Origin of the sequence: Streptomyces sp. NPDC047072, assembly GCF_040643855.1 — a bacterium.
Lineage (GTDB): Bacteria > Actinomycetota > Actinomycetes > Streptomycetales > Streptomycetaceae > Streptomyces.
Genome location: NZ_JBEYVC010000035.1, coordinates 1 through 57,671, shown reverse-complemented (window position 1 = coordinate 57,671; position 57,671 = coordinate 1). Strand labels below are relative to the sequence as shown.

The following is a 57,671-nucleotide window of genomic DNA, read 5'->3' as shown; positions in this document are numbered from 1 at the left end:
TGGTGGCCGAGGGCGCGCTGCGGGAGCTGCGGGCGGCCGAGCCGGGCGGCGAGCACCAGCTGGCGTGGGCCCGGTTCTTCGCCTCGGTGGCCTCCGGAGCGGACGAACTGGCGCTGCTGAAGGGCCTGTTGGAGGGCACCGAGAAGGTCGACGGGCTGGAGGTCGACCAGGAGCTGCGGTGGGCGTTCCTGGAGCCGCTCGCGGCGCACGGCGTCGCCGACGAGGCCGCGCTCGCGGCCGAACTCGCCCGGGACGACACCGCGTCCGGCAAGCGGCACCAGGTGCGCTGTCTGGCCGCGCGGCCGTCGGCGGCGGTCAAGGCGCAGGGCTGGGCGCAGGTCGTGGAGTCGGACGCGCTCTCCAACGCGCTGGCCGAGGCGACGATGGCGGGCTGGGGCCGGCCGTCCCAGCGGGAGCTGCTGGCGCCGTACACCGAGAAGTACTTCGCGGCGATCGAGCGGATCTGGCGGGAGCGGTCGATCCAGATCGCGATGAACGTCGTCTCGGGGCTGTTCCCCTCGCTCCAGGACTCGCCGGACACGCTCGACGCGGCCGACGCGTGGCTCGCGGCCCACACGGACGCGGCGCCGGCGCTGCGGCGGCTGGTGCTGGAGGGGCGCGACGATCTGGCGCGGGCGCTGCGGGCCCAGCAGGCCGAGGCACAGGGAGCTTTGGCCAACGGCTGATCCCACGGTGACCGTTACGGAATCCGGTCAATAACACCCGTAACCCCTGGTCCAACCCATTCGGACCAGGGGTTTTCGGTGCCCTATCGGCACCCGAACACCCGTCCTTTAGTGCCACCTTGTCCGCATTTGTCGACGGGCGTGTAACAGCGGTTAGAAGGCCGTCCGACCGCGGGAATCCCCGCTGCATGAACCACAACACCCCGCTCTCCCCCCGCCCGCTCCACCACCTCAGCGAGGTCCGCTCCCGCGTCCTGACGGCCGCGCAGCTCCGCGCCCGGAGCGTCTCGGCCGCCGACGCCAACGAGCAGTGCCGTCCCGGCGGTCCCTGGCAGCAGCTGCTGCCCGGGGTCTTCCTGCTCCACCCGGGTCCGCCGACCAGCCAGGAGCGGCTGCACGCGGTGCTGGTGTACGCGGCGCGGGAGCAGCGGTCCGGCGGGGTGCCGGCGCAGCCGGGGGCGGCGGACCCACACCGGCCGGTGTACGCGGAGGCGATGATCACGGGGCTGGCCGCGCTCACCCTGCACGGCTTCACCGCGACCCCGTCGCTGCTCGCCCTGGACCGGATCGACGTGCTGGTGCCCAGACTCCGGCGGCTGCGCTCCACGGGCTGTGCGCGGGTGGTCCGCACGGCCGCGCTGCCGCCCGCCGAGCAGGTCACCGGTCTCCCGGTCGCCCCGGTCCCGCGCGCCCTCGCCGACGCGGTCGCCGAGCTGACGGACGCGGGTGCCGTACGGCGGCTGCTGACCGAGGCGGTGCGCGGCGGGCACTGCGAACCGGCGGCGGTGGTGCGGGAGTTGAACAACGCGAAGCTGCTGAGCCGGCCGCACGTGGTGGACGCGGTGGACTCGCTGCTGGCGGAGGGCCGGGCGATCGCCGAGGACCGCCTGTACCGGATGGTCCAGGAGCACGGTCTGCCCGACCCGGTGTGGAACGTGGACCTGCGGCTGCCGGGCGGCCCGCACCTGGGCGGTCTCGACGCGTACTGGCCGGAGCAGGCGGTGGCGGTGGAGCTGGACACGCGGGCCCCACGTCAGGACGAGGACGCGCTGTGGTCCGAATACGCCCGCAAGCGCGAGCACTTGGAGCGGCTCGGCATCACGGTCGTCCACATCACCCCGAAGAAGCTGCGGGACGCGATGGAGCAGCAGGCGGCGGTCGTGCGGACGGCACTGATGGCGGCGGGCGACCGCGACCCGGCCGCGTATGTCGTGGTGCTTCCCCGGTAGGAGGGGGATCGGGGAGGCACCAGGAGGGGAGAGGAGGGGCCGCCGGGCCGGAGGGGGATCCGGCGGCCCCTCCTCGCATGCGCTAGACGTCGAACTCCGGGATCAGGTCGCCGACCAGCCGGATGCTGTTCATGACGCTCTCGTGCGGAAGCGCTCCCACCTGCTGGAAGCACATCAGGCGGTCGATGCCGAGGTCGGCGTAGGCGCGGAGCTTCTTGCGGCAGGTCTCGGGGCTGCCGACGATCAGGGAGTCCTGCTGGGAGAGGGCCTCGAAGACCTCGTCGTCGGGGACCTGCTCGCCCTGGAGGATGCGGCCGATGACCAGGTTGGCGGCGCTCGGCCCGGCGCCCGAGGAGGCCTCCGCGCGCAGGAACTCGCCCGCCAGGCCGCCGCCGGACGGGTCGGCCATCAGGGCCTGTTCCCGGGCCATCGTCTCCATGAAGGCGCCCGCCGCCTCGAAGAAGGTCAGCGCGGTGGCGGTGTACCAGGCGGCCGCGGCGGCCGCGCCGCCCCGCATGGCCTCCTCGTCGGTCTCCGCGCAGTGGACGAAGGTGAAGAAGGCGATCTGGTCGTTGACGGTCGCGCCGGCCGGCTCCCGGCACTCCGCGGCCGCCGCCCGGTACAGCGACACCAGCCGGGCCACCCGCTCCAGCGGCTCCCACAGGGTCGTGCCGAGGACGCCGACGCCCCGCTGGCCCGCCTCCTCGAAGGACGCCGGGCTGGAGGCCGCCTGCCACAGCGGGGGATGCGGGCTCTGGTACGGCGCCGGGACCACCCTCGCGCCGCCGCTCACCGAGGTGTCGCCCGCCCACATCCTCGGTACGGCCTCGAAGGCGTCCTGCGTCCGCTCGCGCACCGTCGCCGGGTCGGCGCCGAACAGCCGCCACTCGGGCGGGGTCGAGCGGGTCAGGCCCAACTCGGCCCGGCCGCCGCTGAGATGGTCCAGCATGGCGGCGCGCTCGGCGATCCGGATCGGGTGGTTGATCTCGCGGGGCGCGAGGACGGCCGCATGGCCGAGGCGGATCCGGGAGGTGCGCTGGGAGAGGGCCGCCAGGAACAGCTCCGGTGCCGAGGAGAGGCTGAACTCCTCCGCGCCGTGGTGCTCGACCTGCCACCAGCAGCCGTACCCCAGCTCGTCGGCGAGGACCGCCTGCTCCAGGGCCTGGGTGATGCGCCGGTGCTGGTGGTCGTCGGCGGTCCAGGGGCGGGGGTCCTGGATCTCGCTGAATATGTCGATCTTCATGGTGTCTTTTTACGCTTTTCCCGTCACAAAGGTTCCGGCAACGTGGGCCGGGTGACGGAGCCCACATGGATGCCGTCGAGCAGGGCCGCGTACGAGGCGATCATGCGCGTACGGCTGAAGCGCTCGCGGGCGGCGAGCAGGGCCGGGGCGAGCGCCTCGCGGCTCGCGACCGCCTCGGACCAGGCGAGGGCGATCGCCTGCGGGTCCGGCGGGGTGACGGTGCCGAGGCCCGCCACGATCGCCGCGCTGTCGCCGACGTCGGTGGTCACCGGGATCGCGCCGCACATCATGCCCTCGATCAGGCACAGCGGGGCCGCCTCACCCCAGGCGGAGGTCAGGGCGACCACGTCGGCCGCGGCGTACAGGTGCTCCATGTCGCGGCGCACGCCGAGCAGGCGCAGGCCGCGTTCGGCGAGGTCCCGGCGGGCCCCGAAGGCGGCGGTGACGTCGGCCGCCAGGCCGGGGTTGGCCGCGGTCATGCCCGCCCCGCACATCAGCACCCGGCCCTCGGGGACCCGCTCCAGCCAGGCGCGGGCGGCGGCGAGGAGCAGCGGGACGTTCTTCATGCCGTCGTAGCGGGCGGCGAAGACGACCACGGGGGCGTCGAGGTCGATGCCGAGTTCCGTGCGCAGGGCCACCCGGCGGGCCGCGTCGGGGCGGAAGCGGACCAGGTCGACGCCGTTGGGGATGACGTGCAGCAGCTCGGCCGGGACGCCGGCGGCCTCGTAGGCGGCGCGGGTGGACTCGGCGCAGCAGACGCAGGCGGCGACCGTGCCGTCGGCGATGGCGGCCTTCAGCTCGTCGAGGGCGGGGCCCTGGTTCTCCGGGTCCGAGCGGTGCAGGCACACCACGACCGGGCGGCGCGGCAGGCCCGCCTGGTTGAGGAGGGCGAGCGGCTGTTCCTTGAGGGAGAGCAGGACGTCGGCCTCGGCCATGGCCCGAGCGGTTTCGGCCAGCTCGGGCCCGGTGAAGTCGGCCGAAACGCCGGTGCCGGTAAAGGTGCGGCCAAGAGAGGTGACGCCCACGCCGGCGCCGGTCAGCGCCCGGTAGCAGGTGTCGTCCTCCATCCGCTGCCGGGTCGCCTCCCGGTGCACCTCGCCGTACAGACTCAGCACCCGCTGGTGCTGACCGCCCTCTCTCAGCCCCAGGACGATGTCGCTGTGCACGATCCGGGCTCCTCCGGAGAAGAAGCCCTCGTAGACCGACAACACCCGCAGTTCGTGCCTCGCACGCACACGACCACCCGCCTTGCCACCGATATCGAGCCATCCCCGTGAAGTGCGGGTTAGCCGATATGAGGCGGTACGGACGTTACATGCGAATGAACTGGGTGCTTCCGGTCCGAGTCGGCACGACTACCCGCCGCAGAACTCCGCCTCGACCACCGCGTCGGTGTCCCCCGACCAGTCGCCGTTGAAGTTGAGGGCGAGGGAATGGCGGCCGTCGGCGGTGGTCACGGCCACCGAGTTGGAGCCGTGGATGCCGCCGTCGTGGCCCCAGACATGGACCCCGCAACTGAGCTTGCGGTCGATCAGTCCGAGGCCGTACCCGGCGTTCGGGTGCCCCTCGGCGGTCACGGTGGTCTTCATCTCCTTCAGCTGCTCGGGCGGGAGCAGCCGGCCCCTGAGCAGGGCGGAGTAGAAGCGGTTCAGGTCGGGCGCGTCGGAGACCATCCCGCCCGCCGAGGAGGCCAGGGAGGGGTTGAGCTCGGTGACGTCGTACGTCGGTCCCGTGGCCGTCTCGGCGAGCTTGGAGTAGGCCCGGCTGCTGGGCCGCGGGAGGGTGGCCCGGTTGGCCGGGACCGAGGTGCCGCGCAGACCGAGGGGTTCAATGATCCGGTCGCGGATCTCGTCGCCGTACGGGTGCCCGGTGACCTTCTCGATCACCATGCCGGCCACGACGTAGTTGGTGTTGGAGTAGTTCCAGGAGGTGCCGGGCGCGAAGTCGGGCCGGTGCGCCATGGCGATGGCGACGAGGTCGGTGGCGGACTTCCGGTCGTAACGGTGTTGGAAGAAACCGTCCTTGAGGAAGTACGTCCGCCCGAAGGTCTCGTCGGCGGTGTAGTTGAAGATCCCGCTCGTGTGGTTGAGGAGCTGGCGGAGGGTGATCCGGCGGCCGTCGTGGCCGTGGCCGCGGACCACTCCGGGCAGCCACTTCTCCACCGAGTCGTCGAGCGACAGCCGTCCCTCCGCCTCCAGTTGGAGCAGCGCGGTGGAGACGAAGGTCTTGGTGATGCTGCCCGCGCGGAACCGGTCCTCGGCCGAACGCGGCGCGCCGGTACGGAGGTTGCCCACCCCCGCGGTGGTGGACCAGGTGCGGCCGCGGTCCTTCGCGGTGAGCGTCACGCCGGGCACGCCGTCCTCCACCGCGGCCTCCACGGCCCGTTGGGTGGCCGTGTGGTCGCCGCCCGCGGGTGCCGCGAACGCCGGGGCCGCGAGGGCGGCCGTCAGCGCCACGGCCGTCGCCGCCACCAGAGTCGTCCGTACGGTCATGTCTTCCCCCTGTTCGTCTGTGGTCGTGATCGGCGGGAGAGACCCGGGCCGCGAGGGGAAGGTTGAGACGGTTACACCGGGTTGAGCACTTTTCGGACCTTCTCCAGGATCCCGCGGGAGTCGTCCGGTACGACCGGTGCGTCGGGGGTGGCCGAGAGGACGCCGGCCCTCGTCCGCCAGTCCTCGAACAGTCCGCGGAACATCTGGTGGGTCTGGTCCTTGGCCGATGAGCGCCTCGGGTGGGCCATGACGTCCTCCTTCGTTTCGGGTTCGTTCCGAAGGTAGGAGTGATTGGCTCGCTGCTACCGTCCAATGGCATGCGGGAATCACGGACCAATCTGGTGGGCGACCTCCTGCTCCGGCTGGAGCGGACCGGGGAGGGGCTGCTGCACGAGCGGGTGAAGCGGGCGCTGCGCACGGCGATCCGGGAGGGCCGGATCGAGGTCGGCACCGCCCTGCCGCCGAGCCGGCAGCTCGCCGCCGACCTGGGCGTCTCGCGCTGGGCGGTGACCGAGGCGTACGGCCAGCTCGTCGCCGAGGGGTATCTGGAGGCGCGGACCGGCTCCGCCACCCGGGTGCGCTGGTCGGGGGGCGCCGGGGCCGACGCCGCCCGGCGCGCGCCGCACCGGGTTCCCGAGGTCCGTTTCGACCTGGCGCCGGGTCTGCCGGATCTACGGGCCTTTCCGCGCCGCCGGTGGGCCGAGGCCGTCCGCTCCCAGGTGACCACCGTGGCGTTCTCGGAGTTCGGCCACCCGCCGGCCGGCGGCCACCCTCGGCTGCGGCGGCTGCTCGCCGAGTACCTGGGCCGCTCCCGCGGGGTGTCCGCGACCGCCGAGGACGTGACGGTCTGCACGAGCGTGACCGACGGGGTGCGGCGGATGTGCCAGGTGCTGCGCGGGCAGGGCGTCACCGCGGTCGGCTGCGAGGAGCCGGGGTGGACCCGGCTGCGGGAGGTGATCCGTGCGGCGGGGCTGGAGACGGTGCCGGTGCGGGTGGACGGGGGTGGTCTGCGGACCGACGAACTCGCCGGGCGGCGCGGGCTGCGGGCCGTCCTGGTGTCACCGGCCCATCAGTTCCCGCTCGGTACGGTGCTGGCGCCCGAACGCCGGGCCGCGCTGCTGCGGTGGGCGCACGACGTCGACGGGGTCGTCCTGGAGGACGACTACGACGCGGAGTTCCGCTACGACCGCCGGCCGGTCGCCGCGCTCCAGGGCATGGACCCGTCCCGGGTCGTGCTCTTCAAGTCGCTCAGCAAGATGCTCTCCCCCGCGCTCGGGATCGGGTGGGTCGTGGGGGCGGCGCGGTGGACCCGGGAGCTGTCCGCCGCGCAGCCTTCGCCGCTCGACCAGTTGGCGTTCGCCGAGTTGCTGGAGTCCGGGGGGTACGACCGGCATCTGCGGGCCTGCCGGAAGCGGTACCGGGTTCGGCGGGACGCGTTGGTGCGGGCGTTGGGTGAGTCGTTGCCGTCTATGCCGGTGTCCGGGGCTGCGGCGGGGCTGCATCTTCTTTTGCGGGTGCCGACCGATGTGGATACCGGGCGGGTGGTTCGGGTGGCGGGTTCGCGAGGGTTGCTTGTTGCGGATCTCGCCGCGTATCACGACACCGAGGACCATGCCGATCACGGGCTGGTCCTCGGGTACGGGAATCTCGCGGATGGGGTGGTGGGTGAGGCTGTGCGGGTGCTTCGGGAGGCCGTAGAAAAAGGTCTCAGCCTTTCTTGAGGACCAGTTCCGTGTTGCGGTCGCCCGCCGCCCCGCCGAGCTGTGTGCTCGAACCCGGGGCGTTGTAGGCCAACTCTCGGTACAGGGCCGCCAAACCCGTCTGGCTGAGATCGGCGAAGTCCGTGCGGTGGGGGGCCGCCGATTCGATCAACGTCGTGAAGATCGAGAGCGTGCCGTCCTTGTTGTCCACCAGCTCGACGATCCGGGCCAGGTGGGGGAAGTCGATGTGGGAGGCGGTGGAGATCTCCCAGAAGGAGCGGCCGTCGGGGGCCGAGTGGGCCGTGATCACGTTGCGGTGGATGTGGCCGTTGATCCAGGCCAGGACGTTGCGGTGGCTGGCCAGCGTCGCGACGACGTCCGAGCCGCCGTACCGCCTCTCGTCCGGGCGGGCCGGGTCGCGGCGGGTGTTGTCCATGGAGTCGCTGGTGTGGTGGCTGAAGACGACGACCCAGTGGTCCTTGTTCTCCCTCAACGTCCGCTCCAGCCAGCGCAGTTGGGCCGCGCCGATGGATCCCTGGTAGTGGCCGCCGGGGTCGGTGGTGTCGAGGCTGATGCCGATGACGTCGTCGGCGATGCGGAAGCTGTAGTACTGGGTGCCCGCGTCGAGGTTGGCGGTGGAGTAGCCGTGGCCGACCGGGCCGACGCCCCGGTGCGCGGGGTCGAGGTGGGCCTTGAGGTAGTCGCGGGCGGTGTAGGGGGCGCGCCGCTCGTCGGGGGTGACCGAGCGCATGTCACGGGTGTGCGCCTTGAGCAGGTCGCGGAAGGCGTGGCCCTGCGGGTCGGAGGCCTTCTTGACCATGGTCTGGAGCTTCCTGGACTCCGACGCGGACAGCGTCATCAGCTTCTTGCCGCCGACGGCGTACTCGGCGAGCCAGGAGTCGCCGTGGCCGTAGCAGCCGAGGGGCAGGCTGTCGTGGTTGCCGACCGTGGAGTACCAGGGGATGTTGAGGCCGGGGCTGTTCAACTCCCGGATGGCGGCGGCGAGATAGCCCTTCAGGTGCGGGAAGCCGCGCCGCTTGTCGTCGTCGCGGGTGGCGGAGTCGGCCTGCCAGTACAGCCCCAGGCCGCTGTTCTGGACGCCCTCGTAGTGGCGCGGGTCCCCGGAGTTGGGGCTGATCCGGCCGCCGCTCATGACGGTGAGGAACCACTCCAGCTCGGTCCCCGCGTTGTTGTCGGTGTTGTCGCCGGTGGTCATGGCGAACTGCAGCGGGGCGCCGGTGACGGGGCCGCCGCGCAGCGCGTTGATCCGCTCGACGAGAGAGATCGCGCCGGGGACGGTCAGCGCCTCCTGCGGGCGCCAGGAGTGCGGGTCGATGGAGCGGACGTACTCCAGGCGCATCGGGTGCTGGACGTCGATCAGGTGCAGGTCGGTGAGCTGGACGAACGCGGCCAGCGAGGTGCGGCGGCCGGCCCGGCCGGTCTTCGGCGCGGCGAGCTCGGAGCGGACCTTGCGGGTCCAGCCGGGGCCGTCGCCGAGGCGGCGGTAGCCGGAGCCGGCGTGCGGGGCGGCGACGGAGGCGACGGTGGTGCCGCGGGTGTAGGGGACGAGGGGGACGGCGGCCGGGGCCTCGTGGACGGTCCGGGCGACGGGTGCCCCGGCGGCGGTGTCCGCGACGGCGGTCGCGGCCTCGCTGTCGGTGGGCCGCAGGGCGTAGCCGACGCCCGCGGAGACGGCTGCCGCACCGGTGGCGGCGAGGACGGTACGACGGTGGACCCCCAGCGCGGTGCTGGCGACAGAGCGTGTGCGCGACATGGCGCGTTCTCCCCGAGTGCGAACTGCGTCGGCGGTGGCGCGGACGTCACAGCCAGTCGCAGCCGCGAACAACCCGCTCGCTCTGGATGCTTGGCACCGGGAATGACCTGCGCGTGAACGAAGCGGCAACGCGCAACACCGATCACCGTACGTGGATCACCCCCCACCCTGTGCGCCCGCGAACGCTCGTCGACTGGCCGGGGGCCGGTTACTCCGCGTTCATCTGACGGGGTACGACAGCTAGTTCCCGGGCCGTCCGGTCACCGGGCGCTCGCGCCACAGCCGGAGGCCGTAGTCGATCAGCGACACCCGGTTCAGGTCGGGGACGGCGGTCAGGTCGTGCCACGCGGCCATGTCCGTGGTGCCGCCCACCTCGTGGCGGAGGTCGCCGCCGGTGACGCGGGCCTCGTAGATCACGCCGACGCCGTGGTGGTCGACGGTGCGGCCGAGGCCGCGGCGCTCGGTGACAGTGCGGGAGCGGACGCCGAGCAGGCCGGTGACCTCGACGTGGTAGCCGGTCTCCTCCTCGACCTCGCGCAGGACGGTGTCGTGGGGATCCTCGCCGTGTTCCATGCCACCGCCGGGCAGGGTCCACTCCGGGAGGCCGGCGCCGTCGACCCCACGGGCGAGCAGGATCCGTTCGTCACGTACACACACGGCATAAGCCGCCAACCTCAGCCTCTTTCGCACTGTTTATCCCTCATCTCCCCCATGGGCATCGCGGGTTTTCCCCATACGCCCATATCGATTCGGCCAACTCTCCCTAAATATCCTTCCCATGCGTAAAGCTGGGCGGCCATCCGGGATCACTTTCCGGATCACTGTGACCAGGTCCGATCGGACTCGGCCACACACCCGCTGGTTCCTTTACCAACAAGGGATGCCGATGACCCTCACCCCCCAGAGCGCCCCGATATCGGGCGCGAGACGTGTGGCGCGCATAGCCGTGGCCGCCGGACTGGTCGCCGCGCTCTCCGCGGCGGGACCGATACCGATGGCCTTCTCCGCCGACAGCACCCCTGTCACGGCCGACCCGGGCCTCAAGTCCGCCGACGACAAGCTCGGTTCGGACGACGCCGACGCGCTCGCCGAGGCCAAGGCCGCCGGCGACAAGAACATCACGCTGATGGTCGCGACCGCCCCCGGCCAGACCGAGCAGGTCGCCGAGGAGCTGGACGCGGTCAAGGGCGGCCTGGTCGGCAAGACCTACGACAAGCTCGGTTACGTCCGGGCCACCGTCCCCACCGCGAAGGCCGACTCGGCCATCGCCGCCGCCGCGAAGCTCTCCTCCGTGCACGGCATCGACGTCAAGCAGGACATCCCGCTGGACGACCCCACGCCGAGCGCGGACACCGCGAAGGGCGCCGCGAACAAGGCCACGACGACCTACCCGGCGCCGAACAGGAACACCCCCGCCGAGAACCCGTACAACCCGTCCTTCGAGACGGGCGCCGTCGACTTCGTGAAGGACCACCCGAAGGCGGACGGCCGCGGTGTCACCATCGGCATCCTCGACTCCGGCGTGGACCTCGGCCACCCGGCGCTGCAGAAGACCACCACCGGTGAGCGGAAGATCGTCGACTGGGTGACGGCGACCGACCCGGTGTCCGACGGCGACGCCACCTGGCGGCGGATGAACAACCCCGTCAGCGGCCCGACCTTCACCATCGCGGGCGCCACCTGGAAGGCCCCGGCGGGCTCCTACCAGTTCAACCTGTTCCGCGAGTCGGCCACCGCCGGCGGTGACGCCAAGGGCGACGCCAACCGCGACGGCGACACCACCGACGTCTGGGGCGTCCTCTACGACGCGGCCGCCGGAACCGTCCGGGTCGACCTGAACAACAACAACGACTTCTCCGACGACGCGGCGATGAAGCCGTACAAGGACGGCTACCAGGTCGGCTACTTCGGCACCGACAACCCGTCGACCGACGTCGTCGAGCGTCAGCCGTTCGTCGTCGAGATCCGCAAGGACGTCGTCTACGACGCCGCGGGCAGCAAGGCCGACTACGTCAACATCGGCGTCATCGAGTCCGAGCACGGCACCCACGTGGCCGGCATCACCGCCGCCAACGGCCTGTTCGGCGGCAAGATGAACGGCGCGGCCCCGGGCGCGAAGCTCGTCTCCTCGCGCGCCTGCACCTGGACCGGCGGCTGCACCAACGTGGCGCTGACCGAGGGCATGATCGACCTCGTCGTCAACCGCGGGGTCGACATCGTCAACATGTCGATCGGCGGCCTCCCGGCGCTGAACGACGGCAACAACGCGCGCTCCGAGCTCTACACGCGCCTCATCGACACCTACGGCGTCCAGCTGGTGATCTCCGCGGGCAACTCCGGCCCCGGTGTGAACACCATCGGCGACCCCGGTCTGGCCGACAAGGTCATCTCGGTCGGCGCGACCATCTCCAAGGCGACCTGGGCCGCCAACTACGGCTCCGCCGTGGAGAAGAAGTACGCGATGATGCCGTTCTCCTCGCGCGGTCCGCGTGAGGACGGCGGCTTCACGCCGACCCTGTCGGCCCCCGGTGCGGCGATCAACACCACGCAGACCTGGCTGCCGGGCGCCCCGGTCGCCGAGGCGGGCTACTCGCTGCCGGCCGGCTACTCGATGCTCCAGGGCACCTCGATGGCCTCCCCGCAGGCCACCGGCGCCACCGCGCTGCTGCTGAGCGCCGCCAAGCAGAAGGGCATCGCCCTGACGCCGGCCACCCTGCGCACCGCCCTGACCTCGACCGCCGACCACATCAAGGGTGTGCAGGCGTACGAGGAGGGCGCGGGCCTCATCGACATCGTGGACGCCTGGGACGCCATCAAGGACGGCGCGACGGCCCATGAGTACACCGTGAAGGCGCCGGTCGACACCGCGATCGACCAGTTCCTGAAGACGCCGGGCTTCGGCACCGGCATCTACGACCGCGAGGGCGGCCTGAAGGCCGGCGTGAAGAAGTCGTACGAGGTCACCATCACCCGTACGACCGGCGCCGACAAGGCGATCCGCCACGAACTGAACCTGGAGAACAACGCCTCCGGCACCTTCTCCATCGTCGGCCCCGACGAGATCAAGCTGGGCCTGAACAAGCCCGTCACGGTCAAGATCGCCGCGAAGTCGCCGTCGGCCGGCGTCAAGAGCGCGATCCTGGAGGTCGACGACCCGAAGACCGAGGGGATCGACAAGCAGATCCTCAACACGGTCGTGGTCTCGGCGCCGCTGAAGTACACCTACAGCGCGTCGAACACCGTGCAGCGCAACAGCACGCAGTCGTACTTCGTGACCGTCCCCGAGGGCGCCAAGTCCCTGGAGGTCGCGATCGGCGGGCTCAAGGACAAGAGCCAGACCCGGTTCATCGCGATCCACCCCTACGGCGTCCCGGTCGACAACACCAGCACCCCGAACTGCTACAACAACTACCTCGACGGCAACGGCTGCAAGCCGGACGTCCGCTCCTACGCCGACCCGCAGGCCGGTGTCTGGGAGATCGAGGTCGAGTCGCGCCGCACCTCGCCGCTGCTCGACAACCCGTACAAGCTGGACGTCGCCGTCTACGGCGCGGCCTTCGACCCGGAGACGGTGACCGTCCCCGAGGCCAAGGTCGGCACCCCGGTCACCGCCTCCTGGACCGTGACCAACAAGCTCGCCGCGATCGACGGCAAGCTGGCCGGCGGCCCGCTCGGCTCCTCCAAGACGGCCCGCCCGACGATCGCCGAAGGCGCCGTCCAGACCAGCACGGTCGACGTGCCCGCGGGCGCCAGCTCCCTCGACGTGGCCATCGGCAACACCGCCGACGCCTCCGCCGACCTCGACCTGACGGTCTACGACGCCTCGGGCGCCGTGGTCGGCCAGTCCGCGGACGGTGACTCGGAGGAGGCCGTCTCGGTGGCCAACCCGGCCGCCGGCACGTACACCGTCGAGGTCGTGGGCTACTCGGTCCCGGCCGGCTCGACGGCCTACGACTACCAGGACGTCTTCTTCTCCAGCGCCCTGGGCACGGTCTCCGTCGCGGACACCCCGGTCAAGCTCGGCACGGGCGCCTCGGCGACCGTCTCCGGCAGCGTCACCGCCCTGGCGGCCGCTCCGGAGGGCCGTGAGTTCTTCGGCCAGGTCAGTCTCGTCAACGCGCGCGGCACGGTCGCGGGCGTCGGCAGCGTGAAGATCGAGAAGGTCACGCCGTAACACTTCTCCGTACGGCGAACAGGGGCGGGCGTCCGTGAGGGCGCCCGCCCTTTACTCATGGCGTGCCGCCGCAGGCCAGTCCGCGTGCCTCGGGCAGCGAGGCGGTGATCCAGGCCCGCTCCGTGGCGACCTCCTGCCCGCCGACGGCCCAGTGGTCCGGCCGCGCCGAGCCCTCGGAGACGCCGAACAGCACGCGGCTGCCGACGGTCAGGGGTTCGGGCGGGTCGTACTCGCTGATCACGTAGGTGAGGCGGGCGGTGCCGCGATCCGGCTTGTAGTAGCGGCTCACGTCCACGGTGACCTGGAGTTCCCCGGTGGCGGGCAGCTCCTTGAGGACGGTCACCTCGCCCTCGGCGACCGTGGTGGCGCAGGCCAGATAGGCGGGGCTGCCGAAGCGGGCGGAGGCCTCCGCCTTGGAGGCGCCCGAGTCGTCGCTGGAGCCCGAGGTCAGGTTGCTCACGCCGGTGTGCCCGGACAGCCAGCCCAGTCCCGTGACCACACCGGCGACGGCGGCCGCGGCGAGGGTGCCGAAGGCGACGGCGCGGGCGCGCCGACGGGCCCGGGAGGGTCGTAGCGGAACGGGTTTCGCCGCCGGAGTCGCTTCGGCGAGCGTGTCGGCGATCAGCCCGAGCTGCTCCCTCAGCAGGACCAGGTCGGTCTCGGCCGACCGATACTCGGCCATGAAGGCGGCGTCGGCGCGGGCCGCGTCGGTCGGCTCCTCGCCGGTGATCGCGGCCATGAGCGCGTCACCGTCGTACGTCTCGTTCTCGGCGCTCATCTCACACCACCTCGTCCTCGTGCAGGCGGGTGCGCAGCGCCCGGACCGCCGTGTGCAGCCGGCTCTTGACCGTGCCCTCCGGGACGCCCAGCTCCTCGGCGATCGAGCGCACCGGCAGATCGGCGAAGAACCGGAGGATGACGACCTGGCGCTGCTGGTCGGGCAGCTCGTCCAGGCCCTGCGCGACGGCGAGGGAGAGCACGCTGGTGTCCTCGCCGGAGGGGAGTTCGTACTGGCGGAGGGAGGCCAGGCGCTCCCCCAGCCGCTCCTGGCGCTTCTTGGCCCGGTGCCAGTCCATGGCGAGGTTGGAGGCGACGACGGCGGCCCACGCGGAGACGTCCCGCGGGGCGTCGTACCCCTTCGCCGCCCGCTCCAGCAACCGCAGGCGGACCTGCTGCACCCCGTCCGGCAGGTCCGCCTGCGGCACCCCGCCCAGGGCGAGCACGGCCCGCACCCGGCGTTCCTGCGCCGTGTCCAGCGGGTCCCCTTGCTGTCCCCCCTGGCCACGGCGGGCGATTCCGCGCAGCACGCACACCCCTCCCCTCGCCGCGTTTCTCCTACGACGCCGGTGCGGGCCAAAACGTTCAGAGGCGTACGTCACACCGGTCGGCGTCCCATTCCTCGGGCATGCGACGCAAAGAATTGGACAGGTGGACCGGGGTCGGCCGCATGATGGAAAAGCTTGCGTCAAGTGTGAGAGACAGGGAGTCGCCGTGAGGGTCGGAATCGTCGGAGCCACCGGGCAGGTCGGCACGGTCATGCGCAGGATCCTCAAGGAGCGCGACTTCCCCGTGACGGAGCTGCGGCTGTTCGCCTCCGCGCGCTCGGCGGGCAGCGAGCTGGACGGCGTGACGGTGGAGGACGCGGCGACCGCCGACTACTCCGGCCTGGACATCGTGCTCTTCTCGGCGGGCGGCGCGACCTCGAAGGCGCTGGCCGAAAAGGTCGCCTCGCAGGGCGCGGTCGTGATCGACAACTCCTCCGCCTGGCGCAAGGACCCCGAGGTCCCGCTGGTCGTCTCCGAGGTGAACCCGCACGCGATCGCCGACCGCCCCAAGGGCATCATCGCCAACCCGAACTGCACGACCATGGCCGCGATGCCGGTCCTGAAGGTGCTGGACGCGGAGGCGGGTCTGGAGGCGCTGATCGCCACCACCTACCAGGCGGTGTCCGGTTCCGGCCTCGCGGGCGTGGCCGAGCTGCACGGCCAGGTGCAGAAGGTCGGCGCCGAGGCGGACAGGCTCACGCACGACGGCGGCGCGGTCGACTTCCCCGAGCCGGGCGTCTACAAGCGCCCCATCGCCTTCAACGTGCTCCCCTTCGCCGGGAACCTCGTCGAGGACGGTCTGAACGAGACCGACGAGGAGCAGAAGCTCCGCAACGAGTCCCGCAAGATCCTGGAGCTGCCCGACCTCAAGGTCTCCGGCACCTGTGTACGCGTCCCGGTCTTCTCCGGCCACTCGCTCCAGCTCAACGCCCGTTTCGCCCGCCCGATCTCCCCGGAGCGCGCCACGGAGCTGCTCGCGAAGGCGCCGGGTGTCGAGCTCTCCGACATCCCGACCCCGCTCCAGGCGGCCGGCCAGGACCCCTCGTACGTCGGCCGCATCCGCCGTGACGAGACCGTCGACAACGGCCTCGCCCTGTTCGTCTCGAACGACAACCTCCGCAAGGGTGCCGCCCTGAACGCGGTCCAGATCGCGGAGCTGGTGGCGGCGGAGCTCAAGGCCTCCTGACCTCGTAGTGGAAGCAGCCGTACTCGACGGCCCGGACGTGGACGAGCGCCACGGACGGGTCGTCGAAGGCGTTTCGGAGGGCCTCGTCGGTCACGGCGGGGACGAGGTCGCCGCCCAGGATGTGGCCGTCGGCGGAGTAGCGGCGGATCGTGCGGTGGGCTCCCGGGAAGGGGAAGGCGTCCGTCTCGGGCCCCGCGCACTCGTCGGCGTGGATGAAGACGGGGCCCTGCTCGTCGTACGCCCCGGGAGCGGCTCCCGTCTCCGCCGCCCAGCGGCGCAGGGGGGCGTACGAGACGAGGGCGATGCGCTCCCCGCGCTCGCTCCGGCGCAGACAGCAGCGCAGCGGCGCGCCGCCCTCCTCGGCGGTGAACGGGGACGGCGTGCGGCCCGCGTCGTCGGCGGTGCGCAGTTCCTTGAGGACGGACGGTTCGACGGGGCGTGCGGTGTGGGTGGTCATGCCGTCGAGCCTCCCGCGCGCACGCGTCGGGCACCGGCGGGATCCGGACATCGCGTTTCCCGGAGAACCCATGGAAGGATGGCCGAACCGCCGAACCTACGCATATCGAGGAGATGACCGCGTGCCTGGCACAAACCTGACTCGCGACGAGGCACAGCAGCGGGCGCAGCTGCTCACCGTGGACTCGTACGAGATCGATCTCGACCTCTCCGGCGCGCAGGAGGGCGGTACCTACCGGTCCGTGACGACGGTTCGCTTCGACGTCGCCGAGACCGGCACCGAGTCCTTCATCGACCTGGTCGCCCCCGCCGTCCACGAGGTGACGCTCAACGGCGACCCGCTCGACCCCGCCGAGGTCTTCAAGGACTCCCGGATCGCCCTGCCCGGCCTGCTGGCGGGCCGCAACATCCTGCGTGTCGTCGCGGACTGCGCCTACACCAACACCGGTGAGGGCCTGCACCGCTTCGTCGACCCGGTCGACCAACAGGCGTACCTGTACACCCAGTTCGAGGTGCCGGACGCGCGGCGGGTGTTCGCGTCCTTCGAGCAGCCGGACCTCAAGGCGACCTTCCAGTTCACCGTGAAGGCGCCGACCGGCTGGACCGTCATCTCCAACTCCCCGACGCCCGAGCCGCAGGACGACGTCTGGACCTTCGAGCCGACGCCCCGCATCTCGTCGTACATCACGGCCCTGATCGTCGGCCCGTACCACTCCGTGCACAGCGTGTACGAGAAGGACGGCCAGTCCGTGCCGCTCGGCATCTACTGCCGGCCCTCGCTCGCCGAACACCTCGACTCGGACGCCATCTTCGAGGTCACCCGGCAGGGCTTCGCCTGGTTCCAGGAGAAGTTCGACTACGCCTACCCGTTCAAGAAGTACGACCAGCTGTTCGTACCGGAGTTCAACGCGGGCGCGATGGAGAACGCGGGCGCGGTGACCATCCGCGACCAGTACGTCTTCCGCTCCAAGGTGACGGACGCCGCGTACGAGGTGCGGGCGGAGACGATCCTGCACGAGCTGGCCCACATGTGGTTCGGCGACCTGGTCACCATGGAGTGGTGGAACGACCTGTGGCTGAACGAGTCGTTCGCCACCTACACCTCGATCGCCTGCCAGGCGTACGCCCCCGAGTCGCGGTGGCCGCACTCCTGGACGACCTTCGCCAACTCCATGAAGACCTGGGCGTACCGGCAGGACCAACTGCCGTCCACGCACCCGATCATGGCGGAGATCAACGACCTCGACGACGTCCTCGTCAACTTCGACGGCATCACGTACGCCAAGGGCGCTTCGGTGTTGAAGCAGCTCGTCGCCTACGTCGGCATGGACGAGTTCTTCGCGGGCGTGCAGGCGTACTTCAAGCGGCACGCCTTCGGCAACACCCGCCTCTCCGACCTGCTGGGCGCGCTGGAGGAGACCTCCGGGCGTGACCTCGGGACCTGGTCGCAGAAGTGGCTCCAGACGGCCGGGATCAACATCCTGCGCCCGGAGATCGAGACGGACGAGCACGGGGTCATCACCTCCTTCGCGATCCGCCAGGAGGCCCCGGCGCTCCCCGCGGGCGCGAAGGGCGAGCCCACCCTGCGCCCGCACCGCATCGCCGTCGGCCTCTACGAACTCGACGAGAACAGCGGCAAGTTGGTGCGCGACGAGCGCGTCGAGCTGGACGTGGACGGCGAGCTGACGGCCGTACCGCAGCTGGCCGGCAAGCGCCGTCCGGCAGTTGTGCTGCTCAACGACGACGACCTCTCGTACGCCAAGGTCCGCCTGGACGAGGAGTCGCTGGCCTTCGTCACCGAGCACCTCGGCGACTTCGAGTCCTCGCTGCCGCGCGCGCTGTGCTGGGCGTCGGCCTGGGACATGACCCGGGACGCCGAACTGGCCACCCGTGACTACCTGTCGCTGGTGCTGTCCGGCATCGGCAAGGAGTCCGACATCGGTGTCGTGCAGTCGCTGCACCGGCAGGTGAAGCTGGCGATCGAGCTGTACGCCGACCCGGCGGGCCGCGACGCCCTGCTGGCCCGCTGGACCGACGCCACGCTGGCCCATCTGCGGGCGGCGCAGGCGGGCGGCGACCACCAGCTGGCGTGGGCGCGGGCGTTCGCGGCGGCGGCCCGGACGCCGGAACAACTCGACCTGCTGGAAGGGCTGCTGGACGGCTCGCAGGCGATCGAGGGGCTCGCGGTGGACACCGAGCTGCGCTGGGCGTTCGTGCAACGGCTCGCCGCCGTGGGCCGGTTCGACGAGGCGGAGATCGCCGGCGAGTACGAGCGGGACAAGACGGCGGCGGGCGAGCGGCACGCGGCCACCGCGCGGGCGTCCCGGCCGACCGAGGAGGCGAAGGCGGAGGCGTGGGCCTCGGTCGTCGAGTCCGACAAGCTGCCGAACGCCGTGCAGGAGGCGGTGATCGGCGGGTTCGTCCAGACCGACCAGCGCGAGCTGCTCGCGCCGTACACCGAGAAGTACTTCGCGGTCGTCAAGGACATCTGGGACGCGCGCTCGCACGAGATCGCCCAGCAGATCGCCATCGGCCTCTACCCGTCCCTCCAGATCTCCCAGGACACCCTGGACCGGACGGACGCGTGGCTGGCCGCCGCCGAGCCCAACGCGGCCCTGCGGCGCCTGGTCTCCGAGTCCCGCTCGGGCGTGGAGCGGGCGCTGAAGGCGCAGGCGGCGGACGCGCAGGCCGCGCAGTAAGTCCCTTAAGGGATGGGTGAGTTCACGAGGCTTCGGCTCCACGAGGCCGTGAGCTCACCCACCCCTCTCGCACACCAGGCGGGCAGTGCTCAGCATCGTCCGTACGTGCAGCCCCGTCTGGGCGGCCACCGGCACCCAGGCGAGGTCGTACGTCTTCGTCAACTCCCGGCCCCACTCCGCCATCAGCCCGTCGAGCGCCTCCGCGGCGCCGGGGTCGGTGCGGGCCAGCGCGCGCCCCGCCATCGCCGCCACCCGCAGCGGGATCCGCCGCACGGAGATCCCCCGGGACGCGAAGTACCCCCGGAACAGGCCGGGTTGCTCGGCCGCCCAGCTCTCCACGAGGGACGGCGCCACATCGAGCAGCTCCCGCGCCGCGTCCCCCAGCGGCGCCAGCTCTTCCGGTACGGCGGTGTCGAGCCGTCGTCCGAGGACGGCGGCCAGCTCAGCGCAGCGGCCCAGCAGCACCTCGCCGAGCCGTGCCGTCGCCCGGTCCGGGTCGGTCACGGGCGTGCGGTCGGCCACCGCGGGGACGGCCCAGGCGGGGGTCTCGATCAGCGTGGTCAGGGTGCCGTGGCGGCGCGGGTGGAGCCAGGTGCTCTCGGCGACATAGCCGCTCGGGTCGCGCTCGGCCCCGCCGTGGTCCGCGGGCAGCACCAGCACGCCGGGCGGGGCCAGGTGCCAGTCGGGGCCGTCGACGGGATGGTGGTCGACGGGGATCCGCAGCCGGGCGGCTGTGGCCCGGAACGCGTCGGCGGCACCGGGCACCTGATGGGTCATCATGGCGAAGGCGCCACCGAACTCGATGCCGTGCAGGGTGAACTGGGCGACCGGGCGCAGCTCGTCGAGGAGGCGGACTAGGGCGGCCGACTCGGGGAGCGGGTCCGTCGGGTTCAGGGACTCCGGCTGGTGGGCGAACGCGGGCCGGTAGAAGTGCCGGTGACACTCCGTCAGGGACGGTGTGGGTTCCTCCGGTTGCCAGCCGTGCGCGAGGGCGGCTCCGTCGGGGTCGAGGCAGAGCAGGAAGTGCCAGGTGCAGCCCAGGTCCTGGAGGATTCCGGGTCTGCGGGCGAGGAGGGCGGCGAGGCGCAGGGCGGAGGCGCCGCCGACCGGTTCGTTGGCGTGCGCGCCGGCGACGGTGAGGATCTGCCGGTCGCCGTGTCCCGCGGACAGCAGCCACAGTGGGCGTCCGGCCCGGCTCTCCCCGACCGCGCGCAGACTGAGCGTGCCGGGGGCGGTGTGGGCCAGCGCGCGGGCCCTCCGCTCCAGTTCGTGCACCGCCGGATAGAACGAAGTCCGCACGCGGTCTCTCAGCTGCCGCCGTTGCCGCCGCTGTCGCCCGTCGTCTCCTTCTTGTCCAGGGGACGGATCACGATCTTCGTAGGCATGTCAACTCCTCGCGTTCGTACGGGATTTGACCATCAGGAGCGGTCGGGAACCGCCCTTGTCAAGCCTCTGCCGACGGGGTCAGAGTGTCAAGGCTGTGTCGTCGTGACGGAAAGGGGGCCGTGATGACGGAGGCGGTACCCGGGGCTGCCGTCGAGATGTTCCGCCGGCCCCGGATCAAACCGGAGCACCGCGCCTACCGCACGGTCGACGGGAACGTCCGGATCGGCAGCGTCATCCACGGCATCGGGGCCGAGGTCGCGGACCCGCAGGGCTGGGTGTGGACGCTCGTCGAGGCGATGGACGGGTCGCGGGGGCCGGCGGAGGTGGTCGCGGAGGTCCTGCGGGCGCATCCGCGGCTGCCCGCGGAGGACGCGCGCCAGGCGATGGCCGACCTTCTCGCCGCCGGATTCGTGGACGACGCCGGGGCGGAGGTCCCGGTTCCGGCGCGGGAGGAGGACCGGTACAGCCGGAGCGTGCCCTTGCTCCGCTGGATGGACCGCGCGCCCCGGGCGAGCCCCTGGGACGCCCAGCTCCGCCTCCGCTCCTCCCGCGTCCTCCTGATCGGCGTCGGCGGCACGGGCGGCCACGCGGCCCAGTCCCTGGTCGCCTCGGGCGTCGGCCACGTGCACTGCGTGGACCCGGACGTGGTGGAACTCTCCAACCTCAACCGCCAGCCCCTGTACCGCGAACGGGACATCGGCCGCGCGAAGGTGGAGCCGGCGGTGGAGACGCTCCGGGCCCTGAACTCGGACGTCCGGGTGACCGGGGAGCGGAGGGAGGTACGGGGGCCGTGGGATCTGGCGGAGCTGGTGCGAGGGGGTCAGAGCGGCGTGGGGGGCGGTGGGCCGGCGGGTCCGCATGCACCGACCGATTCGGAGCGCGCGGCCGGCGGGCCCGGGGAAACGGCCGCCGGCAGGCCCGGGGGATCGGCCGCCAGCCTGTCCGCGAGATCGGCCGCCAGCAGGTCCGGGGAAACGGCCTCCCCAGCAGTTGCCTCCGGCGCCTCGGGCGCACCCGCCCCAACGCCTCCGCCCCCTCGCGGGCCTGCGCCTTCTCCCGCATCGGGTACGCCGCTTCGGCCCGTTTCTCCTGCCGCCCCGGGCCAGTCGTCCGTCTCCGGCCCCCTCCCCACGTCCGCCTACGACCTCCTCGTTCTCGCCGCCGATCGGCCCGATGACATCCGGCGGTGGGCGAATCGGGTGTGTCTGGACGTCGGGTTGCCGTGGGTGGACGCCGGTTATCGGGGGCCGCTCGTGACCGCCGGGGTGTATGTGCCGGGGCAGGGGGCCTGTTGGGAGTGTCTGCGGGAGGGGGAGATCGCCCGGCGGGATCTACGGCTCGGGGCCGGGCAGGATCCGGAGGTCGCCTCGCCGCGGATGCCGTGGAACCCCGCGTCGGCCGTCACCGCCGGTCTGTCCGGGGCCCTGCTCGCACACGCCGCCCTCGCCCTGCTGACCGGCGTCCCCGCCCTGGAGCCGGGTTTCCGCTTCGGCGTGAACCTGATGCTCCCCGGCGACCCGGTGCACACCCGCACGCCCCGCCACCCGGACTGCCCCGCCTGCGGGGACCGCCCGTGAACCACGTCCGCCTGCACCCCCTCGACTCCCGCCCCGACGGCGACGAGTGGATCGTGGGCCGGATGGCGACCGGCCGCTTCGTCGCCCTGCCCGAGGTCGGCAAACAGGCCCTGGACCTCCTGGACCAGGGCCTGACCCCCACCGAGATCGGCGACCGGCTCCGTGCGGAGACCGGCGACGACATCGACGTACCGGACTTCGTCGAGGCCCTGCTCGGACTCGGCTTCGTCGCCGCGGTGGACGGCCGCGAGATCGACCAACCGCCCCCGCCCAGACCGACGTTCGCCCGGATCCGCCCGCACCACGTCCGCCCGCTGCTCAGCCCCGTCGCCCCCGTCCTGGTCGCGCTCCTGATCACGGCGACCCTGCTGGCCCGCCCACCCGTGACCCTCGACTACCGCACTCTGCTCTGGAGTTCGCACGGCAGCGCGGTCATCGCGCTCGGCGCCACCGTCGGCTGGACCCTGCTGCTCCTGCACGAGTGCGCCCATCTGCTCACCGCCCGCGCGACCGGCGTCGCGGGCCGGATGCGGCTCGGCACCCGGCTGCAGTTCCTCGTCCTGCAGACGGACATCAGCGGTATCGAACTCGCCCCGCGCCGCCACCGGTTGACCGCCTACCTGGCCGGCATCGCCACCAACCTGACGGTCGCCGCCCTGGCCGCGCTCGCCGCCGGCGCCGTGGACGGCACGCCCCGCCGGATCCTCGCCGCCGTGACGATGCTCGCCCTGCTGCCGCTCCCGTTCCAGCTCATGGTCTTCATGCGCACCGACCTGTACTTCGTCCTCCAGGACCTCACCCGGTGCCGGGACCTCTTCGGCGACGGGGTGGCGTACACCAAGTACCAGGCCCGGTACACGGCCCGCAGGGTGCTGCATCGACGTACCGGCGAAACCGACCCGAGCCTCGAACTGCCCGCGCACGAACGGCGGGCCGTGCGCGGGTACAGCGTGGTGCTCGTCGTCGGCACCACGCTCTGCCTCGCCTTCTTCGCCGCCGTCACCCTGCCCGCCGACGTCACCCTCTTCGCCCGCGCGCTGACCAGGCTCGGCCCCGGGCACTCCGTCGGGGAGCGCCTGGACGGGGCCGCCGTGGTCGTCACCTTCGGCGGCCTGCACGCCCTGTGGGTACGCACCTGGTGGCGGGGCCGCCGCCTCAGGCGGACACCATCCCGCCCGTCGCGTTGACGAACGTGCCCGTGATGCCGCCCGCGTGGTCGGAGGCGAGGAAGACGGCCGTCGCGGCGATCTCCGCGAGGGTGGGGTTACGGCGGGTCAGCCGCATCCCGGCGAGGTGGTCGACGATGCCCTGGACGGCGACCTCGTCGAGGTCGGGGTTGACCGCGGCGAGCTTCTCCCGGGTCAGCGTCTCCGGCACCCCGGCCGCCCAGATCCCCACCGCCCGCACACCCCGCGGCCCCAGCTCGATCGCGAGGTTGCGCACCAGCGTGTCGAGCGCCGCGTCCGCCGGGCCGGTCCCGCCCATCATCGGACTGCCGTGCGCGGAACCGCTGTTGAGGGTGAGGATCACTCCGGAGCCGCGCCCGGCCATCCGGCGGGCGGCGGCGCGGGCGGTGATGAAGCCGGCCCGGGTGCCGTTCACCACCGGCCGCAGGAAGTCCTCGACCGGCATGTCGAGCAGCGGAGCGCCCTGGACGTCCCCGCGGGTGACGAGGTTGAACGAGATGTCGACGTCCCCGACGCCCGCGAGGTGCTCCTCCACGGCCGTCTCGTCGAGCGCGTCCACGACGGCGACCTCGGCGCCCTTGATGTCCGCGGCGACCGCCTCCAGCGTCGCGCGGGTCCGGCCGACGAGGTGGACACGGGCCCCGGCCTCGGCGAAGGCACGGGCGACCGCGCCGCCGATCGAGCCGCCGGCGCCGTAGACGATCGCGGTCCTGTCGTTGAGCAGCATGGTGGAGCTCCTTGGTCCGGTGAGTCGTGAGTGACATCCATGCAGACGTACGACTCACCGGACGCTCATCGGTCGTTCATCGGTCGCTCAGTCGCAGCGGCAGCCCGAACGCCGGGAAGAGGTGCGGCTCGAAGGAGGTGATCTCCGCGATCCGGTCGTCGGCGTCGAAACGCAGCACGTCCAGGACCTGCGCCCGGTAGACGCTCGTGCCGGGTCTGCGGACGTAATTCCCCACCGCCAGTTGCCCGTTGGCGCGCGCGGGCAGTGAGCGCCAGTGGCCGAGGAAGGCCGGGGAGTCCGGATCGAGGCTGACCCGGACGAAGTCGACGAGCGCCCTGCGGCCGACGAACCAGAACGGGTTCGGCGGCATGGTCAGGACGACGTCCTCGGCGAGCAGCGCGGCCATCGCGTCGAGGTCGAGCCGGGCGACGGCGGCCATGTACTGGTCGAGCGCGGCCTGTTGACCGGGGGTGACCTCGGCGGGGCGCCAGTCGGCGCGCTCCCTGGGCAGACGCGCGCGCAGGGCGGGGCGGGCGCGCTGGAGGGCGCTGTTGACGGAGGCCACGCTCGTCTCCAGGGCCTCGGCGGTCTCGGCCGCGGTCAGTCCGAGCACGTCCCGCAGGATCAGCGCGGCACGCTGACGGGCCGGGAGGTGCTGGATCGCGGCGAGGAAGACGAGCTCCAGGGTCTCCCGCGACTCCGCCGCCTCCTCCGGGCGCGGCTCCCCGAACTCGGCGTCGGGGTACGGCTGGAGCCAGGTCAGCCGGTCGGGCGCCGCGCCCTCGTCGCCGTGGTCCATCCCGGGCAGCGGCTCGTAGCGCTGCGGGCGGCGCGCGGTCCGTCGTAGGAAATCGAGGCAGGTGTTGGTGGCGATCCGGTACAGCCAGGTCCGCGCGCTCGCCCGCCCCTGGAACCCGTCCCGCGCCCGCCAGGCCCGCAACAGCGTCTCCTGCACGAGGTCTTCGGCCTCGTCGTAGGAGCCGGTCATCCGGTAGCAGTGGGCCTGGATCTCACGCCGGTGGTGCTCGGCGAGGGCGGCGAAGTCGGTCTCGGTGAGTTCCGTGACGGGGGGCGGTGTTACGGGCGTTTGCGTAACGGGGGCCGGTGTTACGGAACTTGCCGTGTCCCGGGCGGTGTCCTGCGCCGTGCGCGCCACGCGCCGCAACCGGGCTACGGCGGTGGCCAGTTCGGTGACACCGGAGTACAACTCCCCCGGCGGTTGCGGCACCAACCGCCCGGCCCTGCGCCCGATGTCGTCGATGAGCCCCTGCACACCGAGGCCCTCGGAGCCGCCCTGCCGCTCGCGGTACACCTTCTGGCGGCACGCGGCGGAGCAGTACACCGACCCACGCCCCACCCGCCCCTCCCGCGCGGCCAGCGGCTTCCCGCACACCGCGCACACCTCACCGCCCACGAGCACCTCCGGGGAATCGCGTCACGCGAGAACGGTGTGACGCTACAACGCCCCGCTACCGGCCCGCAGTTCTGTGCCGACCGCCCGCAGCGCCCCGTCGGTCACAGCAGCGCCTCGCCCTCCGCCCACGGCCACCCTCCCCGCGGAGCCCCCACGCTTCCCGCTTCCCCCGAGCTGCCCCACCACCGTCGCCCCGAACGCCACCGCCATCCCCGCCACCTGCACCGGCGTCAGCGTCTGGTCGAGGGCCGCCCAGCCGACGAGCGCCGCGGTGAGCGGGGAGAGCGGGCCGAGGAAGGTGACCTGGGTGGCGGTGAGGCGGCCGATGCCGCGGAACCAGAGCCAGTAGGCGACGGCCGTGTTGGCGAGGGCGAGGTAGAGGTAGCCGCCGACGGCCCGGGCGTCGAGCGCGGGCGGGGTGCCCTCGACCAGCAGGGCGAGCGGCGCGATGAGCAGGCCGCCCGCGGTCAGCTGCCAGGCGGTGAGGGCGAGCGGGCCGACTCCGTCCGGGCGGCCCCACCGCTTGGTGAGCACCGTGCCGGTGGCCATCGACGCGGTCGCGGCGAGCGCGGCCAGCACCCCGAGGAGATCGAGGGCCCCGGCCGTCTGGAGTACGACGAGACTGACGCCGAAGGCCGCGACGAGCCCGGTGAGCACGCTCCGCGGGGTCGGCCGCTGCCCCAGCAGCCCCGCCGAGAGCCCCACGACGAGCAGCGGTCCGACCGAGCCGACGACCGCCGCCATGCCGCCCGGCAGCCGGTACGCGGACAGGAACAGCAGCGGGAAGAACGCGCCGATGTTCAGCGCGCCGAGCACCGCGGCCTTCGCCCACCAGGCGCCGCGCGGCAGCACCCGGGCGAGCGCGAGGAGCAGCAGCCCGGCGGGCAGGGCGCGCATCAGGCCGGTGAACAGGGGGCGGTCGGCCGGGAGGAACTCCGTGGTGACCGCGTAGGTGGTGCCCCAGGAGACGGGGGCGAGGGCGGTGAGCAGGACGATCGCGGGCCGGTTCATATAAGTAGCTTAGCGCTAAGCTACTTACCATCAAGCCACTTTCTTGCGGGCGACCTGAATCGCGGCGGATACTCGCCGCATGAGCGCACAGCACAGGGACCCCGTGGACGCGATCATCGAGCAGTGGGCCGTGGTGCGGCCCGACCTCGACACCCGGGCGATGGAGATCTTCGGCCGGATCTTCCGCCTCGCGCGCACGATGGGCGACCGCATGGAGCAGGCGTACGCCCCCCACGGCATCTCCCGCGGCGAGTTCGACGTCCTGGCGACCCTGCGCCGCGCGGGCGAGCCGTACACCCTCTCCCCCCGCCGGCTCTCCTCGACACTGATGCTCACCACCGGCGGCATGACGGGCCGCCTCGACAAACTCGAACGAGCCGCCCTCCTGCGCCGCTCCCCCGACCCCCACGACCGCCGCGCCCTCCAAGTCACCCTCACGGAGAAGGGGTTGACCCTGATCGACGAGGCCGTGACGGCGGGCCTCGCGGAACAGACGGCGGCCCTGGCCCCGCTCAACCCAGAACAGGCCGACCAACTGGCCGACCTGTTGCGGGAGCTGCTGACGGGGACGCGGGGCCCGGGCCACTGAGGCCCGCTGGACGGACCTACCTGCCCACGTGCGCGGCCACCGCCGCCTCGATCTCTCGCGCGTCCGCCGAGTCCGCCGCCCACGCCACGTATCCGTCCGGCCGCACCAGGACCGTCGTACGGCGGTCGCTCGCCCAACGATCCACCGTCAGGCGGTCCTTGTGGGCGCCCCGGTCGTCGTACGCGTCCGGGGCGACGAGGACGAAGCGGCCGCCGCGCAGGGACTCGTACAGGCGGCCGCCGGCCAGGGCGACGTCCGGGACGCGGGTGCCGGTGAGGCGGTGGGAGCCGCGGGGCGCGGTGTACGCGTAGCCGATGCCGGTGATCTGGCCGACCGCCTTGCGGCGGGCCGCGGGGACGCGGTCCAGGACGGTCGTGAGGGCCGCGCGAAGCGCCAGCTCCCAGGGGCGCTTGGCCATGGCGAGGCGGACGATGCCGCCGCTGCTGCGCAGGACCGCCCTGCCGACGGGGTGGCGCTCGGACTGGTAGCTGTCCAGGAGGTCCGGCGCCGCGTGGCCCTGGACGACGGCGGCCAGCTTCCAGCTGAGGTTCGCCGCGTCCTGGAGGCCGGTGTTCATGCCCTGGCCGCCGGCCGGGGTGTGGACGTGCGCCGCGTCGCCCGCGAGGAAGACCCGGCCGACCCGGTACGCGGGCGCCTGGCGCTCGTCGCTGTGGAAGCGGGACATCCAGCGGGCGTCGTACATCCCGAAGTCGCGGCCCAGCGCCAGCCGCGTGACCTCCTTGATCTCGTCGAGGTCCAGGGGCTCGCTGTCGGCGACGTTCCGGGCGCGGTTCCAGGCGATCACCCGGTGGTAGCCGTCGCCGAAGGGCGCGAGGAAGGCGAAGGCGTCGCCGACCGTGTTGACGGTGAGCAGCGTCTCGGGCTGCTCGGCGAGGCGCACGTCCGCGAGGACGACGGACCGGATGACCGAGCGGCCGGGAAAGGGCAGCCCGATGGCCTCCCGTACGGCACTGCGCATCCCGTCCGTCCCGACCACGTACCCGGCACGCAGGGACTCCGCGGCGCCGCCCGGCCCCCGGACCTCGACCGTCACGCCGGTCGCGTCCTGGGCGAGGCCGGTCACCTCGGTGTCGTGGCGGAAGTCGACACCCGCCTCGACCGCGCGCCGCTCCAGGGCCTTCTCGACCTCGTACTGCGGGAGGACGAGGAGGTGGTTGAAGCGAGAGGGGAGGCCGGTCAGGTCGATGGTGAGACGGCCGAACAGGCGGAGCCTGTCGAGGGGTTGACCGGCCGCCTCCAGGCCGTCGGCGAGCCCGCGGGCGTCGAGCTGTTCGAGGGTGCGGGCGTGCAGGACGAAGGCGCGGGAGAGGTTGCTGATCCCGTGCGGGCGCTTCTCCACGAGAGTGACGGGGACGCCCGCGGTGGCCAGGTCGCCGGCCAGGAGGAGGCCGGTGGGGCCGGAGCCTACGACGATCACGGGGCTGTTCATGGGAGCCTCCAGATTGCCAACGTCTGATTGCCAACGGTTGTTTGCCAACGCTCGTTGACGAAGGTAGCGCCGCACGGGGCAGCGAGTCAACACATGTTGGCAAACACTTGTTGGCCCACGCTCGTTGGCCTACGCTCGTTGGCATGAACGACAGCACCGGCGGCGAGACGCGCAACCGCCGCTCCGACGCCACCCGCGCCGCGATCCTCACCGCCGCCCGCGAACGCTTCGCCGCCGACGGGTACGAGCGGGCCACCATCCGCGCCATCGCCAAGGACGCGGGCATCGACCCCTCGATGGTCATGCGGTACTACGGCAACAAGGAGGGCCTGTTCGCGGCGGCCGTCGCCGTCGATCTACGCCTCCCCGACCTGCGCGGCCTGCCCCGGGACGACGTGGGCCGGGCGCTCGTCACGCACTTCCTCGCGATGTGGGAGCGGAACGAGGAGCTGACGGCGCTGCTGCGCGTCGGTGTGACCAACGAGGCGGGGGCGCAGCGGATGCAGAGCATCTTCCGGGAGCAGCTGCTGCCGGTGGCCCGTCAGGTGTGTCCGGATCCCCAGCAGGTCCCGGCGCGGGCGGGGCTGGTGGCGACCCAGGTGCTGGGGCTCGCACTCACCCGCTACATCCTGCGGTTCCCGCCGACCGTGGCGCTGACCCCCGAGGAGGTCGTGGCGTGGCTGGCACCGACGATCCAGCGGTATCTGACGGCGCCGAGCCCCTGAGCCGGGGCCCGAAGTGCCCGGGAACACACCGAAGGCGCCGGCCTCGTCCCCGTACGGCGGTCGCGCGCGCGTACGGGGACGGGGTCGGCGCCCCGGAGAATGCGGTGGTCGGACCCGCGGAGGCGAGTCCCGCGGAGGTCAGGCCTTCGAGCCGGCCTTGGCCTGCGGCTTGCTCTTGGGGCTGAGCACCCGGTGCTCCGCCTTGGACTTGTCCAGGACGATCACCAGGCCCGCGATGACCGCGAACAGCGCGAGGGGGGCCACGACGTAAAGGCCCAGCGTCTCGACGACGCTCAGGCCGGTGCCGGGGTCGTCGCCGTCGTCACGGGTCAGCGCCGAGGCGGGGGACGACAGGAGCAGCATCATCAGCGTCGTACCGGCGGCCAGGGCGCCGGCGCGCAGGGCGTTCTTCTTGTCCACGAGGCCAACGTATCCAACGGTGCGCGGGGCCGCGCGTCCGGGGTGCCGTAAGGAGGGGCCCGGGTGCCGCGGGAAGCCCTCGGGCCGCCGTAGCAAGCCCGCCGGCGGCTATCCGGACCGCAGCACCTCCATCAGCGCGTGCAACCGAGGCGCCGCCGCCAGTTCCTCCAGGGTGACCGGCCGCCCCTCCCCGTCCGCGATCGGCAGCCGCCAGTTCGGGTACTGGTCCCACGTCCCGGGCAGGTTCTGCGGGCGCCGGTCGCCGACCGCGTCCGGGAGCCACACCCCGACCATCCGCGAGGGCGTGTGCAGCAGGAAGCGGTGGACGGCCTGGATCTGGGCCTCCTCGGAGGAGGCGCTGCCGCCGGTGCCGTGCAGGAGGCCGAGCCGGGCCAGCACCTCCAGCCACTCCCCCGTGTCGGCCGCCGCCTCCGCCTGTTCCTCGGCGAGGGGGCGGGTCAACAGGCCGAGGCTGTCGCGGAGTTCGACGTGCTCGCCGGTGAGGCGGGCGGCGGTGGGCGGCAGGTCGTGGGTGGTGGCGGTGGCGAGGCAGTCGGCGCGCCAGCGTTCGGGGGGCAGGGGGCGGCCGTCGCCCTCCCAGTCCCGTTCGAACCAGAGCACGGAGGTGCCGAGCACCCCGCGCTCGCGCAGTTCCTCCCGCACCCCCGGCTCTACGGTGCCGAGGTCCTCGCCGATGACGACGGCCCCGGCGCGCGAGGCCTCCAGCACCAGGACGGCGAGCATGGCCTCGGCGTCGTAGCGGACGTAGGTGCCCTCGGTGGGCGGGTGCCCCTGCGGGACCCACCACAGCCGGAACAGGCCCATGACGTGGTCGATACGGAGCGCGCCGGCGTACCGGAAGAGGCCGCGCAGGAGTCCGCGGTACGGCGCGTAGCCCGACTCCGCGAGCCGGTCCGGGCGCCACGGCGGGAGCCCCCAGTCCTGCCCCCGCGCGTTGAAGGCGTCCGGGGGCGCGCCGACCGAGATGCCGGCCGCGAAGTGGTCCTGCTGCGCCCAGGCGTCGGCGCCGCCGGGGTGCACGCCGACGGCGAGGTCGTGGACGACGCCCACCGGCATCCCGGCCTCGCGGGCCGCGCGCTGGGCGGCCGTGAGCTGGCTCTCGGTGAGCCAGGCGAGGAAGGAGTGGAAGTCGACGCGGTCCATCACATCGGCGCGGGCGCGGGCGGTTTCGGGCGAGCGCGGGTCGCGCAGTCCGGCCGGCCACCGGCTCCAGTCGGAGCCGTGCACCTCCGCGAGCGCGCACCAGGTGGCGTGGTCCTCCAGGGCCTGCCCCTCGGCGGCCAGGTAGTCGGCGTAGGCGGCGCGTCTGCCGGGGCCGAGGGGGAACTCACGGAGGAGTTCCAGCGCCTCCCGCTTGAGCTCCCACACGGCGTCCCGGTCGATGAGCGCGCCCTTCTCCAGCACCGCGGCCCGCAGCCGCTCGGCCCGCTCCACCAGGCCGTCCAGCCGCGCGCGGTCGCCGACCTGGGCGTACTCGGGGATGTCCTCGATCCGCAGATGCACCGGGTCGGGGAAGCGGCGCGAGGACGGCCGGTAGGGGGAGGGGTCGGTGGGGGCGCCGGGTACGGCCGCGTGCAGGGGGTTGACCTGGACGAAGCCGGCGCCGAGCGCGCGGCCCGCCCAGGCGGTCAGCTCGCCGAGGTCGCCGAGGTCGCCCATGCCCCAAGAGCGCTGCGAGAGCAGGGAGTAGAGCTGGACGAGGAGGCCGTACGACCGTCCCGGCGGCGCGGGCAGCCGGGCGGGGGCGACGATCAAGTGGGCCTGTCCGGTACGGCCGTCGGGGGCGGCGGCCGTCAAGTGGTGGACGCCGGGAGGGAGTTGGTCGGCCGCGGCGCGGGTCTCGCCCTGTTCGGTGGTGATGCGCAGTCGGGTGCCCGCGGGCAGGCCCTCCAGGAAGTCCGGCGGGCTGCCGCTCCAGCACACCACCGTGGGCGGCAGCAGGCGGGCGCGCAGGTCGCGCTCCCGGGCGGCCAGCGCGGCGGCGGGGTCGGCCGCGTCGACGCCGAGGGCGGCGAGGGCGAGGGTGACGGCGGTGGCGGAGGCCTCGACCGTACGGTCCGGAGCGGGCCGGTAGGAGGTGGCGACGCCGTAGGACTCGGCGAGCCGGCGCAGCTCCGCTCCGAGCGCCCCCACCTACGGCTCCAGGTGGGCGTCGGACTCGCTGGTCAGCGGGGCGGCCTCGGACAGCGGGGGCTCGCTGGTGAGGGGTTCGAAGTCGGGCAGGGGCGGCTCGCTGGTGAGCGGGGCCTCGGTGCAGGCGCCCTCGGCGCTGAAGACGCACAGGTGTTCAGCGGGCGCCTCGGGTTTGGAGGGGGCCGGGAGCAGAAGGTGTGCCGGTGCGGCCACGGGGGCCTCCTTGGTCGGGTACGACGGCGGGGGTCATCGCAGGCCTACCCAGTGGGCGCGCCGACAGACGTGCACGACGCGAGAACGTGCTCTTCGTCATGTTCCGGTTCCGGATGGCATCCGTCCACCGCTCACCGTCACGCCCCGACGAGGACGGCGGTCCGGGCCCATGCGCGGCAACACAAAGGCCCGGATCGTCGTCAGGCTGAGATGCCGTCGATCCGGGCCATGGCGGCCTCCGCGCCGTACGGCTGCAAGTACGGCAGCCAGCGCGGGTCCCTATGCCCGGTGCCGATGATGCGCCAGGCCAGACCGGTGGGTGGAGCGGGTTTGTGGCGCAGCCGCCAGCCGATCTCGAACAGGTGTCGGTCGGCCTTGACGTGGTTGCAGCGCCGGCACGACGCCACCACGTTGTCCCAGACGTGCTTGCCCCCGCGGCTGCGCGGAATGACATGGTCGACGCTGGTTGCGACGCCACCGCAGTACATGCACCGGCCCCCGTCGCGCGCGAAGAGCGCCCTGCGGGTGAGAGGCACGGGGCCTCGGTAAGGAACCCTTACGAACCTCTTGAGCCGGACCACGCTGGGTGCGGGGACTGTGACGGTCGCGCTGTGCATGAAGGCGCCGGATTCCTCCAGGGAGACCGCTTTGTTCTCCAGGACGAGGACGAGCGCGCGGCGGAGCGGTACGACGCCGAGGGGCTCGTACGACGCGTTGAGTACCAGGACATGCGGCACGGATGCCTCCTTGGGCGTCGGCGGCGCGTGGCTCGCGCCGGGACGATCTGAGGTCAGTCTCCCCTCATGGCCGTAAGAAACGCCACCATGTCCCGGTAACGGGCTGGGAGTGTTTTCGACCACATCCTTCTTCATCCCCAGGTGAGGACCGTCTCTCCCTCGAACATTGCAACGATCCCCACACGATGCACCGTTAGTGTGGTTGGTCTGCCGTACCGGTGACCTTTTCGTGACCTTGACCGCCCGGCCGGACGGCAGACGCAGCACCTGGAGGTACCTGCCGTGTCCTTGTCCGCCGTCCTACTGGCCGCCGGTTCGTCGCCGACGCCGACTCCCTCGGAGTCGCCGTCCGCCGTGACGGTCCCGTCCCTCCAGGACGCCCAGGAGAGCGCGACGAACGCCGCCAGCTGGGTCGAGCAGAACTGGTCGACCTGGCTCGCGATCAGCCTGAGGGTCGTGCTGATCCTGGTGATCGCCGGCATCCTGAGAATGTTCGTGCGGCGGGCCATCACCAAGCTGATAGACCGGATGAACCGGACCGCCCAGGCGGTCGACGGCACCACCATTGGTGGCCTGCTCGTCAACAACGAGCGGCGCCGTCAGCGTTCGCAGGCGATCGGCTCGGTGCTGCGCTCGGTGGCGAGCTTCATCATCCTGGGCACGGCCGCGCTGATGATTCTCGGCGCCTTCGAGATCAACCTGGCCCCACTGCTCGCCTCCGCCGGTGTCGCGGGTGTGGCGATCGGTTTCGGCGCGCGCAACCTCGTGACGGATTTCCTCTCCGGCGTCTTCATGATCCTTGAGGATCAGTACGGCGTAGGCGACACGATCGACGCGGGCGTCGCCTCCGGCGAGGTGATCGAGGTCGGCCTACGCGTGACCAAGCTGCGGGGCGACCAGGGCGAGATCTGGTACGTCCGCAACGGCGAGGTGAAGCGGATCGGCAACCTCTCCCAGGGCTGGGCGACGGCCGGGGTGGACGTGACCGTGCGGGCCTCCGAGGACCTCGACAAGGTGAAGCGGGTCATCGGCGAGGTCGCGGAGCGGATGAGCAAGGAGGAGCCCTGGAACGAGCTCCTGTGGGGGCCGATCGAGACCCTCGGCCTCGACAGCGTCCTGCTGGACTCCATGGTCGTGCGGGTCTCCGCGAAGACCATGCCGGGCAAGTCGATGACGGTCGAACGGGAGCTGCGCTGGCGCATCAAGCACGCCTTCGACGCGGCGGACATCCCGATCGTGGGCGGCGCGGCCGCCGCGGCGGACGCCGACTCCGACGACATCGCGGCCGCGGTCTCACCCCCCTCGGTGTTCTCCAACTCCGACTCCGCCCAGTCGGCGGCGGCCTCCCCGATCACTCCGGCGGCGACTCCGCGGGCGGGGGCGAAGTAGCCCCGGAACAAGCGGAACAAGCGGAACGGTTCAGCACACTCGTTCGAGTGAATGCGTGCGGATGGGGCCTCCTCCCACACCGAGGGCGCCCCACAGTTCCCGCATGAACACCGAGCCGGACCTCATGACCCACCTGGAACCCGTCGAGCTACTGGCCCGGTACGAACAGGCCTCACCCATGCCGGTGCGCCCCGAGTACCTCGACGGGGTGGCCCGCATCCCACTGCAACCGCCGGACTTCCGGCACAGCGACACCGCGCTGGACCTGGTCCTCCAGCTCCACTCGGCCGGAGTCGACCACGTCGGCATGGGCAACGGCTACCGCGCCACCGACAGAACCGGCACCACCTCGGCCCTCGTCATCCCCGACCTCTACGCACTACGGCGCAAGCCGACCCCGCCCGACGAGTCCCACTTCCAGCGCCACCCGGGCTGGTACCCCATCGACATGATCGCCCTCGTCGGTGAAGTCACCTCCACCAACCACGAGACCGACACCGGCCCCAAGTTCCGCACCTACGCCGCCGCCGGCATCCCCGTCTACGTCCTCGTCGACCGCCACTCCAGGACGGCCCACTGCTACACGGACCCGGTCCTCCCCGGCGACGACCCGACCGAGGCGTACTACGACACCGACGTCAAGGTGGACCTCGGCGAGCCACTCCCCCTCCCGGCCCCCTATCCCACCCTGGACACGGCCCCCTTCCTGGAGGACTGAAGCCGCCGCACCGCCCACCCCCGTCAGGTAACGACTCCGTTTCCTGAGGGGGTTCTTTGTTCGTCCCCTCTTGACTCCCTGGTGGTCCAGACCTATGTTCCCTGCATCCGATAGGAAACCTTCCTAACAATCAACCTTCCGTACAGTCACCCTCGGAAGCCGTCCCAGGAGAGGGGTACACATGGCAGGCACACCCCGAACCCTCCGCGCCATGAACGACCGTGCCGCGCTCGACCTCCTACTGGAGCACGGCCCCCTCTCCCGTACCCGGATCGGCAAGCTCACCGGCCTCTCCAAGCCGACCGCCTCCCAGCTCCTCGCCCGTCTCGAAGCCTCGGGACTCGTCCTGGCCACCGGCACCAGCGAGGGCAGGCCCGGCCCCAACGCCCAGCTGTACGAGGTCAACCCGGCCGCCGCGTACGCCGCCGGGCTCGACGTCACCCCCGAGCGGATCCTCGCCGCCGTCGCCGACATCACCGGCCGCACGGTCGGGTCGTACGAACTGCCCACCCCCGGCAGGAGGACGGGCACCCCCGTCGTCCGCCAGGTCACCGACACCCTCGACGGCGCGGTCAAGGCCGCGGGGCTCGCCCGCGACGACGTCCACCGGCTCGTCATCGGCACCCCCGGCGCCTTCGACCCCGGCACGGGCCGGCTGCGCTACGCCTCCCACCTCCCCGGCTGGCACGCCCCCGCCCTGCTCGACGAGATCGCCGCCACCCTGCCGATGCCGGTCGAGTACGAGAACGACGTCAACCTCGTCGCGGTGGCCGAACAACGGCTCGGCGCGGCCCGCGGCCACGAGGACTTCGTACTGCTGTGGAACGAGGGCGGCCTCGGCGCCGCGCTCGTCCTCGGCGGCCGCCTGCACCGCGGCTGGACCGGCGGTGCCGGGGAGGTAGGTTTCCTTCCTGTTCCCGGCGCCCCCCTGGTCCGGCATGTGACGAAAGCCAACAGTGGCGGCTACCAGGAGCTGGCCGGCTCACAGGCCATCCCGGACCTCGCCCGCGAGCTCGGCATGGGAGGGATCCCCTCGGGCCCGTACGCCGAGGTCGCCGCCGCCCTCGTGGAGCGCGCCGCCACCGAGGACACCGTCCTGAACCAGCTGCTCCTGACGACCTACGCCACCCGCCTGGCCACCGGTCTCGCCTCGCTCGTCTCCGTCCTCGACCCCGAACTCGTCGTCCTCAGCGGTGCCTCGCTCACCGCCGGCGGCGACACCCTGCGCGCCCTCGTCCAGGACGAACTGGAGGAGCTGGCGGCCTCGCGGCCCCGGCTCGTCGTCGGCGCCGTCCGTGAACACCCCGTGCTGCGCGGCGCACTGGAGAGCGCGCTCGCCACCACCCGCGACGAGGTCTTCGACACCTCGCGCTGACCCCCGTACTCCCCCACACCCTCACCTCACCGCCCGTCCCTGGGAGACCCCGTCATGCGCACAGCCATACCCTCGTCCGCCCGAAAGGCGGCTTTTGCCCTGACCGTGTCCGCCGTGCTCGTCACCACCGCCTGTACCGGCCAGGCCTCCTCCGGCGCCGACGACGACGCGTCCAAGGAGACGACCATCAACTTCTGGCACGCCTGGAGCGCCGACTCCGAGGTCGCCGGGGTGAAGGCGCTGGTCGCCGGGTTCGAGAAGGCGCACCCCAACATCCACGTCAACGTCGTCGGCAACATGACCGACGACAAGATCAACCAGGCGCTGCGCACCGGCGGCGACAAGGCCCCGGACGTCATCTCGTCGTTCACCACGAACAACGTGGGCAAGTTCTGCTCCTCGGGCGCGCTGGTCGACCTCAACCCGTTCTTCAAGAAGGCGGGGATCGACCCGGACACGACCTTCCCGGCCGCGATGAACCAGTACACCCAGTTCGACGGCGACCGCTGCGCCGCGCCGCTGCTGGGCGACGCGTACGGGCTCTACTACAACAAGACCGCGTTCCAGAAGGCCGGGATCACCAACCCGCCCAAGACCTGGTCCGAGTTCGAGACCGACGCCAAGAAGCTGACGATCGCCCAGGGCGACTCGTACAAGCAGCTCGGGTTCATGCCGAACTACCACGGCTGGGAGACCACGACCGAGCACTACATGGGCCAGTTCTCGCCCACCTACTTCGACAAGGCGGGCAAGTCCACGATCGCCACCGACCCGGCCGTCGCCGCCGCCTTCACCCTCCAGAAGAAGCTCGTCGACGACCTCGGCGGCTACCAGAAGCTGGAGAAGTACCGCGCGGGACTCGGCGACGAGTGGGGCCCGAAGCACCCCTTCCAGACCGGCCAGGTGGCCATGCAGCTCGACGGTGAGTGGCGGCTCGGCATGGCCGTGGACGCCAAGCCCGGCTTCGAGATCGGTGTCGCCCCGCTGCCCGTCCCGGACGACCAGGTGGACCAGTACGGCAAGGGCTACATCACCGGCACCATCGCCGGCATCGCCGCCAACAGCACCAAGCAGAACGCGGCCTGGGAGTTCCTGAAGTACATCACCACCGACACGGACGCGGTGGTCGGCTTCTCCAACGCCATCCACAACGTGCCCTCGACGCTCGCGGCCCTGAAGTCGCCGAAGCTCAAGTACGACCCGCGCTTCAAGACCTTCCTCGACATCGCCGCGAACCCGAACTCCACGACCGCCCCGTCCTCGATCAACGGCGGTGTGTACCTGACGACCATCCAGGACCTCGGCTACGCCTACGAGAGCGGCAAGGTCACCGACCTGAAGAAGGGCCTCGCCGGCGCGGCCAAGCAGATCGACACGGACATCGCGCAGGCGAAGTAATGGCCACGATCACCCTCGCCGCCAAGCAGCGGAAACAGGCGCTGCGCACGGCCGCCTTCATGTCCCCCTGGCTGATCGGCTTCGCGGTCTTCTTCGCGTACCCGCTGATCTCGACGGTCTACTTCTCGTTCATGCACTACGACGGCTTCAAGCCGCCGACGTGGAGCGGGACGAAGAACTGGACCTACGTCTTCGAGCACTACCCCTTCTTCTGGCCCGCCCTGCGCAACACCCTGTGGCTGGTCGTCGTGATGGTGACCCTTCGCGTGCTCTTCGGACTCGGCATCGGTCTGCTCATCACGAAGATCAAGACGGGGACGGGTGTCTTCCGGACGCTCTTCTACCTGCCCTATCTGGCCCCGCCCGTCGCGGCCACCATGGCCTTCGCGTTCCTCCTCAACCCCGGTACGGGGCCGGTGAACTCGGTGCTGGCGAAGATCGGCATCCCGGCGCCGGGCTGGTTCAACGACCCCGCCTGGTCCAAGCCCGCCCTGACCCTGCTCGCCCTGTGGGGCATCGGTGACCTGATGGTCATCTTCATGGCCGCGCTGCTCGACGTGCCCCAGGAGCAGTACGAGGCCGCCGAGCTGGACGGCGCCTCCGCGTGGCAGCGGTTCCGGTATGTAACCCTTCCCAACATTTCGCCGATCGTGATGTTCGCGGTCGTCACCGGGGTCATCCAGACGATGCAGTACTACACACAGCCGCTCATCGCCGGGAAGGTCGCCTCGGGTGTGATCCAGGGCGCCGGTACGCAGTTCGAGCCCGGCTACCCCGACAAGTCGACGCTGACCCTTCCCCAGCTCGTCTACAACCTCGGTTTCCAGCGCTTCGACTACGGCTCCGCGTGTGTCGTCGCCCTCGTCCTCTTCGCCCTGTCGATGGTGTTCACCGCGTTCCTGATGCGGCGCCGGGGCGGTCTCATCCAGGCAGGTGACTGACCATGGCCCAAGTACTGGACAAACCCCTGCAGGTGAAGGCTCCGGTCTCGGCCGCCGAACGCACGGCCCGGCGCAGGTCGTTCCTGGAGTGGATCGCCGTCCACTCCCTCGGGGTCGCGGCCGCGCTCTTCTTCACGCTGCCCTTCGTGTTCGTCTTCCTGACCTCGCTGATGAGCGACTCCCAGGCGCTGAGCCGGGACCTGATCCCGCACACCTGGGAGTGGGGCAACTACCGGAAGGTCTTCGACACCCCGGGCTTCCTGACCTGGTGGAAGAACACGCTGATCTACGCGGGACTGGGAACAGTCCTTACAGTCGTCTCCTCGATCCCGGTCGCCTACGCACTCGCCAAGTTCCGCTTCCGGGGCCGCAACCTCTGTCTGATGCTCGTCATCTCGATGATGATGCTGCCGCCCCAGGTGATCATCATCCCGATGTACCTGTTCTGGGCGAAGCAGCTCGACCTGTCGGGCACCCTGTGGCCGCTGATCATCCCGATGGCCTTCGGGGATGCGTTCTCCATCTTCCTGCTGCGGCAGTTCCTGACGACCATCCCCAACGAGTACGTGGACGCGGCCAAGGTCGACGGCTGCGGTGATCTGCGCACCCTGCTGAAGGTCGTCGTCCCGATGGCGAAGCCCGGCATCGCGGCCGTGGCCCTCTTCCAGTTCTTCTACGCCTGGAACGACTACTTCGGCCCGCAGATCTACGCCTCGGAGAACCCCGGTGCCTGGACGCTCAGTTACGGCCTGGAGTCCTTCAAGGGCATGCACCACACCGACTGGAACCTCACCATGGCGGCCACCGTGCTGGTCATGGCCCCCGTGATCCTCGTGTTCTTCTTCGCGCAGAAGGCGTTCGTCGAGGGCGTCACGCTCACCGGAGTGAAGGGTTAGACCTCACATGAAACTCACCGTGGTCGGCGGAGGGTCGACCTACACCCCCGAGCTCATCGACGGCTTCGCCCGTCTGCGCGACACCCTGCCCATCGAGGAACTGGTCCTGGTCGATCCGGCCGCGGACCGCCTGGAGCTGGTGGGCGGGCTCGCCCGCCGTATCTTCGCCAAGCAGGGGCACGACGGCCGGATCGTCACCACCTCCGACCTGGACGCGGGCGTGGACGGCGCCGACGCCGTGCTGCTCCAGCTGCGCGTCGGCGGCCAGGCGGCCCGCGAGCAGGACGAGACCTGGCCCCTGGAGTGCGGCTGCGTCGGCCAGGAGACGACCGGCGCGGGCGGCCTCGCCAAGGCGCTGCGCACGGTCCCGGTCGTCCTCGACATCGCCGAACGGGTCCGCCGCACCAACCCGGACGCCTGGATCATCGACTTCACCAACCCGGTCGGCATCGTCACGCGCGCGTTGCTGCACGCCGGCCACAAGGCGGTCGGCCTGTGCAACGTGGCGATCGGCTTCCAGCGCAAGTTCGCCGGACTGCTGGGCGTCACGCCGTCCGACGTCCACCTGGACCACGTCGGCCTCAACCACCTCACCTGGGAGACCGGCGTACGCCTCGGCGGCCCCGAGGGCGAGAACGTCCTGCCCAAGCTGCTCGCCGAGCACGGCGACACCATCGCCGCCGACCTGCACCTGCCCCGCGAGATCCCGGACCGCCTCGGCGTGGTCCCGTCCTACTACCTGCGCTACTACTACGCGCACGACGAGGTCGTACGGGAACTGCGCACCAAGCCGTCCCGGGCCGCCGAAGTGGCCGGGATGGAACGGCAGTTGCTGGCCCTGTACGCCGACCCGGCGCTGGACGAGAAGCCGGAGCTGCTCGCCAAGCGGGGCGGGGCGTACTACTCGGAGGCCGCGGTCGACCTGGCCGCGAGTCTGCTGGGCGGCGGGGGCAGCCCGTACCAGGTGGTGAACACCTACAACCGCGGCACGCTGCCCTTCCTGCCCGACGACGCCGTGATCGAGGTGCAGGCGGCGGTGGGCCCGAAGGGCCCGACCCCGCTGCCGGTACCGGCCGTGGACCCGCTGTTCGCGGGCCTGATGGCGAACGTCACGGCCTACGAGGACCTGGCGCTGACGGCCGCCCTGCGCGGCGGCCGCGACCGGGTCTTCAAGGCGCTGCTCGCCCACCCCCTGATCGGCCAGTACGCGTACGCCGAGACCCTCACCGACCGACTGATCGCACACAACCGGGAGCATCTCGCGTGGGCATGACCGCATGTGTCCTCGCCGTCGACGCGGGCAACAGCAAGACCGACGTCGCGGTCGTGGCGGCCGACGGAAGCGTCCTCGCCACGGCCCGCGGCGGCGGGTTCCGGCCGCCCGTGGTGGGCGTCGAGGCGGCGGTGGACGTGCTCGCCGACGCGGTGGGCCGGGCGTTCGCCGCGGCCGGGGTCGGGTCGGTGGACCACGTCTCGGCCTGTCTGGCCAACGCCGACTTCCCCGTCGAGGAGGAGCAGTTGGCGGCCGCCCTGCACGCGCGCGCGTGGGGCGCGGAGGTCGAGGTCCGCAACGACACCTTCGCCATCCTGCGGGCGGGCGTCACCGAACCGCGCGGGGTGGCCGTGGTGTGCGGGGCGGGCATCAACTGCGTCGGCATGCGCCCCGACGGCCGTACCGCCCGCTTCCCGGCGCTCGGCCGCATCTCCGGGGACTGGGGCGGCGGTTGGGGTCTCGCGGAGGAGGCGCTGTGGCACGCGGCCCGCGCGGAGGACGGACGGGGCGCTCCCACCGCGCTGGCCCGCACCCTGCCCGCCCACTTCGGCCGGGCCACCATGCTCGACCTGATCGAGGCCCTGCACCTGGAGCACATCGAGCACATCCGCCGCCACGAGCTGACCCCGGTCCTGTTCGCCACGGCGGCCTCCGGTGACCCGGTGGCCCGCGCGATCGTCGACCGCCTGGCCGACGAGGTGGTGTCGATGGCGACGGTGGCCCTGACCCGCCTGGACCTCCTCGACGAGGAGACCCCCGTCCTGCTCGGCGGCAGCGTCCTCGCGGCCCGGCATCCCCAGCTGGAGGACGGGGTGCGGGAGTTGCTGGCGGACCGCGCCCCCAAGGCCGTACCCCGGGTGGTGGCGGCGAGTCCGGTGCTGGGCGCGGTGCTGCTGGGGCTGGATCGCGCGGGGGCGGACCAGGAGGTGCAGACAACGGCACGGACGTACTTCGAGCGGTAGTTCCCCCCACGGAACCGAACCGATTCCCACGGCGTATTCATGGGCAAGGGGTGGTGCAGAACACAGTCGGCCATCGCGGGGGTTCACTGCGATCGCATCAAGATCCAGTGAAGCCCGGTGCGAATGTCGGTGGCGGCAGCGATACTTGCGGCGACGGATTGGCCATGGGGGAGGTCAACAGTGACACAGACGCCGAAAAGCAGCGCGGCTCCGCCGGGTTCCGGCGTGCCCACGATGACGGCCGTACCACCGCAGCCGGGCGCGCCGTCCCCGGCCCCGCGGGAGACCGCTCCGGCCCCGGCCCCCGAGGACCCCGCGGGGGAACGTCGTACGGCCTTCATGGAGGGCGTCGACCGACTGCGCGCGGCCGCCACCACCGAGCCGGGCCGGCTGCGGGTGATCGGCGCCGCCCTCGCGCTCCTCGTGGTCCTCTTCGGCGCGGTCACCGCCTGGCAGACCGCCGACCGCTCCGCCGCCGCGGACGACGTGCTGAACAAGAGCCAGCCGCTCAGCAGCGCCGCCGCCGACATCTACCGTTCGCTCGCCGACGCCAACACCGCGGCCTCCAGCGGCTTCCTCGCCGGCGGCCAGGAGACCCCCGAGTCCCGCACCCGGTACGAGAAGGACATCGACAAGGCCGCCGCGGGGCTGGTCAAGGCCGCCTCGAACTCCGACCCGGACTCCCCCGCGGCGCAGACCGTCACGGACCTCAACCGCATGCTCCCCGAGTACAAGGGCCTGGTGGAGCGGGCCCGGACGTACAACCGCCAGGGCTTCCCGGTCGGCGGCGCCTATCTGCGCTACGCCAACGAGAAGATGCAGCAGGACATGCTGCCGGCCGCGGAGAAGCTCTACACCAGCGAGAACCAGCGGCTGCGCGCCGACTACTCCGACGCCACGCCCTATCCGTGGGCCGCGATCGGCCTCGGCGTCCTCGCGCTGGCCGGGCTCGCCTGGGCCCAGCACCGCAACTACCGGCGCACCAACCGGGTCCTCAACCACGGCCTGGTCGCCGCCACGGCGACCACCACGGTGGTGCTGCTGTGGCTGGTCGTCGGCCACACCGTCGCCCGCGCGGGCCTGGAGGACTCCTACGACCACGGCGTCCGCTCGCTGAACGTCCTGCACGACGCCCGGATCGCCTCCCTCAAGGCCCGCGGCAACGAGAACCTCACCCTGGTGGCCCGCGGCGCCCAGACGGTGACGAAGAAGAACGCCCGGGGCGAGGACGTCACCTACGACGCCTACGACTACGACTTCGGCAAGGACATGAAGACCCTCGACAAGGGTCTGGCCGAAGCGGCGCGGCTCGCCGACGACAACGCGGGCAAGGCGCCCGTCGCCGTCGCCGAGAGCAGCATGCGGGAGTGGAAGAAGCGCCATGCCGCCGCCCGCGAGGAGGACGACAACGGCGACTACGAGGCGGCGCTGCAGCGGGTCATAGGCGCCAAGGGCGCCACGGGCGAGTGCTTCGACAACGTCGACGACAGCCTGGACACGGCCCTGGGGCACGAGGAGCGCGAGTTCGAGCAGGCGGCCGGTGACGGCCTGGACGCGATGACCGGCCTGTCGGTCGGCGCCGCCGTCCTCGCCGTCCTGGGCGCGGCCGGCGCGGTGCTGGGCATCGGGCGCAGGCTGTCGGAGTACCGGTGACACAGGCTCTGAAAGGGGGAGTGACGATGCGTGGACGTGTGCGGGGCGCTCTGAGGGGCTGGGGCGGGGTCGGGGCGATGGCGGCCGTCTGCGTCCTGGTGCTCGCCTTCGCGCTGCTGCTGCCACTGACCCAGTCGCGCGGCGACGGCAGCACCGGCACGGCCGGACCGGGCCTGACCCGCGCCGACCAGGCGGCGGACGACGACCCGTGCCTGAACCCGGCGATCAAGGCGGCCCCCGAGAAGCAGACGCTGTCCCCGTCGGGCGCGGACGGCACGACCATCGACAGGATCAAGGCCCGGGTCGGCGAGAAGCGCAAGCTGATCGTCGGCGTCGACCAGAACAGCTACCGCTGGGGCTACCGCAACCCCAACGGCGGCGCCGACGCCGATCTGGAGGGCTTCGACATCGACCTGGTCCACCGGATCGCCCAGGACATCCTCGGCGACCCGAACGCGGTCCAGTTCAAGGCGATCCCCACCAACCAGCGCATCCCCGCGATCCAGGAGGGCCGGGTCGACATGGTCGTCCGCACGATGACGATCAACTGCACCCGGCTGGGCCAAGTGGCGTTCTCCGCGCCCTACTTCAAGACCGGCCAGCAGGTCCTCGCCCCCAAGTCCTCGACGATCACGGGCTACGACGACTCCCTGGCGGGCAAGCGGATCTGCACCGCGGCCGGCTCCACCGCCAACACCAAGCTGGTGGAGGACCAGAAGGCGGGCGACCTCGCGCGCAGCACGGACCTGAAAACCACCGTCCCCAACCAACTCGACTGTCTGGTCAGGCTCCAGCTCGGCGAGGTCGACGCGGTGGTCACCGACGGCGCCCTCGCCGCGAGCCAGGCCGCCCAGGACCCGACGGTGCAGCTGAAGGGCAAGCCGTTCACCACGGAGTACTACGGCGTGGCGATGAAGAGCGATGCGGACGATCTGGTACGCCGGGTCAACCGGATCCTGGTGGACTACCGCGCGGACCGGGACAACGGCTGGCAGGCGTCGTACAACAGGTGGCTGTCGGCGACACTGGGCAAGGACTCCTCGACAGCGGAGCCGCCCGCACCACAGTACCTGCGCAAGAGCTGACGGACAGGCGACCGGAACCTACAGACGACGACTCGCAGCGAGAGGTGATCGATGGGCGTCACGGACCCCGCCGGGCCGGTGATGGACCGGGACGAGGTGGACCGTGCGCTGGCGCGGCTCGGCGCGGAGCACGAGGCGATCGAGACCTCACTGCTGGCCCTGCAGGACCACGCGGGCCGCAGACTCCTGGAGGGTGCCGAGCTCACCGGCGTCACGAAGGAACGCTGGACGGCGGCCGACGCGTCGATCACCCTGCTGTGGGCGTACTTCGACGCGTACTCCGACGCGCTGCGCTCCGCGCGGGAGATCCGCTCGCGGCGCCGCTGGTCCAGCCGAGAGGACCTGGTGGAGCTGACCGAACTGCTGCGCGGCGAGGCGGTGACGGTCGCCGGCTCGGCCTCCGCGACCGCCAACGCGCCCACGCTGCTGGGCGGTTCGGGCAAGCTGAGCGAGCACTTCTCGCTGGCCGCGCTCGTGGACCGGATGAACGAGCTGTACGCGACGAGCCTGGACATGGTCGTCGCCGCCGACGCGGTCTGGTCGGCGCTGCCCGCGCGGATAGACCTCCTCTCCGCCGAACTCCAGCGCACCCGCAGGCTCGCGCACTCGGTCGGCGTCCGCCCCGGCGAACACCCCTCCGGCGACGACCTGGAGCGCATCACGCGCACGCTCACCGCGCTGCGCGAGCAGGTGGTCTCCGACCCGCTCGCCTTCTGGGTGCCCGCGCAGGGCAGTTCGGCGCCGGGCGGCGGCCGCCCCGACACCACGGCCTACGACCGTGAGGCGCGAGCCCTGGAGGACGTGCGCCGGGAGATCGACGCCGTGCTCACGGTGCGGCAGGACGCCGAGCAGCGGCTGGTGAAGCTGCGGGACGTGCTCTCGCGCGCGGACCGCACCCTCGCCGAGGCGCGCACCGCGCGCGGCGAGGTCCTCGCGAAGATCGCCGCCACGGAGGTGCCGGTGGTCAGCGGCCCGCCGACGGTGCTGCAGGAGCAGTTGGCGACGGCCGCCGAGTACCGCAGACACGCCCAGTGGCACCGCCTGTCCCCGCTCCTTGAGTCCCTGGAGCAGAAGGCGGAGGACGAACTGCTGCGCGCCCGCGAGTCGTTGACCGCGGTCACCGCGCCGCTCGCGGTCCGCGCCGAACTGCGCGGCCGCCTCGACGCGTACAAGGCGAAGGTCGCCCGGCACGGCCTCGCGGAGGACCCGTTCCTCATCGAGCGGTACGACGCGGCCCGCCGCATGCTGTGGAGCGCGCCCTGCGACCTGCGCGTCGCCGAGCAGGCCGTGCTGCGCTACCAGCGGGCGGCCGCGGACCTGTTCGGCGCCCCCGGGGTGCCGCGGCAGAGCGGTCCCGAGGACCGCAGGGGGGAGTCGATGTCATGAGTGAGGCGCAGCGGACCTGCCAACGGCCGGGCTGCGAGGGCACGTACGAGGACATGGGCGGCGGCGAGCTGTACTGCGACACCTGCGGGCTCGCCCCGGTGGTCGCGGCCGGTTCGTCGTCCACGGGGACGGCCGGCGGCAGGGACTCGCAGGGCAGCGCCGGTTCGCGCTCCAGCCGCGCCAGTTCGCGTACGTCCGCGCAGTCGTCGAAGTCGCGGCGCTCGGTGTCGGGGCGGCTCTCGCGCTCGCTGTCGGGGAAGTCCACGGGCCGGTCGGTGTCGGTGCGCAGCTCCGGCTCCGGCACGGGTTCGAGCACCCGCGGCCGGCTCGGCGCGGGGCTGGTGGAGGTGCCCGGGGTGCCGCGGCCCGACCCGCGCGGGATGGTCCTGGAGAACCCCGAGGTGCCTGAGCGCAAGCGGTTCTGCTCGCGCTCCGACTGCGGTGCGCCGGTGGGTCGTTCACGCGGTGAGCGCGGCGGGCGCACGGAGGGGTTCTGCACCAAGTGCGGCCACCCGTACTCCTTCGTGCCGAAGCTGAAGGCCGGCGACATCGTGCACGGCCAGTACGAGGTCGTGGGCTGTCTGGCGCACGGCGGTCTGGGCTGGGTCTACCTCGCCGTGGACCGGGCCGTGTCCGACCGGTGGGTGGTGCTCAAGGGCCTGCTCGACACCGGCGACCAGGACGCGATGGCCGCGGCGATCTCCGAGCGGCGCTTCCTCGCGGAGATCGAGCACGCCAACATCGTGCGGATCTACAACTTCGTGGAACACCTCGACCAGCGCACCGGCTCGCTGGACGGGTACATCGTCATGGAGTACGTCGGCGGCAAGTCGCTCAAGGAGATCGCCAACGAGCGCCGTACGCCGGGTGGGAAGCGGGATCCGCTGCCGGTCGAGCAGGCGTGCGCGTACGGCATCGAGGCGCTGGAGGCGCTCGGGCACCTGCACAGCCGCAACCTGCTGTACTGCGACTTCAAGGTCGACAACGCCATCCAGACCGAGGACCAGCTCAAGCTGATCGACATGGGCGCGGTGCGCAGGATGGACGACGAGGAGTCGGCCATCTACGGCACGGTCGGCTACCAGGCGCCCGAGGTCGCCGACGTCGGTCCGTCGGTCGCCTCCGACCTCTACACGGTCGGCCGGACGCTCGCCGTGCTCACCCTGGATTTCCAGGGCTACACCAACGTCTTCGTGGACTCGCTGCCCGACCCCGACCACATCGAGGTCTTCCGGCAGTACGAGTCCTTCTACCGGCTCCTGGTCCGCGCCACCGACCCCGACCCGGCCCGCCGCTTCGCCTCCGCGCAGGAGATGAGCGAGCAGCTGACGGGCGTCCTGCGCGAGGTCGTCTCCCTGCAGACCGGCCGCGCCCGCCCGAGCCTGTCAACCCTGTTCGGCCCCGAACTGCGCGTCACGGACACGGGGTTGTTCTCGAAGCTGGAGGGTGAGGTGTCGCGGCTGGGCGCGCGGGTGGCTCCACCGGGCCGGTGGGGACGCAGGACCCCGGCGTCCGGACCGGGTGCCACGGGTCCGCTCTCCGGCGCCGCTTCCTCCTCGGCCGCCTTGTCCGCCTCCGCTGCCTCCTCGGCCGTGTCCTCCGCCGCTCACCTCTCTGCCGGCGGCGGAGCCGTCAACGGCTTCGGGGCGCCCGGTCTCGTCAAGGCCGTCGACGCCGGCGCCGCCTCGCTCGCTCTTCCGGTGCCGCACATCGACTCGTCCGACCCCAACGCCGGGTTCCTCGCCGGGCTCATGACCACCGCGCCCTCGGAGCTGCTCGGCGCCCTCGCCGCCGCGCCCGCCGCGTCGACCGAGACCCGGCTCCGGCAGATCCGCGCCTGGCTGGAGAACGGCGACGCCGACACCGCGCACCAGGCCCTGCTGACGCTGGAGGAGGAGCGGCCGGACGACTGGCGGGTGGTCTGGTACCGCGGTGTCGCCGCCCTCGTCACCGGCGACCACGAGGCCGCCGCCCTCGCCTTCGACGCGATCTACGACGCCTTCCCCGGCGAGCCCGCCCCCAAGCTGGCCCTCGGCCTGTGCGCGGAGGTCCTCGGCCAGCTCGACAACGCCGCCGAGTACTACCGCCTGGTCTGGTCGACCGACCCGAGCTATGTGAGCGCCGCGTTCGGCCTCGCGCGCGTGCAACTGGCCACCGGGGACCGCCGTAGCGCCGTGCAGACGCTGGAGTCCGTGCCGGAGTCCTCGATCCACTACACCGCCGCCCGGGTCGCCGCCGTCCGGGCCCGGCTGCGCGGCCGTACCGCGACCGCCGGCGACGTACCCTTCCTGGACGACCTGACCGCCGCCGCGGGCCAGGTGGAGGCGCTGGAGGCGTACGGCCTGGACCCCGCGCGCCGCGAGCAGTTGTCGGCGGAGGTGCTGGGCGCGGCCCTGGACTGGATACTCTCCGGTAGCCAGGGTTCCGTCGCCCCCGCCGCCGGGACCCGGGTGCTGCTCGGCAGCGGACTGGACGAGCGGGGACTGCGGTTCGGCCTGGAGCGCTCGTACCGCACGCTGGCCCGGCTCGCGTCGGGCGGCGAGGAGAGGATCGACCTGGTGGAACGAGCCAACCGTTACCGCCCCCGGACGTGGGTGTAGTTGATGTCGCAGATGCCCCAGCAGACCTCGTTGTCGAGGTGTCCGAGCTGCGAGGAACCGCTCGAGTCGGGCGACCGTTTCTGCGGCGCGTGCGGATACGACCTGTCCGCCGTACCGCCACGGCCGGACGACAACCCGACCATCGTCATGAACGGCCGGACCCCGCCGCCCGGCGCCCCCTGGCCGGAGGTCTCCCACCACCCCGCGGAGGTCCACCTGCCCACCGACCTGCACGGCGCCGACTCCGGCGGCCAGCAGCCGCCGCCGTCCGGGCCGGTCACCGGCTCCCCGGTCTCCCCCGCCTCCGGGGTGCGCTTCGACCGCCCCTCGGAGCCCGACGCGTATCTGTTGCAGGCCCCGGACCCGCGGGTGGTCCCGGACCACGCGACCCTGCCCGAAGGAGTCAAGGTGTGCGTGGCCTGCCGGGCCGGCCGGGTCGACGACGACGGCTACTGCGAGAACTGCGGGCACGCCCAGCCCCGTGAGCGCGACCACATGGAGCAGGAGGCGGGCCCGATCGCCGCCGTCAGCGACCGCGGGCTGCGCCACCACCGCAACGAGGACGCCTTCGCCCTGGGCAACGCCCTGCTGCCGGACGGCACCTGCGCGCCGGTGGCGGTCGTCTGCGACGGCGTCTCCTCCGCGACCCGCCCCGACGCCGCCTCCATGGCCGCCTCCCGGGCCGCCGCGGACGCGCTGCTGGCCGCCCTGCCGCAGGGCGTCCACCCCCAGCAGGCCATGCAGGACGCGATCGTCGCCGCCTCCCACGCGGTCAACGCGCTCGCCCGGGAGCCCGCCACGGCCCGCGAGCACGCCCCGCACCAGAACGCCCCCGCCTGCACCTTCGTCGGCGCGGTCGTCACCTCCAGCCTCCTCGTGGTGGGCTGGGTCGGCGACAGCCGCGCCTACTGGGTCCCGGCGGACCGCAGTTCACCCCCGGCCCGGCTCACCGAGGACGACTCGTGGGCCGCGCAGATGGTCGCCGCGGGCCTGATGAACGAGGCGGAGGCGTACGCCGACGAGCGCGCCCACGCGATCACCGGCTGGCTCGGCGCGGACGCCTACGAACTCGACCCGCACACCGCTTCCTTCAAGCCGGACCGGCCTGGTGTGGTGGTGGTGTGCACCGACGGCCTGTGGAACTACGCGGAGGCGGCCGAGGAGATGGCCGAGGCCGTGCCGCTCGACGCCGGCGCGCATCCGCTGCACAGCGCCCGGGTCCTGGTCGGCCACGCCCTGGACGGCGGGGGCCACGACAACGTAACAGTGGCCGTCGTGCCGTTCCCCGCCCCGCCGCAAGGGGCAGGATCGGCCTGAGGCCTGAAGCCTGAGGCTGCGCACACGGGGGAAGGCTTCGGTGGACCGGAGGGGACCGGTCCGTTCACAGTCGCCCCGCGAACACGGGGTTTTCAAGGGGGATTTGAGTAGGTATGGCCAATTTCTCGAAGTCGAACGTGCCGCAGTTCTCGATGGACGTCTACCAGAACGAGTACCTGCCCGAGGGCGGCCGTGAGGTCAACGCGATCGTCACCGTCACCGCGACCGGCGGCGGCACCATCGGCAGCGCGGTCGCCGCGCCGCACCTCTGGTCGGCGGGCCAGGGCCCGGACGCGGCGGTGGCGCTCATGGTCGACTGCTCCGGCTCCATGGACTACCCGCCGACCAAGATGCGCAACGCCCGCGACGCCACGGCCGCCGCGATCGACACCCTGCGCGACGGCGTGCGGTTCGCGGTGATCGGCGGCACGCACGTGGCCAAGGAGGTCTACCCCGGCAGCGGCCGGCTCGCCGTCGCCGACGCCACCACCCGCGAGCAGGCCAAGCAGGCCCTGCGCAAGCTCAGCGCGGGCGGCGGCACCGCCATCGGCACCTGGCTGCGCCTCGCCGACCGGCTGCTCTCCTCGGCCGAGGTCGCCATCCGGCACGGCATCCTGCTCACCGACGGCCGCAACGAACACGAGTCGCCGGAGGACCTCAAGGCCGCCCTCGACGCCTGCGCCGGCCGCTTCACCTGTGACGCGCGGGGCGTGGGCACCGACTGGGAAGTGAAAGAAGTCACAGGGATCGCCTCCGCGCTGCTCGGCAGCGCCGACATCGTCGCCGATCCGGCCGGTCTCGCCGCCGACTTCACGCAGATGATGGAGGCGGCCATGGGCAAGGAGGTCGCGGACGTCTCGCTGCGGGTCTGGACGCCGGTCGGTACGACGATCAAGTTCGTCAAGCAGGTCGCGCCCACCGTCGAGGAGCTCACCGACCGGCGCACCGAGGCCGGTCCGCGCGCCGGGGACTACCCCACCGGGTCCTGGGGAGACGAGTCCCGTGACTACCACGTCTGCGTCGAGGTACCGGCCGCGGAGCTGGGCCGGGAGATGCTGGCCGCCCGGGTATCCCTGGTCGTCCCGCAGCCCGACGGCGGCGCCGGGAACCTCGGCGCGCAGGGTCTCGTACGGGCCGTGTGGACCGACGACATGGTCGCCTCGACGTCGATCAACCCGCAGGTCGCGCACTACACGGGCCAGGCCGAACTGGCCCAGGCCATCCAGCAGGGGCTGGACCTCCGCAAAGCGGGAGATATCGACGGAGCGACGGCCAAACTGGGCCGGGCCGTCCAGCTCGCGAGCGCCTCGGGGAACGCGGATACTGCGAAACTGCTTTCGAAGGTGGTGGACGTCGTCGATGCCGCGACAGGTACTGTGCGACTGAAGCCGAAGGTCGAGACCGCCGACGAGATGACCCTCGAAACACGGTCGACAAAGACTGTTCGTGTAAAGAAGTGACCGAAGAACGACCTGTTTGTTCCCTGACTCGAGAGGGGGAAGCGCCGACATGCCGACCTGCCCGAACGGACACCAGTCGGGTTCCGACGACTGGTGCGAGGTCTGCGGTCACCGCATGGCCGGTGCCGTGCCTCCGCCCCCTCCGCCGCCGCCCGCACCGGGTGGGGGCGGCTACGGCTTCCCGCCGCCGCCCGGTAGCCCCGGTGGTCAGCCCGGTGGACGTCCGCATCTGTCCGCCGTGCCGGACCACGAGCCGGAGCTGTGCCCGCAGTGCCGTACGCCCCGTGAGGGCGGTGCGCCGTTCTGCGAGGAGTGCCGGTGGAACTTCCTGACGAACACGGCGACCTCGTACACCCCGGCGGCCCCGCGCCCGTCGGCCGGTTCCGCGGGTCCGCCCTCGCACTTCCAGCAGCAGTCGGGGCCCGGGCCGTCCTTCGGGGGCGGCGGTGACTCGTACGAGTACCAGGGCTCGCGTCCGTCCCAGGTGAACCGCCCCGCGGAACCGATCCCCTTCGGCTCGGAGCAGTCGGGGCGGTCGGGTCCGGGCGGGCCTGGCGGCCCGGGTGCCGGTGGCCCTCCTGGTTTCCCCGGTGACCCGTCGCGTCCCGGTCCGGGTGGACCCGGCGGCGGCCCCGGTGGCCCTGGCGGTCCCGGCGGTTACGGCTACCCGCAGCCCGGCTCCGGTGGCCCCGGCCCCGGTTCCGGTTTCCCCGGTGATCCCTCGCGTCCCGGGCCGGGTGGTCCGGGCGGCGGCTCCGGTGGGCCCGGTGGCGGTCCCGGGGGCCCGCAGGGCTTCCCCGGCGACCCCGGACGTCCCGGCGCGGGCGGCCCAGGTTCCGGTTTCCCCGGCGACCCGTCCCGACCCGGCCCTGGCGCGACCAGCCCCGGTCCTGGTTCCGGTTTCCCCGGCGACCCCTCACGTCCCGGCCCCGGCGGTCCCGGCGGCGGCCCTGGCGGACCCGGCGGCTACGGCTACCCGCAGCCCGGCTCCAGCGCACCTGGCGGCCCCGGACCCTCCGGTTTCCCGGGTGACCCCTCGCGTCCCGGACCCGGCGGCCCCGGCGGACCGGGCGGCTTCCCCGGCGACCCGTCCCGGCCCGGACCCGGCGCGACCAGCCCCGGTCCTGGTTCCGGTTCCGGTTTCCCCGGCGACCCTTCACGTCCCGGTCCCGGCGGAGGCCCCGGCGGCCCCGGTTCCGGTTTCCCCGGCGACCCCTCCCGTCCCGTCCCGCCGCCCCCCGGCCCGACCCCGCCCGCGGGCCCCGGTGCCACGAGCGGTGCGCCGCAGGCCTTCCAGGCGCAGGGCGCGTCCGCCCCGCCCGCCTTCCCGCAGGAGACGAACCGTCCGCAGCCGGGCGGCCCGCCCTTCGGCGGCGGCAACGACGACTGGGTGATCTCCCCGCCGTCCTCCACCGCCCCCGGCGGTCCCGGCGGCGGCCCCGGAGGCCCTGGCGGTCCCGGCGGTTACGGCTACCCGCAGCCCGGCTCCACCCAGGCACCGCCCGCCCCGCCCTTCCAGCAGGGACCGGCGACCTGGACGGCGACGATCGGCCCGGACCGCGAGTACTTCATGGCGATGATGCAGCGCTCGGGACCGGAGGCCGCGGGGCTCAACCTCCCCGCCTACTCCCCCGAGCAGCAGCGCACGCTCACCGGCAACCAGGTCACCATCGGCCGCCGCAGGCACTCCACCGGTGACACCCCGGACATCGACCTGTCGGTGCCGCCGGAGGACCCGGGCGTCTCGCACCAGCACGCGGTACTGGTGCAGCAGCCGGACGGCACGTGGGCGGTCGTCGACCAGAACTCCACCAACGGGACGACGGTGAACGGCGCGGAGGAGCCGATCACGCCGTTCGTACCGGTGCCGTTGCAGGACGGGGACCGGGTGCACGTGGGTGCGTGGACGACGATCACGATCCGGCGCGGCTAGGCCCGTAGTTCACGGCTGGTTCGAGGCGTTCAGTCCCGGAGTGACCAGATGTACGGTCCCTCCGGGCTGTCCAGCCACGCCCACTCGCTCTCGCCGGCGAGCGTGATGCCGTAGCGCTCCCTGCGAGGCTGCCCCTCCCGCTCCCACAGCGCGTACGCCTCCTGCGGCTCCAGGCTGCCGTGTGTCAGCGACAGCAGGAAACGGAAGAGTTCGTTCTCCCGGGCCCGGCGCGGGATTCCGCCGAGTTGGCGGGGCTGGGCCGGGGGCAGGGCCGTGCCGCGCAGGGGGACGAAGTAGGCCGGGGTGGGCAGGAAGCGGCCCTCCGCGCGGCCGTGGTCGTCCACCGTGAGGCTGATCAGACCGTTGGCGAGCGGCGTCAGGACGCGGGCGCCGGGGCGGCACTGGGCGAGCCAGGCGCGCGGTACCGACGGCAGGGCGCAGGTCGCGATGATCCGGTCGAAGGGGGCTCGTTCGGGCACCCCGCGGGCGCCGTCGCCGGTGACGACGGTGGGGTGGTACCCGGCCGCCGCCAGGTGCCGTCGGGCCGACTCGGTGATCTCGGGCTCCAGGTCGACGGTGGTGACCAGGTCGTCGCCGAGCCGGTGCGCGAGCAGCGCCGCGTTGTATCCCGTACCGGCACCGATCTCAAGGACCCTGTGGCCGTCCTCGACCCGCAGTTCGGCGAGCATCATCGCCATGAGGGAGGGCTGGCTGCTGGAGGAGAGCAGTTCGCCGTCGCGCAGCCGGGTGGCGAGCGGGGCGTCGGCGTAGGCCCCGCGCACCCAGCGCTCGCGCGCCGCCGGATCGGGGTGCTCGCCCCATCTGCGCTCGTATCCGCCCAGGACGCCGACGTAGTAGTACGGCACGAACAGGTGCCGCGGCACCGCCGCGAACACCTCCCGCCACACCGGGTCGGCGTCCCAGGCCCCACCCGCGTCGATCTCCCGCACCAACGCCGCCCGCGCCGCGTCGGCGACGCCGGCGAGCTCCTTGCCGAGAGCGTGCACGCCCATACGTCCACTGTGCACCCTGGGCGCGGGAGAGGTCCTAAGCCTTGAGTCCTGGGCCGGGCCGTCTGAGACCATGGGGTACGTGAAAGAGATTCGGCGCGGCACGCTTCAGACGCAGACCTTCTACGAGCAGGTCGGCGGGGAGGAGACCTTCCGCCGCCTCGTCCACCGGTTCTACGAGGGGGTCGCGGAGGACCCGCTCCTGCGGCCGATGTATCCCGAGGAGGACCTGGGGCCTGCCGAGGAGCGCCTGGTGCTCTTCCTGATCCAGTACTGGGGCGGCCCGACGACGTACAGCGACCATCGCGGCCACCCCCGGCTGCGGATGCGGCACGCGCCCTTCACCGTCGACCGCGCGGCCCACGACGCCTGGCTGAAGCACATGCGTGCCGCCGTCGACGAACTCGGCCTGTCCGAGGAGCACGAGACCCAGTTGTGGAACTACCTGACGTACGCGGCCGCGTCGATGGTGAACACCCCGGACTAGATCCCGCGCGTCCCGTGTAGCGCGTGCGCTGAATACCGAATTCCGGTCGCAGGACGCCGGATTCCGGTCACAATCCGGTCAAGCCCGGTCCACAAACGCTTACCCGCACGGCGCCCCTCTGCCAGCATCGCCCGGAGGTCTGGACAACACGGCGGGGGGCCGGGTGACGGGGTTCGGGGGCATCGCACGGTTCGTCCTGCTGCGCGCGCGGGCCCATCGCCTGCTGCCGGCCGCCGCGTTGCTGACGGTCCTGCTGACCACGGCCGTCCTCGCCGCCCTCACCGCCTACTCGGGCGCGATCGGCGACGCCGCCCTGCGCCATGCCCTCCAGGACCCGCGCAACGCCGCCGACACCGCCCTCGTCGTCAAGGCCGACGTACCCGAGGTGCGGCGCACGGCCGCCGACACCGCCGTACGAGAGACCGCGCGGCAGGCCTTCGACGGCCTGCCGGTGACCGTACGGACGCTGCCGCGCTCGGGACCGTACGCGCTGCCGCGTTCGCTCCAGCCGGCGGCCAGGCACTCCGGCGACCCGGACCTGACCCTGTTCGCGGCGCTGGACCCGACCCGGGTGCGGATCGTCGCGGGGCGGATGCCGGGGCCGGCGGACGGAGACGGCGCGGGGCAGACGCCCGACCCGCAGGACGGGACGGTCGCGGAGCAGTCGTCCGACTCGGCCGACAGAGTCGTCGAGGTGGCGCTCCCGCAGGCCGCCGCCCACTCCCTCGGTCTCGCGCCGGGTGCGCGGCTCACCGTCACCGACCGGCTGCGCGGACCGGCCGTACGGATCGTGGTGACCGGGGTGTACCGGCCGGTGCGCGCGGACGATCCGTACTGGCTCCTGGACGAGTTGCGCGGCCGCGGGGTCACCACCCTCGACTTCACGACGTACGGTCCCCTCCTGGCCGATCCGACGGCGCTGGCCGACGGGACGGTGAGCGTCGGGCCGTCCGGCTGGGTCGCGTCGGCGGACTTCTCGACGGCGACGACCACCCGTATCGACGCCCTGCGCCGGGCCTCCGTCGCCGCGAACGCGGCACTGAAGAAGCAGTCCGCGCTGGGCGGTGCGACGACCGCGGCCACCTCGCTGCCGGAGGTTTTGGACCGGATCGACCGCTCGCTGCTGGTCTCCCGCTCCACCCTGCTGATCGTCGCGCTCCAGCTGGTGCTGCTCGCCGGCTGCGCCCTGCTGCTGGTGGCGGGCCTGCTGAGCAGTGAACGCACCGGCGAGAGCCGCCTGTTGCTGGCGCGCGGCGCCACTCGCGCCCGGGTCGCGGGCCTCGCCGCGCTGGAGGCACTGCTGCTGGCCCTGCCCGCGCTGGCCTGTGCCCCGCTGCTGTCGGGCCCGCTGACCCGACTGCTCGCCGGACAGGGGCCGTTGGCGCGGATCGGGCTGCGCCTGGAGGTGCCGTGGGCCGGCCGTCCGGGCGTGTGGCTGGTGGCGGCCGCGGTGGCGCTCGGCTGCGCGCTGGCGGTGACGCTGCCCGCCCTGACGTCGTCCTTCGCGCGCGGGCGGGCCCGGTCGCTGCCCGGCGCGGTGCGGTCGGGCGCGGACCTCGGGCTGCTGGCGGTGGCCGCCGTCGCGTACTGGCAGTTGGGCCGGCAGACCTCCGGCGCGGTGAGCGACGACCGGTCCGGCGTACTGGGCGTGGACCCGCTGCTGGTCGCGGCGCCCGCACTCGCCCTGCTGGCCGGGACCGTCCTGACCCTGCGGCTGCTGCCGCCGATGGCCCGGCTCGCCGAGCGCCGGGCGGCCGGCGGGCGCGGGCTGACCGCCGCGCTCGCGGGCTGGCAGATCGCCCGCCGCCCGCTGCGCGGCGCCGGCCCGGTGCTGCTGCTGGTCCTCGCGACGGCGCTGGGCGTGCTGGCGATCGGCCAGGGCGCCTCCTGGGACCGTTCGCAGTCCGACCAGGCCGACTTCCGCACCGGGGCGCCGGTGCGCGTGCTGGCCGCCGGGGACGTCGGGCCGGGCCGCACCGAGGAGTACGCGGCCGTCCCCCACGTACGGGAGGCCGCCCCCGCCGTACGCTCCGAACTGCCGTTGTCCGGCAGCCGGATCGCGACCGTGCTGGCCCTGGACACCACCACCGCGGCCGACGCGCTGCTGCTGCGCTCCGACCTGTCCGCCGGACCGCCGCTCGCGGGTCTGGCGCCGAAGGGCGCGGCACGGGGCACGAAGGTGCCCGCGGGTACGGCCCGACTCCGGCTGACGGCACGCCTGGACGGCTCCCGCACGCCGGGCGCGACGGCGGAGGTGACCCTGGTGCTGGTGGACCGTTACGGCATCCCGTTCCGGGTCGACGCGGGTCCGCTCCCGGCCGACGGCCGCACCCACCCGGTGGACATCGCCCTCGCCGCGGGCCCGCTGACCCTCACCGGTGTCCAGCTGGTGACCACGCAGCCGCACGGCGATACCGAGCAACACCGGTTCACCATGAGCGAGTTGACAGCCACGGATACGCGGGGGAAGGTACGGCGGCTGCCGCTGTCCACCGACTGGACCGCCGTCTCCCACACCGACACCCAGCCGTCCCTCGCGGACGACGACGCCAAACCGACCCGGCCGCGCGTGAGTTCGGGGTCCGGACGGACCGTGGTCGGCTACGGCACGGGGTACGTCCCCGCCGAAGAGACCTGGAACTTCGGCGTGTTGACCGTGAGCCTGGCGGTCCCGCAGCCCCCGGCCGGGACGCTCGCCGGTGTCGCCACCGACCGGTTCCTCGCCTCCGCGGGCGCCGCCGTCGGACAGAGCGTGGACGTGCCGCTGGGCGGCGAGAGCCTGTCGGTGCGGATCGTGCGGGCCGTGCGGGAGCTGCCGACCGCGACGGCCTCCGGGGATTCCGCGGGCGGTGCGCTGCTGGTCGATCTGCGGTCGGTGAACCGGGAGTTGGACACCCGCCACGACACCGTCGTGCTGCCGACCGAGTGGTGGCTCACGGTGGAACCGGGCACCGCCGGGCAGGTCGCCGCCGCGCTGCGGGCCCGGCCCGACATGGACCCCGCGCAGGTGGTGGTGCGCGACGAGATCGCCTCGCGACTGCGCGACGACCCGTTCGGCGCGGGGCCCGAGGCCGCGTTCACGGCGGCGGCCGGGGTGGCGGCGGCCCTCGCCGCGGTCGGGTTCGCGGTGAGCGCGGCGGGGTCCCTGCTGGAGTGGTCGAGCACGATGCCGGCGTTGCGCACCAGCAGCTCCAGCAGCTCGAACTCGGTGCGGGTCAGCTCCAGCTCGCGCCC

General features: G+C 72.4%; 46 protein-coding genes (1 of these 46 running past the window's edge). 27 read left to right on the top strand and 19 right to left on the bottom strand.

The annotated features are described in order from the left end of the window. A protein-coding gene (gene pepN / locus ABZ896_RS17795; RefSeq protein WP_360929132.1) for an aminopeptidase N crosses the window boundary here: on the top strand, nt 1-686 show its 3' end. It extends 1,900 nt beyond the left edge of the window; only the last 686 of its 2,586 coding nucleotides appear in the window; the start codon falls outside the window, past its left edge; the stop codon is at nt 684-686. A gap of 188 nt (nt 687-874) precedes the next feature. After that, the gene (locus ABZ896_RS17790) at nt 875-1,915 is read left to right on the top strand and encodes a hypothetical protein (protein WP_360929129.1); all 1,041 of its coding nucleotides are present in this window, start codon (nt 875-877) and stop codon (nt 1,913-1,915) included. A gap of 82 nt (nt 1,916-1,997) precedes the next feature. On the opposite strand, the gene ABZ896_RS17785 is transcribed toward ABZ896_RS17790, so the two are convergent. The 4 genes from ABZ896_RS17785 to ABZ896_RS17770 all read right to left on the bottom strand — a co-directional run bounded on the left by ABZ896_RS17785 (nt 1,998) and on the right by ABZ896_RS17770 (nt 5,898). Next, a complete protein-coding gene (locus ABZ896_RS17785) occupies nt 1,998-3,158 on the bottom strand; it encodes an LLM class flavin-dependent oxidoreductase (protein WP_360929127.1) in 1,161 nt (386 codons plus the stop codon). Nucleotides 3,159-3,181: 23 nt separating this feature from the next. Continuing rightward, nucleotides 3,182-4,369, bottom strand: coding sequence for a glycosyltransferase (locus ABZ896_RS17780; RefSeq protein WP_360929175.1), 1,188 nt, complete (start codon nt 4,367-4,369; stop codon nt 3,182-3,184). 144 nt (nt 4,370-4,513) lie between these two features. Continuing rightward, nucleotides 4,514-5,650 (bottom strand): serine hydrolase domain-containing protein, encoded by a 1,137-nt coding sequence (locus ABZ896_RS17775; RefSeq protein ID WP_360929124.1) that lies wholly within the window; start codon nt 5,648-5,650, stop codon nt 4,514-4,516. Between the two features lie 71 nt (nt 5,651-5,721). After that, complete coding sequence (locus ABZ896_RS17770) at nt 5,722-5,898, bottom strand: hypothetical protein (RefSeq protein WP_360929121.1); 177 nt, start codon at nt 5,896-5,898, stop codon at nt 5,722-5,724. A 69-nt stretch (nt 5,899-5,967) separates the two neighbouring features. On the opposite strand from ABZ896_RS17770, the gene ABZ896_RS17765 reads away from it, so the two are divergent. Beyond that, on the top strand, nt 5,968-7,371 hold the full coding sequence (locus tag ABZ896_RS17765; RefSeq protein WP_360929118.1) for a PLP-dependent aminotransferase family protein: 1,404 nt from the start codon (nt 5,968-5,970) through the stop codon (nt 7,369-7,371). Here the strand turns inward: ABZ896_RS17765 and ABZ896_RS17760 are convergent. Together ABZ896_RS17760 and ABZ896_RS17755 are read right to left on the bottom strand one after the other, a co-directional pair. After that, nucleotides 7,358-9,124, bottom strand: a complete 1,767-nt coding sequence (locus ABZ896_RS17760) for a TIGR03767 family metallophosphoesterase (RefSeq protein WP_360929115.1) — start codon at nt 9,122-9,124, stop codon at nt 7,358-7,360. The genes ABZ896_RS17765 and ABZ896_RS17760 overlap by 14 nt on opposite strands. Before the next feature lie 240 nt (nt 9,125-9,364). Beyond that, nucleotides 9,365-9,814: an NUDIX hydrolase gene (locus ABZ896_RS17755; protein ID WP_360929112.1), complete on the bottom strand. Its 450-nt coding sequence runs from the start codon at nt 9,812-9,814 to the stop codon at nt 9,365-9,367. A 196-nt stretch (nt 9,815-10,010) separates the two neighbouring features. On the opposite strand from ABZ896_RS17755, the gene ABZ896_RS17750 reads away from it, so the two are divergent. Next, nucleotides 10,011-13,298, top strand: a complete 3,288-nt coding sequence (locus ABZ896_RS17750) for a S8 family serine peptidase (RefSeq protein ID WP_360929109.1) — start codon at nt 10,011-10,013, stop codon at nt 13,296-13,298. A gap of 55 nt (nt 13,299-13,353) precedes the next feature. Here ABZ896_RS17750 and ABZ896_RS17745 read toward each other — a convergent pair whose 3' ends face one another. Together ABZ896_RS17745 and ABZ896_RS17740 are read right to left on the bottom strand one after the other, a co-directional pair. Continuing rightward, the gene (locus ABZ896_RS17745) at nt 13,354-14,076 is read right to left on the bottom strand and encodes a hypothetical protein (protein WP_360929106.1); all 723 of its coding nucleotides are present in this window, start codon (nt 14,074-14,076) and stop codon (nt 13,354-13,356) included. Nucleotide 14,077: 1 nt separating this feature from the next. Next, on the bottom strand, nt 14,078-14,611 hold the full coding sequence (locus ABZ896_RS17740; protein ID WP_360929103.1) for a sigma-70 family RNA polymerase sigma factor: 534 nt from the start codon (nt 14,609-14,611) through the stop codon (nt 14,078-14,080). Between the two features lie 178 nt (nt 14,612-14,789). Here ABZ896_RS17740 and ABZ896_RS17735 point away from each other — a divergent pair, with 178 nt between their 5' ends. Further along, nucleotides 14,790-15,809: an aspartate-semialdehyde dehydrogenase gene (locus tag ABZ896_RS17735; RefSeq protein WP_360929100.1), complete on the top strand. Its 1,020-nt coding sequence runs from the start codon at nt 14,790-14,792 to the stop codon at nt 15,807-15,809. On the opposite strand, the gene ABZ896_RS17730 is transcribed toward ABZ896_RS17735, so the two are convergent. After that, nucleotides 15,796-16,266 carry a DUF1203 domain-containing protein gene (locus ABZ896_RS17730; protein WP_360929097.1) on the bottom strand — a complete coding sequence of 157 codons (471 nt, stop codon included), beginning with the start codon at nt 16,264-16,266 and terminating at the stop codon, nt 15,796-15,798. The genes ABZ896_RS17735 and ABZ896_RS17730 overlap by 14 nt on opposite strands. 121 nt (nt 16,267-16,387) lie before the next feature. Between ABZ896_RS17730 and pepN (ABZ896_RS17725) the strand changes: the two genes are divergently transcribed. Further along, nucleotides 16,388-18,964: an aminopeptidase N gene (gene pepN / locus ABZ896_RS17725; RefSeq protein ID WP_360929094.1), complete on the top strand. Its 2,577-nt coding sequence runs from the start codon at nt 16,388-16,390 to the stop codon at nt 18,962-18,964. Between the two features lie 54 nt (nt 18,965-19,018). Here pepN (ABZ896_RS17725) and ABZ896_RS17720 read toward each other — a convergent pair whose 3' ends face one another. Further along, nucleotides 19,019-20,263 carry a M14 family zinc carboxypeptidase gene (locus ABZ896_RS17720; protein ID WP_360929091.1) on the bottom strand — a complete coding sequence of 415 codons (1,245 nt, stop codon included), beginning with the start codon at nt 20,261-20,263 and terminating at the stop codon, nt 19,019-19,021. A gap of 209 nt (nt 20,264-20,472) precedes the next feature. Here ABZ896_RS17720 and ABZ896_RS17715 point away from each other — a divergent pair, with 209 nt between their 5' ends. Together ABZ896_RS17715 and ABZ896_RS17710 are read left to right on the top strand one after the other, a co-directional pair. Continuing rightward, complete coding sequence (locus ABZ896_RS17715) at nt 20,473-21,927, top strand: ThiF family adenylyltransferase (protein WP_360929089.1); 1,455 nt, start codon at nt 20,473-20,475, stop codon at nt 21,925-21,927. Continuing rightward, entirely contained in the window at nt 21,924-23,114 is a 1,191-nt protein-coding gene (locus ABZ896_RS17710; protein ID WP_360929086.1) for a hypothetical protein, read from the top strand. The genes ABZ896_RS17715 and ABZ896_RS17710 overlap by 4 nt, the downstream gene beginning before the upstream one ends. Here ABZ896_RS17710 and ABZ896_RS17705 read toward each other — a convergent pair. The 3 genes from ABZ896_RS17705 to ABZ896_RS17695 all read right to left on the bottom strand — a co-directional run bounded on the left by ABZ896_RS17705 (nt 23,083) and on the right by ABZ896_RS17695 (nt 26,266). Beyond that, nucleotides 23,083-23,841, bottom strand: coding sequence for an SDR family oxidoreductase (locus ABZ896_RS17705; RefSeq protein ID WP_360929084.1), 759 nt, complete (start codon nt 23,839-23,841; stop codon nt 23,083-23,085). The two genes, ABZ896_RS17710 and ABZ896_RS17705, sit on opposite strands and share 32 nt — an antisense overlap. A gap of 76 nt (nt 23,842-23,917) precedes the next feature. Then, complete coding sequence (locus ABZ896_RS17700; RefSeq protein ID WP_360929081.1) at nt 23,918-25,255, bottom strand: sigma-70 family RNA polymerase sigma factor; 1,338 nt, start codon at nt 25,253-25,255, stop codon at nt 23,918-23,920. A 42-nt stretch (nt 25,256-25,297) separates the two neighbouring features. Continuing rightward, a complete protein-coding gene (locus ABZ896_RS17695) occupies nt 25,298-26,266 on the bottom strand; it encodes an EamA family transporter (protein ID WP_360929078.1) in 969 nt (322 codons plus the stop codon). 79 nt (nt 26,267-26,345) lie between these two features. Between ABZ896_RS17695 and ABZ896_RS17690 the strand changes: the two genes are divergently transcribed. Beyond that, on the top strand, nt 26,346-26,855 hold the full coding sequence (locus tag ABZ896_RS17690) for a MarR family transcriptional regulator (protein WP_360929076.1): 510 nt from the start codon (nt 26,346-26,348) through the stop codon (nt 26,853-26,855). Between the two features lie 16 nt (nt 26,856-26,871). Here the strand turns inward: ABZ896_RS17690 and ABZ896_RS17685 are convergent, their stop codons facing one another. Then, entirely contained in the window at nt 26,872-28,305 is a 1,434-nt protein-coding gene (locus ABZ896_RS17685) for an FAD-dependent monooxygenase (protein WP_360929073.1), read from the bottom strand. A gap of 143 nt (nt 28,306-28,448) precedes the next feature. Between ABZ896_RS17685 and ABZ896_RS17680 the strand changes: the two genes are divergently transcribed. Next, a complete protein-coding gene (locus tag ABZ896_RS17680) occupies nt 28,449-29,030 on the top strand; it encodes a TetR family transcriptional regulator (protein ID WP_360929070.1) in 582 nt (193 codons plus the stop codon). 138 nt (nt 29,031-29,168) lie between these two features. On the opposite strand, the gene ABZ896_RS17675 is transcribed toward ABZ896_RS17680, so the two are convergent. From ABZ896_RS17675 to ABZ896_RS17660, 4 genes are all read right to left on the bottom strand, one after another. Then, nucleotides 29,169-29,450, bottom strand: a complete 282-nt coding sequence (locus ABZ896_RS17675) for a hypothetical protein (protein WP_360929067.1) — start codon at nt 29,448-29,450, stop codon at nt 29,169-29,171. A 108-nt stretch (nt 29,451-29,558) separates the two neighbouring features. Continuing rightward, the gene (gene malQ / locus ABZ896_RS17670; RefSeq protein ID WP_360929064.1) at nt 29,559-31,604 is read right to left on the bottom strand and encodes a 4-alpha-glucanotransferase; all 2,046 of its coding nucleotides are present in this window, start codon (nt 31,602-31,604) and stop codon (nt 29,559-29,561) included. After that, the gene (locus ABZ896_RS17665; RefSeq protein ID WP_360929061.1) at nt 31,605-31,817 is read right to left on the bottom strand and encodes a hypothetical protein; all 213 of its coding nucleotides are present in this window, start codon (nt 31,815-31,817) and stop codon (nt 31,605-31,607) included. Nucleotides 31,818-32,017: 200 nt separating this feature from the next. Then, nucleotides 32,018-32,554: an HNH endonuclease gene (locus tag ABZ896_RS17660; RefSeq protein WP_266514508.1), complete on the bottom strand. Its 537-nt coding sequence runs from the start codon at nt 32,552-32,554 to the stop codon at nt 32,018-32,020. 282 nt (nt 32,555-32,836) lie between these two features. Here ABZ896_RS17660 and ABZ896_RS17655 point away from each other — a divergent pair, with 282 nt between their 5' ends. The 15 genes from ABZ896_RS17655 to ABZ896_RS17585 all read left to right on the top strand — a co-directional run bounded on the left by ABZ896_RS17655 (nt 32,837) and on the right by ABZ896_RS17585 (nt 52,940). Next, nucleotides 32,837-33,943, top strand: a complete 1,107-nt coding sequence (locus ABZ896_RS17655; protein WP_360929058.1) for a mechanosensitive ion channel family protein — start codon at nt 32,837-32,839, stop codon at nt 33,941-33,943. 103 nt (nt 33,944-34,046) lie between these two features. Further along, nucleotides 34,047-34,661, top strand: coding sequence for a Uma2 family endonuclease (locus ABZ896_RS17650; protein WP_360929055.1), 615 nt, complete (start codon nt 34,047-34,049; stop codon nt 34,659-34,661). Between the two features lie 181 nt (nt 34,662-34,842). Further along, nucleotides 34,843-36,036, top strand: coding sequence for an ROK family transcriptional regulator (locus ABZ896_RS17645; RefSeq protein ID WP_360929052.1), 1,194 nt, complete (start codon nt 34,843-34,845; stop codon nt 36,034-36,036). Nucleotides 36,037-36,090: 54 nt separating this feature from the next. Beyond that, on the top strand, nt 36,091-37,434 hold the full coding sequence (locus ABZ896_RS17640) for an ABC transporter substrate-binding protein (RefSeq protein ID WP_360929049.1): 1,344 nt from the start codon (nt 36,091-36,093) through the stop codon (nt 37,432-37,434). Further along, nucleotides 37,434-38,375 (top strand): sugar ABC transporter permease, encoded by a 942-nt coding sequence (locus tag ABZ896_RS17635; RefSeq protein ID WP_360929046.1) that lies wholly within the window; start codon nt 37,434-37,436, stop codon nt 38,373-38,375. The genes ABZ896_RS17640 and ABZ896_RS17635 overlap by 1 nt, the downstream gene beginning before the upstream one ends. Before the next feature lie 2 nt (nt 38,376-38,377). Then, nucleotides 38,378-39,271 (top strand): carbohydrate ABC transporter permease, encoded by an 894-nt coding sequence (locus ABZ896_RS17630; RefSeq protein ID WP_360929043.1) that lies wholly within the window; start codon nt 38,378-38,380, stop codon nt 39,269-39,271. 7 nt (nt 39,272-39,278) lie between these two features. After that, nucleotides 39,279-40,544, top strand: coding sequence for a 6-phospho-beta-glucosidase (locus ABZ896_RS17625; protein ID WP_360929040.1), 1,266 nt, complete (start codon nt 39,279-39,281; stop codon nt 40,542-40,544). Beyond that, a complete protein-coding gene (locus tag ABZ896_RS17620) occupies nt 40,535-41,506 on the top strand; it encodes a BadF/BadG/BcrA/BcrD ATPase family protein (RefSeq protein WP_360929037.1) in 972 nt (323 codons plus the stop codon). The genes ABZ896_RS17625 and ABZ896_RS17620 overlap by 10 nt, the downstream gene beginning before the upstream one ends. Before the next feature lie 234 nt (nt 41,507-41,740). After that, a complete protein-coding gene (locus ABZ896_RS17615) occupies nt 41,741-43,159 on the top strand; it encodes a hypothetical protein (protein WP_360929172.1) in 1,419 nt (472 codons plus the stop codon). A 26-nt stretch (nt 43,160-43,185) separates the two neighbouring features. Then, nucleotides 43,186-44,244, top strand: a complete 1,059-nt coding sequence (locus tag ABZ896_RS17610; RefSeq protein ID WP_360929035.1) for a glutamate ABC transporter substrate-binding protein — start codon at nt 43,186-43,188, stop codon at nt 44,242-44,244. Between the two features lie 51 nt (nt 44,245-44,295). Beyond that, the gene (locus ABZ896_RS17605) at nt 44,296-45,630 is read left to right on the top strand and encodes a hypothetical protein (protein WP_360929032.1); all 1,335 of its coding nucleotides are present in this window, start codon (nt 44,296-44,298) and stop codon (nt 45,628-45,630) included. Further along, entirely contained in the window at nt 45,627-48,230 is a 2,604-nt protein-coding gene (locus ABZ896_RS17600) for a tetratricopeptide repeat protein (protein ID WP_360929029.1), read from the top strand. The genes ABZ896_RS17605 and ABZ896_RS17600 overlap by 4 nt, the downstream gene beginning before the upstream one ends. Next, a complete protein-coding gene (locus ABZ896_RS17595) occupies nt 48,231-49,547 on the top strand; it encodes a PP2C family serine/threonine-protein phosphatase (RefSeq protein ID WP_360929026.1) in 1,317 nt (438 codons plus the stop codon). It abuts the gene before it with no gap. A gap of 113 nt (nt 49,548-49,660) precedes the next feature. Next, entirely contained in the window at nt 49,661-51,007 is a 1,347-nt protein-coding gene (locus tag ABZ896_RS17590) for a VWA domain-containing protein (RefSeq protein WP_360929023.1), read from the top strand. A 49-nt stretch (nt 51,008-51,056) separates the two neighbouring features. Then, nucleotides 51,057-52,940 carry an FHA domain-containing protein gene (locus ABZ896_RS17585; protein WP_360929021.1) on the top strand — a complete coding sequence of 628 codons (1,884 nt, stop codon included), beginning with the start codon at nt 51,057-51,059 and terminating at the stop codon, nt 52,938-52,940. A gap of 29 nt (nt 52,941-52,969) precedes the next feature. Here the strand turns inward: ABZ896_RS17585 and ABZ896_RS17580 are convergent, their stop codons facing one another. Continuing rightward, complete coding sequence (locus ABZ896_RS17580) at nt 52,970-53,953, bottom strand: methyltransferase domain-containing protein (RefSeq protein WP_360929019.1); 984 nt, start codon at nt 53,951-53,953, stop codon at nt 52,970-52,972. A 70-nt stretch (nt 53,954-54,023) separates the two neighbouring features. Between ABZ896_RS17580 and ABZ896_RS17575 the strand changes: the two genes are divergently transcribed. Then, on the top strand, nt 54,024-54,437 hold the full coding sequence (locus ABZ896_RS17575; protein WP_360929016.1) for a globin: 414 nt from the start codon (nt 54,024-54,026) through the stop codon (nt 54,435-54,437). A gap of 163 nt (nt 54,438-54,600) precedes the next feature. Continuing rightward, nucleotides 54,601-57,671 (top strand): FtsX-like permease family protein (locus tag ABZ896_RS17570; protein WP_360929013.1); only part of this gene is annotated, 3,071 nt, incomplete at its 3' end.

Coding starts and splice junctions, on each gene's coding strand:
- ABZ896_RS17730 (WP_360929097.1), bottom strand. CDS start 16,266: ATGACCACCCACACCGCACGCCCCGTCGAACCGTCCGTCCTCAAGGAA.
- ABZ896_RS17585 (WP_360929021.1), top strand. CDS start 51,057: ATGCCGACCTGCCCGAACGGACACCAGTCGGGTTCCGACGACTGGTGC.
- ABZ896_RS17695 (WP_360929078.1), bottom strand. CDS start 26,266: ATGAACCGGCCCGCGATCGTCCTGCTCACCGCCCTCGCCCCCGTCTCC.
- ABZ896_RS17605 (WP_360929032.1), top strand. CDS start 44,296: ATGGGCGTCACGGACCCCGCCGGGCCGGTGATGGACCGGGACGAGGTG.
- ABZ896_RS17680 (WP_360929070.1), top strand. CDS start 28,449: ATGAACGACAGCACCGGCGGCGAGACGCGCAACCGCCGCTCCGACGCC.
- ABZ896_RS17650 (WP_360929055.1), top strand. CDS start 34,047: ATGAACACCGAGCCGGACCTCATGACCCACCTGGAACCCGTCGAGCTA.
- ABZ896_RS17640 (WP_360929049.1), top strand. CDS start 36,091: ATGCGCACAGCCATACCCTCGTCCGCCCGAAAGGCGGCTTTTGCCCTG.
- ABZ896_RS17765 (WP_360929118.1), top strand. CDS start 5,968: ATGCGGGAATCACGGACCAATCTGGTGGGCGACCTCCTGCTCCGGCTG.
- ABZ896_RS17580 (WP_360929019.1), bottom strand. CDS start 53,953: ATGGGCGTGCACGCTCTCGGCAAGGAGCTCGCCGGCGTCGCCGACGCG.
- ABZ896_RS17685 (WP_360929073.1), bottom strand. CDS start 28,305: ATGAACAGCCCCGTGATCGTCGTAGGCTCCGGCCCCACCGGCCTCCTC.
- ABZ896_RS17745 (WP_360929106.1), bottom strand. CDS start 14,076: ATGAGCGCCGAGAACGAGACGTACGACGGTGACGCGCTCATGGCCGCG.
- ABZ896_RS17770 (WP_360929121.1), bottom strand. CDS start 5,898: ATGGCCCACCCGAGGCGCTCATCGGCCAAGGACCAGACCCACCAGATG.
- ABZ896_RS17785 (WP_360929127.1), bottom strand. CDS start 3,158: ATGAAGATCGACATATTCAGCGAGATCCAGGACCCCCGCCCCTGGACC.
- ABZ896_RS17625 (WP_360929040.1), top strand. CDS start 39,279: ATGAAACTCACCGTGGTCGGCGGAGGGTCGACCTACACCCCCGAGCTC.
- ABZ896_RS17775 (WP_360929124.1), bottom strand. CDS start 5,650: ATGACCGTACGGACGACTCTGGTGGCGGCGACGGCCGTGGCGCTGACG.
- ABZ896_RS17610 (WP_360929035.1), top strand. CDS start 43,186: ATGCGTGGACGTGTGCGGGGCGCTCTGAGGGGCTGGGGCGGGGTCGGG.
- ABZ896_RS17690 (WP_360929076.1), top strand. CDS start 26,346: ATGAGCGCACAGCACAGGGACCCCGTGGACGCGATCATCGAGCAGTGG.
- ABZ896_RS17705 (WP_360929084.1), bottom strand. CDS start 23,841: ATGCTGCTCAACGACAGGACCGCGATCGTCTACGGCGCCGGCGGCTCG.
- ABZ896_RS17790 (WP_360929129.1), top strand. CDS start 875: ATGAACCACAACACCCCGCTCTCCCCCCGCCCGCTCCACCACCTCAGC.
- ABZ896_RS17630 (WP_360929043.1), top strand. CDS start 38,378: ATGGCCCAAGTACTGGACAAACCCCTGCAGGTGAAGGCTCCGGTCTCG.
- ABZ896_RS17590 (WP_360929023.1), top strand. CDS start 49,661: ATGGCCAATTTCTCGAAGTCGAACGTGCCGCAGTTCTCGATGGACGTC.
- ABZ896_RS17760 (WP_360929115.1), bottom strand. CDS start 9,124: ATGTCGCGCACACGCTCTGTCGCCAGCACCGCGCTGGGGGTCCACCGT.
- ABZ896_RS17600 (WP_360929029.1), top strand. CDS start 45,627: ATGAGTGAGGCGCAGCGGACCTGCCAACGGCCGGGCTGCGAGGGCACG.
- ABZ896_RS17635 (WP_360929046.1), top strand. CDS start 37,434: ATGGCCACGATCACCCTCGCCGCCAAGCAGCGGAAACAGGCGCTGCGC.
- ABZ896_RS17715 (WP_360929089.1), top strand. CDS start 20,473: ATGACGGAGGCGGTACCCGGGGCTGCCGTCGAGATGTTCCGCCGGCCC.
- ABZ896_RS17615 (WP_360929172.1), top strand. CDS start 41,741: ATGACGGCCGTACCACCGCAGCCGGGCGCGCCGTCCCCGGCCCCGCGG.
- ABZ896_RS17575 (WP_360929016.1), top strand. CDS start 54,024: ATGGGGTACGTGAAAGAGATTCGGCGCGGCACGCTTCAGACGCAGACC.
- ABZ896_RS17645 (WP_360929052.1), top strand. CDS start 34,843: ATGGCAGGCACACCCCGAACCCTCCGCGCCATGAACGACCGTGCCGCG.
- ABZ896_RS17750 (WP_360929109.1), top strand. CDS start 10,011: ATGACCCTCACCCCCCAGAGCGCCCCGATATCGGGCGCGAGACGTGTG.